We start from the raw sequence: 57,671 nt of genomic DNA, 5'->3' as shown, positions 1-57,671 counted from the left end.
CTTACGGAGCACAAAATCGCTTCAACGCCCGAAGCTGCTTCGGACGAGCGGCTCGGGAACGAGCTCGGTACGGTGCTGAATACGCGGGAGGATCTGGTGTCGATCGCGCTGTTTACCGAAGAAGGCAAGCTGGTGCGCAATGTCCCGGAAATTCCGATGCGTCAAAATACGAGGCTTCAGGAGCAGCTGTGGTTCGAATCCGCGATGGAGAACCCGGGCAAGCTGCAGTTTACGCCGCCCCATATTCAAAATTTGTTTAAATGGGAGTACCGTTGGGTCGTGTCGATGAGCAAAACGGTCCAATACTGGGACCGGAATTCGCTGAAACAGGGCGTGCTGGTCATCGACATCAATTTCCGCACCATCGACCAGCTCAGCCAGCGCGTCAGCCTCGGCAAAAAAGGCTACGCTTACATTATCGACGCGGTCGGGAATATCGTATACCATCCTCAGCAGCAGCTCATCTATGCCGGATTGAAATACGAGAATTTGGAGCCGGTGCTTAACTACGCCTACGGCCGGTATTTCGACGAATCCGACGGGGAGCAGCGCATCATTACGATTCAAACGGTGAAGCCGGCCGGCTGGAAAATCGTCGGCGTGGCTTACGCGGACGAGTTTTTGACGACGAAGCGGGAGCTTGGCGTCTTTTTGACTTGGTTCCTGCCCGCGGTGATCATCATCATACTCGCCATCAACATCTACGTATCCGCCCGCATTTCACAGCCGATCCGCAGGCTGGAAAGATCGGTGCAGATGGTTGAACGCGGCGATTTCGGCACGATTGTCCACGTGAGCGGGGCTTATGAAGTGGAGCAGTTGTCCAAGAGATTCAACCTGATGCTGCGGCGGATCCGCGAGCTGATGGACCAGATCATCCAGGAGCAGGAAGCGAAGCGGAAAAGCGAGCTTGACGTGCTGCAGTCGCAAATCAATCCGCATTTCCTCTATAATACGCTGAATTCGGCAACGCGCCTGGCGGAGCTGGGAAGGAACGAGGAAGTCGTGACGACGATTACCTCGCTGTCGCGTTTTTTTCGCATCAGTTTAAGCCAAGGCAGCCATGTCATTTCCGTCCAGGAAGAGCTGGAGCATGTGCGGCACTACCTGATCATCCAGACGATCCGTTTCAAGAACAAGTTCAGGTACGAGATCGTGGCCGATGAAGCGGCGCTCGAATGCCGGACGTTAAAGCTGATCCTGCAGCCTCTGGTGGAAAATGCGATCCATCATGGCATCGAGAAATCGGCGGAAGCGGGTTTTATCGGCGTGGAGGCCCGTTTGGAGGGGGAACATCTGGTATTCCGCATCCGCGACAACGGCGTCGGCATGCCGCCGGAAACGGTGGAAAAGCTGATGAAAGGCGCGGTGCGCAGCGAATCCGGTTCGGGCGTCGGCGTACGCAATGTGCAGGAGCGGATTGTGCTGTATTACGGTCCAGGCTACGGATTAAAGTTCGACAGCGAGCCGGAGGAAGGGACGTTGGCAACGATTACGATTCCGGCGGTCAAGCCGGAGAATGCGCAAAAGGACGGGGTGGAATCATGAGCAGACTTATGCCGAAAGCGGTATTTGCAATGCTGGAGGTTGTGCTGGCCGTTTTGTTGTCTTCGTGCGCCGGGTCCGGGAATTTGCCCCCGGATAACGGGAAACCGGTCGTTGTCGATATGATCGTCAAAATGGACCGCGGCGATTATTGGAAGACGACGAAGCTGGGGGCGGAGGTCGCAGCCAAAGAATATAATGTCCAACTGAATTTTCTTGCCCCGGATAACGAAAACGACGTGGAGGGCCAGATCCGGCTGATGGAGGAGTCAATCAAGCGCAAGCCGGACGCGATCGTGCTGGCGGCCACCGACTATGAGGCGCTGGGACAGGCGACGGACCGGACATCTTATTTTAATATTCCGGTCATCTCCATCGATTCGGAGGTGGCGTCCACAAAAGTGAAAACGTACGTCGGGACCAACAATTATGAAGCGGGCCAGAAGGCGGCGGAACGCCTGGTGGAGCTGACCGGTCCGGACAGTGAAATCGGGATCATCAATTTCGTGAAAGGGGCCCGCAACGCGGGTCAGCGGGAGGAGGGCTTCCTCGACTATGTCGCCCGGTTTCCCGGGGTCAAGGTCGTTGATACCTTGTATTGCGGCTCGGACGAAACGCTGGCGTACAACCTGACGGTGGATATGCTGAAACGGTTCCCCGGCCTGGACGGCATCGTCTCTCTAAGCGCGGAGTCCTCGATCGGAGCGGGCAAAGCGGTGGATGAATCGGGAAACGGTCATATAAAGATGATCGCCTTTGACAATCCGCCGGAAATGCTGGAGCTGCTGCAGGAGGAAAAAGTGCAGGCGATGGTCGTGCAAAATCCGTTCAACAACGGTTATTTGGCCGTGACCGCCGCGGTGAAGGCGGCCCACGGCGAGAAATTGGAAGACAAACTGCCGACCGACACCAAGCTGATCGATCTGGACAATATGCTGTGGCCGGAAAATCAAAAGCTGCTGTTTCCCTTCGTCAAGTGACGTTTCTTTTCTATATTAATGAGGGGAAACGGCGGACTCGGGGCATATTACTGGGTAACCGCGCCTTACCTGCGTAACTATTAGCCCTAGGAGGATATCCGCGATGGAAAGAAGTTTGCTGGCCACGGGATTGGTGGATACGGTACGGGTGGCCGAAGATGTATGGAGCGTCCGCATGCTCATCGTTAACGTCTGTTTCGTCGGGAATGCGAAGCAAGGGGATTGGGTGCTGGTGGATACCGGAATCGGGCCTTTGACGGGAGCGTTATCGGAGGAAGCCGAGTCCGTCTTTCACCGGCCGCCGGCATGCATCGTTTTGACGCACGGCCATTTCGATCATGTCGGGGGCGTGAAAGAGCTCGCGCAAAAATGGAATGTACCCGTATATGCCCACCCCGCGGAGCTGCCCTATTTAACGGGGGGAAAAGATTACCCGGAGGGCGACCCTACCGTCGGCGGCGGCCTGATGGCGGGCGTAGCTCCGTTATACCCCAACCGGGCGATCGATTTGGGCGAGCGGGTTCATCCATTGCCGGATGATGGCCAAGTGCCCGGAATGCCCGAATGGAAATGGATTCACACGCCCGGACACAGTCCGGGGCACATCGCGTTGTTCCGCGAGCAGGACCGATTCCTGATCGCCGGCGACGCCTTCATCACCGTCAAGCAGGAATCGGCGTTGGCCGTAGCCGCGCAAACGGTGGAGGTGCACGGTCCGCCGATGTATTTTACGCCGGACTGGCCGGCGGCCGGGCGTTCGGTGGAGCGCTTGGCGGCGCTCTCGCCGGAGTCGGCGGTGACCGGGCATGGGCAGCCGCTTGGCGGGGAAGCCTTGCGCGCCGGGCTGAGGCGTCTTGCCGAGCATTTTGAAGAGCTCGCGGTCCCCGAGCAGGGAAGATATGCCGCAGAAGGGATGCGTTAACCCTTGGCAGCAGAAACAATCGGCAGCAAGCCGTTCGGAACCTTCCGAACGGCTTGCTGTTTTTCGTTTTCCACATCAACCTCATTAGAATTTTTATAGAACATCTCAGAATTTTAGATTCGAATTCGACACAAACCGTTGCATAATGAAAACGTATCCAAGGGAGAACTTACAGAAATCCAAAACGATGCAGGAGGTCAGATACGAATGAAAAAGATGACTACGGTAATGTTGGCTGCGGCCATGCTGGGCGCAACGATGGCGGGCTGCTCCAACGGCGGGAGCTCGGCGAGCGGCGGCGGCAACGGAGGAGGAAGCTCAACGCCGAACGTCGGCGTGGCGATTTACAAATTTGACGATACGTTTATGACCGGCGTCCGCAACGCGATCGAGAAAAACGCGGACGGCATCGCAAAGGTGGATATCGTAGACAGCCAAAACTCGCAGCCGACGCAAAACGACAAGATCGATTTGTTCCTAACGAAAAAGACGAACGCGCTGATCGTCAATCCGGTGGACCGGACGGCGGCAGGCGTCATTATCGACAAGGCGAAAGCGAAGGATACGCCGGTGGTGTTCCTGAACCGCGAGCCGCTGCCGGAAGATATGAAGAAATGGGACAAAGTGTATTATGTCGGCGCGAAAGCCGAAGAATCCGGCACCCTGTCCGGACAAATCATCGTGGACTACTGGAAATCGCATCCTGAAGCCGACAAAAACGGCGACGGCGTGCTGCAGTACGTCATGCTGAAAGGCGAACCTGGACACCAGGACGCCGAGCTGCGCACGCAGTTTTCCGTGCAGGCGATTGAAGACGCCGGTATCAAAGTGGAGAAAGTCGCTGAAGACACGGCGATGTGGGACCGCGTAAAAGGCCAGGAAAAAATGGCCGCGTTCCTTGCCGCAAACGGCGACAAAATCGAAGCCGTGCTGGCCAACAACGACGATATGGCGCTGGGCGCAATCGAAGCTTTGAAAGCGGCCGGCTACTTCACGGGCGACAAGTACATGCCGGTTGTCGGCGTAGACGCCACGGCTCCGGCGATTCAGGCGCTTGAACAAGGCACGATGCTGGGAACGGTGCTCAACGACGCCGAGAACCAGGGTAAAGCCGCCGTAACGCTTGCCTCCCTGCTGGCCAAAGGCGAGGAAGTGAACAAAGACTCCGTCGGATTTGAAATCACCGACAATCAATACGTCTGGATTCCGTACCAAAAAGTGACGAAGGAAAACGCGGCCGACTTCAAATAAGCTATGCGGCGGCCTGCTGGGCAGCGCTTCTCATCATCATAAGGTTCATGGGAGGCTTTAGCGCCACACGGTGCGAACCTCCCGGTTCTTTTTACAGGGATAGGATGCCGGAGGAAACGAAACTGGCCTCTAAAGTTTATTAGACCATAGAAAGGGGCGATAAAGGATGGCTGAACCGAAATTTATGCTGGAGATGAAGGGCATCTCCAAGGAATTTCCCGGCGTTAAAGCGCTGGACGGGGTAACGCTGCAGGTGAGACCCGGCACCGTACACGCGCTGATGGGCGAAAACGGGGCGGGCAAATCGACGCTTATGAAATGCCTGTTCGGCATTTACAAGCCGGACGGCGGAGAGATTTTTATCAAGGGGCAAAAAGCGGAAATCGGCAATTCCAGCGATGCCTTGAAGCTCGGCGTTTCGATGATTCATCAGGAGCTGCATCCGGTGCCTTTCCGCAATGTGATGGAAAATATTTGGCTTGGCCGTTTTCCGCGTATAGGATGGGGTCCTTTTCAATTCATTGATCACAAGAAGATGTACAAGGACACGGAAGAGCTGTTTAAGCAGCTTGATATCGATTTGCAACCCGATACGATCGTCGGCAAGCTGTCGGTTTCCAAAGTGCAATCGATCGAGATTGCCAAGGCCGTATCGTTTAATTCGCAAATTATTGTGATGGACGAACCGACGTCATCCTTGACCAGCGTCGAGGTGGAGCATCTGTTCCGCATCATTAACGACCTGAAGAGTCGCGGCGTCGCCATCATTTACATTTCACATAAAATGGAAGAAATTTTGCGGATCTCCGACGATGTGACGATCATGCGCGACGGGAAAAAGATCGGCACCTGGCCGGCGGCGGAAATGACCACCGACCTGATCATCTCCAAAATGGTCGGCCGCGATTTGACCCAGCGGTTTCCGGATCGGCACAACGTACCGAACGGCGTCGTTATGAAAGTGGAAAATTTGACGTCGATCGATCCAAGGTCGTTCAAGGACGTTTCGTTCGAACTGCGCAAAGGGGAAATTCTCGGCATCGGCGGATTGGTCGGGGCGCAGCGGACCGAACTGATCGAAGCGTTGTTTGGGCTTCGCGAGATCAAATCGGGTACGATTTCGATTAACGGGAAGCAGGTGAAAATCCGCAGTGCCGGCGAAGCCAAAAAGCACGGTTTGGCCCTGCTGACCGAGGAACGCCGCACGACGGGGATTTTCCCGGTGCTGTCCGTTCACGAAAACGGGGCGATCGCCAACCTCAGACGTTACGTGAAGCCTTATGGCCTGCTGGACGAACGGAGGAAGAAAACCGAGGTTAACCAGATGGTTGAAAAGCTGCGGACCAAAACGCCGTCGTCCAAAACGCTCATCATGAACCTCTCCGGGGGAAATCAGCAAAAGGTGCTGCTGGCCAGATGGCTGCTCACCGAACCGGATATTCTGCTGCTGGACGAACCTACGCGCGGCATCGACGTCGGAGCGAAATACGAAATTTACACCATTATTGCGGATTTGGCGCAGCAAGGCAAAAGCATCATCATGATTTCATCCGAGATGCCCGAACTGCTGGGGATGTCCGACCGTGTCATGGTTATGTCCGAAGGCCGCCTGACCGGGATTTTGGATGGATACAAGGCCACGGAACAAGAAGTTATGCGTTTGGCGGCCCAGCATTAAGGCTTAAAGGAGGAGGAGAAAATCATGAATACGAAAAAAATTCAAGGTTTTGTGACCGAAAACGCGATATATATCGTTTTGGCCGTACTATTGATTGGCATTGCCGTATATGACCCCAGCTTTATCGGATTAAATACCCTGCGCGACATCTTGATTCAGTCCTCGACCAGGGTGATCATCGCGCTCGGCGTCGCCTTTATACTCATAACCGGGGGGACGGACCTGTCCGCCGGGCGGATGGTCGGTTTGACGGCGGTCGTGTCGGCTTCCATGCTGCAAGAAGCTGATTATGCGCGGCGTTTCTTCCCGAACTTGCCGGAGCTTCCGCTGTTCGTTCCGGTTTTGATCGCGATTGCGGTAGGTTTAGTTTTTGGCCTTATTAACGGCATCATCGTTTCCAAATTCAAGGTTCCGCCGTTCATCGCCACGCTCGGCACCATGGTCGCGATTTACGGGATCAACTCGCTGTATTTCGACACGGAGCCGAACCAGTCGCAGCCGATCGGCGGTTTGCGCGGCGATTTTACGACGATCGGTTCGGGAAGCTTGTTCGGAAACGGGAATTCCTCCATTCCTTATATCGTCCTGATCGCGATTGCGGTCTGCTTTATCGTGTGGGTTCTGTTCAATAAAACGCGGCTCGGCAAAAACATGTACGCCATCGGCGGCAATGAGCAGGCGGCCAAGGTTTCCGGGATCAACGTGGCCAGAAACCTGATCCTGATCTACTCGATCGCCGGCGCCCTGTACGGCCTTGCCGGAGTGCTGGAAGCGGCGAGAACCGGCGGCGCGACGAACAACTACGGGAACATGTACGAGCTTGACGCCATCGCGGCCTGCGTCGTCGGCGGCGTTTCGACTACCGGCGGGATCGGCACCGTGCCGGGCATCATGGCCGGGGTGCTCATTTTTACCGTCATCAACTACGGCTTGACTTTCGTCGGCGTCGGCCCTTATTGGCAGCAAATCATCAAAGGCGCGATTATCGTCGCCGCCGTAGCGTTCGATATGCGCAAGTACGCAAGCAGGAAGTAACGTTTGAATAGTTTTACGCTCTGAGGACGCCACAGCGGCGTCCTTTTTTGAAGATTATAGACTTATAACTCAACTTTCGCAGCAAAAAATCGGCAGACTCGCCTTGATGTGGCTGGGTAAAGCAGCATCCATTGCCGGAGGAAGCGTCAACGATGCAGAGGCGTCACGATCCGGCGGGGTCAGCGGATCTACCTTTTGCACCGTAGACGTTTTGAGCAGTATCATAAATCGACGCCAGGTGAGGGGGCTGTCTAAAGGGGAATGTCTTAAACGTTTGTGCCGTGGTGTCCCCGCCTGCTGCCTGCCTTTGCACGATTATCCCTTTCGTTCATGGAACAGGGGTTGGGGGGAGAGAGCAAGGGTTCCGAAAAAGAGAGGAGAAATAAACAAAAAAGATGGGAAAAAATGAGGCGGTTCAAGTGAGATTTTCGGCTTGATAAGAGAACGCGTGTTTGGTATAATGAAATAAATGGAACTTATGTTCGTGTATTCTTGATTCGGGGGCGAGCGGATATGGAAGTCATTGCGGGAACGGAACTTCAACCATTCAGCAGCCGTTTTAACAGCGAGCAGGACTGCATGGAGGCGCTAATCGCGATGAAGTGGCCAAACGGCTTCGTCTGCCCGCGCTGCCCTCACACCCGGTGCAGCCGTCTGACTTCCCGGCATATCCCCTTGTTCGAGTGCGTAAAGTGCAAGCATCAAACATCGCCTTTGGTCGGTACGATTTTTGAAGGAACGCATCTGCCCTTGCTCAAGTGGTTCGAGGCCCTGGATTTATTCCTGCTGGAGGGCGGCATCTCGGCGCTGCGGCTGAGCAAGGTGATCCGGGTCACCTACAAGACCGCCTGGTCGATGCTGCACAAAATACGCCATGCCGTGGGGGAGTCCGATGCCCGGGAGCTGCTCTCCGGAGACGTGAAGGTGAACAGCGATCAGTATGGGCGTAATCCGTCCCGGTGTCAGCTTTCGCATCCGTACGCCTCGGCGGTCGTAGCCGGCTGCACGGTCACGGAGTCGGGCGAGCCGGAGCAGGTCAAAATCCGCCTGGTGCCGCATAAGCGGGGAGGTGAAAAAAGGGCAGACCGTCAAGAGCTAACCGAGTTCATCAACGGGCATGTGGATGTCCGTACATCGGCGGTACAGTTGTTCCCTCAGGCCTTTCGGCTGTATGCGCCCTTGCGGAGAGTGGTGAGAGAGGCGTGGGAATCGCTGAAGAGTACGTATGGAGCCTTGGGGCTGAAGCATCTGCAGGCGTACCTGAACGAATACACCGGACGCCGCCGGCTGCGCCTGCCCGGAGGACTGCCCGGAGCGGAAGAAACGATGCGGCAGAAGTTACTGCGCATGTGTGTGGCGATTCCGGCGATCCCTTACCGCCGGCTGATCGCACGCCAACCGAACCAGCCCCTTGCGGCTGCGGCCTGATCGTGATGTTTGAACGGTGGGGGTTACTTGATGCGGATCAACTTAATGGGTAGGGATTAGCATGAACAGTTCAAGCGTTGCTGCAGATGGAAGGGTTCAGGCTACAGCAAAATCACGGTCTTTTCGTTTCCTTCGCGTCTTGTCCTTGATCTCCTGTCTTGATCTCTTGTCCGGTCTGTTTTACCTCCCCTAAACCTGATTCCTTCTTCTAAACCCGTCTAAATTATCTCGAACCTATCTGCTTTCCCACCAAATATTTTTTATCCCAAGCTTGTCTTTCTCTCTGTAACCTGATCAAACGGGATAATCGTGCAAAGTCTCCGGACAGTGAGTGTTGATCTGCCGTCCCTCCCCCCACTTCCCTATCCTCAAGCTTTCAACGCCCTTCCGCGTTTCTTGCCCACGATCGGTTTGCGACTTGGCTGGCAAGCAAGGGTTATAAGGTTGAGCCAGACACCTCTTCAGCGGATGGCGGGCAAAAGTGTAAATCATACAACTAACTTTATATCTATTTACCCAACCAATCGTTTAATTGGATAGGCGTCAAAAAAGCAATTTTTCCATGTTTTGGACGCGCATCAGGACCGGCTATATGTTAAAATGTGACAAGAACAGAGAAAAAAGCCGGGCACCCATCCGGCTGAGAAGGAGTTTTAGGTCATGGGCAAACGGAGCAAAAAAATCGTAACGGCAGGGCTGTTTATCTCCCTCCTGACCACGTTGCTGGGGCCAGTTCACGGAGGCGGCAACTCGGCTCATGCGGCTGCGTCCAACAACCAATCATTGGCAGCGGCTTATGCCCGCATACAAACGGAAAACGCGTCCCAGGTCGTGGCGCTTGTCAATAAAGAACGAATCGCGGCGGGGCTGAAACCGCTCATCATACATACCAATTTGACCAAAATGGCCAAAACCAAAGCGATCGATATGTACAAAAACAATTACTTCGATCATATTTCCCCGAAATACGGCTCGCCCTTCGACATGATGGACGCGTCCAATATCACGTTCCTTTATGCCGGAGAAAATATCGCCAAAGGCCAGCGATCGGCAAAGGAAGCCGTAAGGGATTGGATGAACAGTCCGGGACATAAAGCGAACATACTGAACCCGAATTATAAACTGATCGGCGTCGGATACTACAACGGGTATTGGGTGCAGGAATTTATCGGCAAATGATCGCTATACCCCGTCGCCGCTCTATACCGGAGGTTTGTAATATTTTCGGTATAGGGCCGGCGTGATGTCCTCGAACTTCTTGAACGTTTTGATAAAATACCCCGGTTCATTAAAGCCCAGCTCATCGCTGATCTGGGCTACGGGCATATCGGTGACCCCCAGCAGTTGCTTGGCCCAACTGATCTTCAATCTGGCCAGATAAGTCGTGAAATTCTCGCCTGTCTCTTTGGTGAACAATCTGCTGAAATAACTTGGACTGAGGTGGCATAGCTCCGCCATTTGCTTAAGCGTGACCTGCTCGCTTTTGTTGCGGTAAATGTAGGCAAAAGCGGGCTGGAGCGCCTTGTTCGCACAAACATAGGATTCGGAGTCCGCATTTTTCAAATAGGCGTCGGCGATGGCGTTGGTCATCTCTTTTTTGATTGATTCGATATTTTTGATCGAGTAGCCGGGCAGAATGGTGGAGATGTTGAGAGTTTCGCCTTGCCCGTACGCTTTTTCGAACATTTCGATCAGCAGGTTCTTGTTCAGCGCCTCTTCCACAATATAGTTGCACAGCAGGAACAGCATATTGGAAACTTTGACGACCTCCTCGTAGCTCATGACCGGAAGCTCGTCGTATAAATGTCCGAGTTCGGCGCGTTTGATCCGGTACAGCTCGGAATCCTGCAGACTCAGAATCTGCTCGAGTTCGCGGGCGTTTTCCGGATCGGACAATCTCACCTGACCGGCCATCACCGCGCCGATATATTTGTCATCCACCGAGATCGGGATGGCGATGTCGATGATGTTGAAGTGGCACAGATAAACGTAAGGCGAGTTGGAGCGTACGGACTCAAGTCCCCCGCGGGAGTCGCATTTCAGACAGAACCGCAGGAGATTCGGGTCTTTGCGCACCTGCTGGCAGAAGGGCCGGCATCCGCTGTGGCTCGTGACGGGGTTGCCCTTGTAATCGACGGTCAGAATGGCCAGGTTTGTGACGGTCGCCAGCGACTCTTGAAGCCGCTTCCATTTTTGCATGTCAAGGATTTTATGAATGCGCAGATGCTCCTGAATCATGATTTCGCACCTCCCGGTGAACTTATGTCATTAGAATACCATTTATCCGGGAAAGTGCAAAATTTTACGATTGGGAATTATAATTTCCTGTCATGTTATTCCCCTATCAAGCTGCGGTTTCTCGTCTATAATCGAAGTCATCAATCCAATTTTGATCCAACCAAGGAGGAAAAGAAGATGAGAAAAGCGTTTATCAGCCCTACCAAGTATGTGCAAGGCGAGGACGAATTGCTTCAACTCGGCTATTTTGTCCGCTCTTTCGGAACGTCCGCGCTGTTGATTGCCCATCGCGACGATGTGGCCCGCGTGAAAGATAAACTGGACGCTACGGCGAAGCAGTTCGGAATTGCGTTTGTTGAAAGCGGTTTTATGGGCGAATGTTCGCGCCAGGAAGTGGCACGGCTGCAGCAGATCGCCGAGGAGAAGGGGTGCACTTGCACGGTCGGACTCGGCGGCGGGAAGGCGATCGATGCCGCGAAATGCGTGGCGCAGGGCGAAGCGCTGATCATCTGCCCGACGATTGCGGCGACGGACGCGCCCACCAGCCATTCCGCCGTGCTGTACACGCCGGAGGGAGCGTTCGACGATTATGCTTATTTCAAGCAAAGCCCGAGCGTCGTCCTGGTGGATACGACCGTGATCGCCAAGGCGCCGACTCGTTTTCTCGTCTCCGGAATGGGCGACGCTTTGTCCACTTATTTTGAAGCTCGGGCCACGTCCAACTCTTATTCGCGAGTCAATGCCAGTTTGCCGATGGGAACCCGGGAAGGCGTTTGTCCGCCGGCCGTGGGGACGAACGCGGCGCTGACGCTGGCGACGCTGTGCTACGAAATGCTGCTAAAGGACGGCGCCAAAGCCAAAGCGGCCTGCGACGCCAATCAGGTGACGCAAGCGCTGGAGAATATTGTGGAGACGAACATCCTGCTGTCCGGTCTCGGCTTCGAAAGCGGCGGCTTGGCCGGCGCCCATGCGATCCACGACGGGCTGACGATTTTGGAGGGAACACATCACTACTACCACGGGGAAAAAGTAGCGTTCGGGACGCTGGCCCAAATGGTGCTTGAAAACGCTTCCGATGAAGAGATGCGGCAAGTGCTCGACTTCTGTCTCTCCGTGGGCTTGCCGGTATGCCTGGAGGATATCGGCGTCGCTTCGATCAGTGACGACGAGCTGCGGCAAGTCGCCGAGAAGGCCTGCATTCCGGAGGAATCGATCCATTCGATGCCGTTCCCGGTCACGGTGGAGCAGGTGGCTGCGGCGATCGCTACGGCGGACCGCATCGGCAAGCAGTATAAAGCCGCGAAGGAGGCGCATCGATGAAGAAAATCATCAACCGGGCCGAGACGGTCGTGGCGGAAATGTGCGGCGGCATCGCGCTGGCGCAGCCCGAACTTGAATTCGTCAAGAAATATAAGATTATCAAGAAGAAGCGGATCAACAAGCGCAAAGTCAGCCTGATCAGCGGCGGGGGGAGCGGGCATGAGCCCGCCCACGCCGGATTCGTGGGCCGGGGAATGCTGGATGCGGCCGTGTGCGGCGATGTTTTCGCCTCGCCTTCCCAAATCCAGGTCTATCAGGCGATCAAGGCGACGGCCGGCGAGCGGGGAGCTTTGCTGATCATCAAGAACTACAGCGGGGATATGATGAACTTCAAAAATGCCGCCTTTCTGGCGAGCGAGGATGGCATTGAAGTGGAATACGTCCGGGTCGAGGACGACATTGCCGTACAGGACAGTCTTTACACGGTAGGCCGACGCGGCGTCGCCGGGACGGTGCTGGTCCACAAGATCGCCGGCGCGGCAGCAGAGGAGGGGCGGAGTTTGCGGGAAGTCAAGGCTGCCGCCGAAAAGGCCGCCTCCAGCGTGCGCAGCATCGGCTTCGCCCTGACCTCCTGCACCGTGCCGGCCAAGGGGACGCCGACGTTCGACATCGCCGCGGACGAGATGGAATTCGGCGTCGGCATTCACGGAGAGCCGGGCATCCAGCGCGAGCGCATCGCATCTGCGGATGTGCTGGCTGAGCGGATGGTCGCCGCGCTGCTGAAGGATCTGCACATCGACGGCGGGCAGGAGCAGGAGATCGCGCTGCTGATCAACGGCTTCGGGGCCACGCCTTTGCAGGAGCTGTACATTCTCAATCATGCGGTGACGCGGGAGCTGGTCAAGCGGCCTGGCCTGAACATTTGCCGGACCTTTGTCGGCAATTATATGACCAGCATCGATATGGCCGGGGCGTCCGTCTCGATCATGAAGCTGGACGCTGAATTGAAGCGCTTGTTGTTCGCGGAGAGCGAAGCGCCGGCCTTTCCAATGAGCGGCCCCGCCGGAGGCGTCGATTATGCGGATATCTTTGAGGAGAAGCGCGGCGGGGAGGAGGTCTCTTACATCGCGGAAACCCCGGCGGAAGCCGCCTTGATTCGCGGCAACGGGATCGACGCGCGGAATATGATCTTCCTGGTCGACAAGATGAGCGAAATCATCATTGCAAATGAAGTGCCGTTCTGCGAGCTCGACGCCCATGCCGGAGACGGCGATTTCGGGATGAGCGTGGCCAAGGGCTTCAAGCAGTTGAAGCGCGAGTGGCGAGAGCTCGTCGCCGGCCACGGGGAGCGGATCGGCGCTTTTCTTGAAGCGTGCTCCCTGGTGATCATGGAGCATTGCGGCGGCGCCTCCGGTCCGATTTGGGGCTCGGCCTTCCGGGCGGCCGGCAAAGCGGCCGGCGCCAAAGACCGGCTGAGCACGGCCGATATGGCCGAGCTGATGCAGGCGGCGGTGCGCGGAGTTCAGGCGACGGGGGAACGCTCTTTTGGACGCGGCGCCGTCGTGGGGGACAAGACGCTGATCGATGCGCTCGCGCCGTGCGCGGATGCCTGGACGCAGAGCGCCGCTCAAGGCGACGATATCGTGACGGCGGCGGCCAAGGCGGCGGAGGCGGCGGTGCGCGGTGCGCGGCAAACGGCGGATATCGTCGCTCGCATGGGCCGAGCGGGCACGGTAGGCGAACGCAGCCTCGGTTATCCGGACGCGGGCGCTCACGCGCTGGGCGTTATTTTCACGGAGCTCGCGGCAGCGCTGAAGCAAGCATGAAGTTTTGCCGAAACAAGACCGTCGGAGCTGTCGCTCTGGCGGCTTTTTCATCCCTGTGCTAAAAATTTTTAATAAACGCGAAACCTTCCTCCTTCGCCCTACGTAAACATTAATCAAGCAAGCAAAACCATTTGGGGAGGAAATTTAACCATGTCGATTTTTAAAAGATTGCGCGACTTGACGATGTCCAATATTAACGCTCTGATCGACAAGGCGGAAGATCCGGTCAAACTGACGGACCAATATATCCGTGACATGCAGGAGGACCTGGAGGATGCGGAAAAAGCGGTAGCCGCGCAAATCGCCATCGAAAAGAAATTCAAAGGCTTGTATGAAGAGCAGCAGGCGCTCGTCGAAAAACGTACCCAGCAAGCCCACACGGCGGCCCAGGCGCAAAACGTCGATTTGGCCCGCCGCGCCCTGGAAGAGAAGAAAGCGGCCGAAGCGAAGGCGGCGGAATACAAAGCCAGCTATGAGCAAAACAAAGCGGCGGCCGACAATCTCCGCGCCAAGCTGGACGAAATGCGCAAACAGTTGACGGAAATGAAAAATAAACGCGAAACGCTGGTGGCGCGTTATAACGCGGCCAAAGCCCAGAACGAAATCAACAAGGCGATCGGCGGTTTTAATTCGGACACTGCGGCCAGCGGCCTGAAGCGGATGGAAGAAAAAATGCTGCAGATGGAAGCGCAGGCGGAAGCCAGCAACGAGCTGGCCTCGAAAGGCAAGTCCCTGGACGAGGAATTCGCCAGCCTGAACAAAGACAGCGAGGTAGAAGCGGAATTGGCCGCTTTGATGAAGCAATACGAGGACAAGAAATAACGACGACGAACCAAGAAGTGAGGCTTGACCGAAGATGAGCGTTTGGAAGAGAATCGGCAATCTGTTCGCCAAGCCGGAGCCGCCGCTGGCGGAGAAAAGCATGCTGTCGCTGGCTCCGGGAGATATTTGCGAGGTTTCGCTCGTATCTTATGAAGTGACCGGGCGGGTAAACAACCGCAGCCGCAACGCCGTCGTTTTGACGCTGCAGGACGGCAGCCGGATCGGCTACCTGCTCATCGAGGAGCGTGAGACGCTGCAATATCAGCTCTATCTGCCGATTGACGGTCGCCTCGACGATCCGTCGGAGGTCCCGGGGCAAATGGAGCTGGACGGCACCCTGTATCATCTTGAGGAGGAGTACGGCGGATACGTTGCGGTCGTCGGCAGAACCCCTTTTATGCAGGGCGGCGAGCAGCATGTCTGGCAGTACCAGTCCGACGACGGGAAGCTGCTGCGCATCGAATGGCAAAACGGGCGGTTTATGCTGTATGAAGGAACCAAAGTGATTCCGGCCGACGTGAAGGTCATTCGAGGCAGTTAGAGGCTAAAGCAGGCATAAATTCAGGCAGTGCGCGAGGCACTGCCCAGACTGCCGAGTATAATCTCGGCAGTTTTTTTATCGCCGAATGGGGACCCATAGCTTTGCTTTTCCTGTGATGTTGAACGGAAAGGCACAGCGGCTCTAGCCATGTTGGAGGCTCAAAATACTTTTCGAAATAAATAAAATAAATGTTGATCCGCGGTCATTTGCATCTTCCAACAAGAAGTTTTATGTTATTTACATAAGTTGGATAGGTTAAAATAACGGAATATGACGAAAACGGGAGGAAGGATATCGATGGGATCGAGTTCTCGGATTTGGCGGGTCGCCGGACTTTTTTCCGCCATATCGACGTTGCTGCTGCTGTCCGGTTTCCTTTTTGCCGTATTGGATATCGCCCAGCCGGCGTTTTTGAACGGCCCCGAAAGCGCTGTGCCGCCTAAAACGGAGCAGCCCGCCGCAGCCGGAAGCTGGGATGTGACGGCCATCGGGGATTCGCTGGCGAAGGGCACCGGTGACGATACCGGGAACGGATTTGCCCGCAGAACGGTGGAATTGCTGAAGCAGCAAGGGACATCCTCCATGCTCATCAACAATCTCGGGATCAATGGGATGTCGACGGAGGAACTGCTTGCGTCGCTGGACGATCAGGGCGTAAGGTACGCGCTGGGACAGTCGGGGATCATCCTGCTGTCCATAGGCGGCAACGATCTGTTTAATGGGGCGGAGCAACTGACCTCGGGGGAACAACTGCCCACGCCGTCGGAACTGCATGCCTCGATCTCGAAAGCGTCGGATTTCTTCCGGGAGGCGGTAGGGAAGCTGCATGAAATCAACCCGCAGGCCACGTTGGTTTATGTCAGCCTGTACAACCCGTTTTCCGACCTGAAGGAGATGCGCGAGCTTGGAGACGACGCGGTTATGCGCTGGAATGAGATGGCGCTAAAAGCGTTGGCTCCCTATAATGGAACTTTGGTGATTCCAACCTATGATTTATTTACGCACAACTCGGCCCGGTATTTGTCGAGCGACCATTTTCATCCCAACGGAGACGGCTATGAGGCGATCGCCGCACGGATCGTGCAGAGCATCGGGCAAAAATAAACGGACATCAACGAAGGGGGCTACTGCGATGGCACAGCATCGGGAAGCGGCGTTGGATGAGCGGCAAGTGGTCCTGTCGGTACGGGGTCTTAAGAAAAAAATCCGCCGCAAATGGATTGTTCATGAGGTAACGTTCGACATTAAAGAGGGGGAGATTTTTGGTTTTCTCGGTCCGAACGGCGCCGGGAAAACGACGACGATCCGCATGCTGGTCGACCTGATTCGTCCGACCGCAGGCCAAGTTTCCATCTGCGGATACGACGTGCAGCGGGAGCCTGAGCTCGCGCTGCGGTATGTCGGCTCCATTGTGGAGAATCCGGAGGTTTATTCCTATTTGACAGGCCGGGAAAACCTGGAGCAATTTGCCCGGATGTTGCCGGGCGTAGACGCAGGGCGGATCGGCGAGGTAGTTCGCATCGTCGGTTTGGACGGGCGGATCAATGATAAGGTGAAGACCTATTCGCTGGGGATGCGGCAGCGGCTGGGGATCGCCCAGGCTTTGCTGGGGCGGCCGAAGCTGCTTATCTTGGATGAACCGACCAACGGGCTGGATCCTAAAGGGATCAAAGAGATGCGCGATTTTATCCGGCGGTTGGCGGCGGAAGGATTGGCCGTGTTCGTGTCCAGCCATTTGCTGAGCGAAATTCAGCTGTTGTGCGACCGGGTGGCGATCATTAGCCGGGGCCGCGTGCTGACGGTCGGCAAAGTCGAAGAATTGATTCAGGAAAGCACCAACTATGTCGTCTGGGAGCTTGAACCGCGCGAGCGGGGGGCAAAGCTGCTGCGCGCAGCCGGGGTCGATATTTTCGAGGAAGCCGAGCATGTGCTCGACGACGCCATTATCGCGGGGATCGGGAAGTCGGCCCTGGTCACCCGGATGCAGCCGGAGAAGTCAGCTGAGCTTGTGCCTTTATTGGTGCGGGAAGGAGTGCGGGTCCGGGCCGTACAAAAGGTCAATCCGACGCTGGAGCAGCTGTTTTTGCAAATGACGGAAGGTGAGAGCTTTGAATAACATTCTTCCTTTGGTGAAAAATGAAACGATCAAGATGATCCGTAAAAAGCGGTTTTATGTTATTTTGCTCGTTCTGCTCGTCCTGGTGCCGATGTTTGCTTACGCGCAGCTGCGCGAGTCCATGGAGAAGCGGGAGAAATACGGCAGCGACTGGCGCCGGGAAGTGCAGCAGGCGATTACGGACAACCAAAACTCGCTGGGCAGCGACCGGGTGCCGGAGGAGTGGAAAAAATATCGGCAAATCTATATTCAGCAGATGAAATATTATTTGGAGCATGACGTAAATCCGCAGCAGCCCGGCGGGGTGACGTTTACCCGGGAATTTCTGGACAACGCCGCGACCCTGTTCATTCCGCTGCTGATTATGGGCGTCGGGTCGGATATCGTGTCCTCGGAGCGAACCAGCGGGACGATTAAAATGCTGCTCACCCGGCCGATCCGCCGCTGGAAAATCCTGCTCGGCAAACTGATTGCCCTGCTGATGTTCGTGTCGCTGATCATCGTGGCGACCTGCGTCATCTGCTATCTGATCTCCGGCTTGTTTTTCGGATACGCCGGGCTTACCATGCCCGTATTTACCGGGTTTCAGCTGCACGGCGCGGAGGTGGACATCTCGGGAGTACACGCGGTGCCGCAGTGGCAATATATCCTCATGCAGACCGGATTAATCTGGTTCGTCAGCGTCGTGGTCGCTTGTCTGGCGTTTATGGTGTCGGTGCTGGTCCGTAGCACTTCGGCGAGCATCGTCATTATGATGGCGGCGCTGATCGCCGGGAACATTTTATCCAACATGGCTTCCGCCTGGACGAGCGCCAAATATCTGTTTATGGTCAACCTTGGCTTAACGAATTATTTGTCGGGGACGCCGGCGCCGATCGAAGGAATGACGCTCGGATTTTCACTGATTGTACTTGCCGTTTGGGGGGGCGCGGCGCTCCTAGTTTCATTCCTCGTCTTTACGAAACAGGATATGTTGAATTAAAATGGACAAGGACCACAAAACATCTGTTTGCATTTCATGCATTAAGAGGCAGTTCAGAAAGTCATCTTTTGATCACGAAGAATATCATGAAGTTGATCTTAAAAGAAGATTACATAAAGAAGTTAAAGGGGGAGCGTGAATGGCGGAACAAATCGATTTGTTCGAGGACGTCGCCGGACCGAATTCCGGCAAGCCGTCTTCGGGATACGACGCGGACGACATTCAAGTGCTCGAAGGGCTTGTCGCGGTACGCAAACGGCCAGGTATGTACATTGGCAGTACGAGCTCGTCGGGTCTTCATCATTTGGTATGGGAGATAGTGGATAATGCCGTCGACGAGCATCTGGCCAAGTTTTGCTCCAAAATCGACATTACCCTGCATAAGGACGGCTCGGTGACCGTTGTCGACAACGGGCGCGGCATCCCGACCGGGATGCACAAAACCGGCATTCCTACGCCGCAGGTCGTTTATACGATACTGCATGCCGGCGGAAAATTCGGCGGGGCGGGTTACAAGAAGTCCGGCGGTTTGCACGGGGTTGGCGCATCGGTGACCAATGCGTTGTCCGAGTGGCTGGAAGTTCATATTTACCGGGAGGGCAAAATCCACCGGATGCGGTTTGAATATTGGGTCGACGATAAAGGAATTGAACATGTCGGCGAACCGGTTACTGGACTTGAGGTTATCGGCAATACGAACAAAACCGGGACGAAGGTGACGTTCAAGCCGGATATTCGCGTGTTCACCGGCGGGATCGGCCTCAATTACGATACGCTCGCGGAACGTTTGCAGGAGATCGCTTTTCTCAACTCGGGCCTGAAGGTAACGTTAAAAGATGAGCGGTCCGACCGTTTCGACGAGTTTTTTTATGAAGGCGGAGCGAGCCAGTTCGTCGAGTTTCTGAACGACGGCAAAGACGTGCTGCACGACGTCGTGCATTTCTACGCCGAGCGGGACGACATCGAGGTGGAGGTCGCCCTCCAATATAATTCGGGCTACACCGAAACGTTGGCCTCTTTTGTAAACTCGATTCCCACAAGAGGCGGGGGGACGCACGAAACGGGCTTCAAAACGGCTTATACCCGGGTCATGAATGAGTATGCGCGAAAGAACGGCATGCTCAAAGAGAAGGAGAAAAACCTCGAGGGCAACGATTTGCGCGAAGGCATGATGGCCGTCATCAGCGTGAAGATGTCCGAGGTCGAGTTCGTCGGACAAACGAAGGACCAGCTCGGCAGCGCTTCGGCGCGCAGCGCGGTCGACGCCGTCGTCAGCGAGAAGATGGCGCTGTTCCTCGAGGAGAATCCGCAGGTCGCCCAGACGCTGATCAAAAAAGCGATCCAGGCCTCGAAGGCGCGGGAAGCGGCGCGGAAGGCGCGCGACGAAATGCGCTCGGGAAAGAAGAAGAGCGAGAGCTCGAACCTCGGCGGCAAGCTGACGCCGGCGCAATCGAAGGATTTTACGCGCACCGAGCTGTTTATCGTCGAAGGCGACTCCGCCGGCGGATCGGCGAAGCAGGGACGCGATTCCAAGATTCAGGCGATCTTGCCGCTGAAGGGCAAGCCGATGAATCCGGAGAAAGCGAAGCTGGCGGACATCCTGAAAAACGACGAGTACCGGGCGATCATTAACGCGATCGGCGCGGGGATCGGGACGGAATTTGCCGTGGAAGACAGCAATTATTCCAAGATCATCATCATGACCGACGCCGATACGGACGGAGCGCATATCCAGGTGCTGCTGCTGACGTTCTTTTACCGGTACATGAAGCCGCTGATCGATGCGGGCCGGGTGTATATCGCCCAGCCGCCGTTGTACAAAATCACCCGCCGTTCCGGCAAGCTGGAGACGGTGCGGTACGCCTGGAGCGACGAACAGCTGCAAAATTATTTGAAGGAATTCGGCAAAAATTTCGAGCTGCAGCGCTACAAAGGATTGGGGGAAATGAACCCCGAGCAGCTGTGGGAAACGACGATGAATCCGGAAACCCGGACCATGCTGCAGGTGCAGATCGAAGACGCCGCCAAAGCGGAGCGACGCGTGTCTACGCTGATGGGGGACAAGGTCGATCCGCGCAAGCGCTGGATCGTGGAAAACGTGGATTTCACGGAGTTTGAGGAATAGAAGGTGAATTGATGTGAGCATGCTGGAAAATTTTTTGCCGGCGTTTCTGGAAGAGGTTGTGGGCGACCGCTTTGGCCGGTATTCCAAATATATTATTCAGGACCGCGCGATCCCCGATGTGCGCGACGGGCTGAAGCCGGTGCAGCGGCGGATTTTGTACGCGATGTACGATGCCGGCAATACGCCGGATAAGCCGTACCGCAAATCGGCCAAAACGGTCGGGGACGTGATGGGGAATTACCATCCGCACGGGGACTCTTCGATTTACGAGGGCATGGTGCGGATGGCGCAGCCGTGGAAGATGGGCCATGTCCTGATCGACGGCCACGGCAACTGGGGCTCCCAGGACGATGATCCGGCGGCGGCGATGCGTTACACCGAAGCGAGATTGTCGCCGATCGCCATGGAAATGCTGCGCGATATCGAAAAACGCACGGTACCGTTCAAGGATAACTTCGACAACACGGCGAAGGAGCCGGTAGTGCTGCCGTCGCGGTTCCCGAACCTGCTGGTCAACGGGGTCAGCGGCATTTCGGCCGGGTTTGCGACGGAAATCCCGACGCACAATCTGCGCGAGGTGATCGATGCCTGCATTGCACTGATGGAAAAGCCGGGGCTGACGCTGGAGGAAATCCGTTTGTTCATCAAAGGCCCGGATTTCCCGACCGGCGGAATCATCATGGGCGAAGAGGGCATCCGCGAGGCTTACGAGACCGGGAAAGGCCGGATTTATCTGCGCTCGAAAACGGAGATCGAAACGCTGCGCGGCGGCAAGCAGCAGATCGTCATCACGGAAATTCCTTACCAGGTCGTGAAATCCCGGCTGGTGTCGGCGATGGAAAACATCCGGCTGGAGAAAAAGGTGGACGGGATCGCCGAGGTCCGCGACGAAAGCGGCCGGAACGGGCTGCGCATCGTCGTGGAGCTGAAGAAGGACGCGGATGCGCAGGGAATCCTCGCTTATTTGCTGAAGAAAACCGATCTGCAGGTGACGTACAATTTCAACATGGTGGCGATCGTCAACCGGGCGCCGCGCCAGCTTGGCCTTAAGGCGATGCTGGAAGCCTACATCGCCCACCAGCGCGAGGTCGTAACCTACCGCACGCAATACGAGCTGGAGAAACTGGAGGACCGCGCCCATGTGCTCGAAGGCCTCGTTAAGGCGCTGAACATTCTGGACGAAGTGATCGAGGCGATCAAAGCCTCCAAAAACCGCCAGGACGCGCAAAACAATTTGCAGTGGATGTTTGGCTTTACGGAGCGCCAGGCGGACGCGATTTTGACCTTGCAGCTGTACCGTTTAACCAATCTGGAAATCACATCGCTGCAGAAAGAGCTGGATGAGATCCAGAAGAAAATCACGGTGCTGCGCGGCATTCTGGAGAGCGACAAGAAGCTGATCGCGCTGATCAGAAAAGAGCTGCTGGAAATCCGCGAGAAATACGGAATCGACCGGCGCTCGGTGATCCAGGACGAAGTGGAGGAACTGAAGGTCAACCTGGAGGTGCTGGTGGCGCAGGAGGACGTGCTCGTCACGCTCTCGAACGAAGGTTATATCAAGCGGACCAGCATGCTTTCTTTTACGCGCTCCGGCGGCGAGCGGGACGGCTCCGGGGTGAAGGAAGGCGACTACATCAAACATCTGTTTGAGGTCGATACGCTGCAAAATCTGCTGATCTTCACGCAGCGGGGACAGTATTTCCTGCTGCCGGTCCATCAAATTCCGGAGTTCAAATGGAAGGACAACGGGACGGCGCTGGTCAACGTCATTCCGCTGGCCAAGGAAGACCGGATCGTCAGCGTCGTGCCGTTGCGCAGCTTTGACGAAGATGCGGAGCTCTCCCTGGTATTCGTGACAAAGCGCGGCCAGGTGAAGCGTACCGAGCTGAAGGATTACGAAACGAAACGCACCGGCGCGGTGGCGGCCTGCAAGCTGGGCGACGGCGATGAGGTGCTGAACGTGACGGTAAGCCGGGGACGGCAGGAAATTGTGCTGCTGACGAAGCAGGGGATGGCGATCCGGTTCGCCGAAAGCGAAGTTAATGCGATGGGCCGCGTCGCTGCGGGAGTGCGCGGCATCAACCTGAAGGACGACGACGAGGTCGTCGCCGCCCTTTGGGTGGAAGGCGAGGAAGGCGAAATTCTGGTCGTTTCCGACCTCGGCTACGGCAAACGCAGCCTGCTGCTCGATTACCCGCTCCAGAGCCGGGGCGGCAAGGGCGTGCAGACGTTCGAGTTCAAGGAAGGCAAGCGGGTCAAGCCGAACGGCAGCCGGCTGGTCGGCGGCATTCACTGCAAAGAGCCGGCGACGCTTACGGCGGTGACGAAGGAAGGCCAAATGCATAACTTCAGTTCGGAAGACGCGCCGCTCGCCGACCGGAAATCGATTGGCAAAGCGCTGGCGCCGATCGACAAAAACGATGAGATCGTCGATTTCTTCATTAAGGAATAAGGTGCAAACCAGTTGGAGGAACGGCAAAAAAAGCTTCGCGCGCGGATGTGCTCTCTGTGCAACGTGCGCGAAGCTTTTTGCCTTGCGGTGTGAATGCGGCTAACCAGTCAGTCGGTGTGGAAGGGACAAGCTCCATAAGTCGGATATTGTGATTGGAACTATCCAATAGAATCGAGGACTTAGTGGCAAATATAGCGGCTGATCGGATATTTCCAATGGGGCCCCCAATTGCGAGCGGTTTCCGGCAATCTATTGGATTTCTCCAACCAACACCGCCCAACCCAGGCCCAGGCACCGGGAGGCGGCTACCGGGCATGAACGCCCTTATTGGTCCGAAAAGACAGCGTTTCAAATTCTAAAAGCACAGGTGCGTTCTTATTTGGCTAAAAAGGCCGAAAAGTCCACTAGCGTTGCATTTAAATCTGGCAAAATACATTTTCGGGGCACACCAATATTCTAACGGTTGCCACAGGCGCTATTAGTTCCAATACGGTTGATTTCAAATTGTAACGGTTGCCATGGAGCTTATTTCGCTGAAAACCGGTAATCCTTGCTTGGATTCAGGCAAATAGCGTCGCTCACAACCGTTAGATTTCCAGCGGGCGGACAGTATCGATTCGAAAGCCAACGCTTGTAAAGAAACCTTAAGCAAAAGTTTCATGCAACGCCAGTGCAAAAAGAGGAACTAAGATGTCAAATAGGGCGAATCGGCCCGAAGCTGTGAAGCGTTCCGGCCTACCCGCTCAGATGCCGGATAAATGCCTCCAGGGTGGCGTCCATAAACGTATTTTTGCGGTAGACCAAACCGACTTGTTTGCGCGGAGCCGGCTCGGCAAGCGGAATGATGGCGATATCGCCAAACCTATCGCCAAACCCATCGCCGGAGCCGTCGCCCAATCTCCCCATGAGGGTACCGTCCAGCGTCCAGGCGTAAGAAGCGGGAAGAATCGTTCCGCCGACATTGCTGCGGGCCATCCGCACCTGGGAATCCATGGTTGACAGCTCCATCACCGGCTTCAAGGAGATGCCGTTGGCGGCGCAGGCCGCATCAAACAGCTGGCGCACGAAAAATTTGGGCGGGAACAGAATGAGCGGAATGCGGCTCAGTTGTTCGAGCGGCACTTCGGGCAGCTCGGCGAGTTCATGCCGGCGGGACGCGACAAGCACGAGTTCCTCGTCGAACAGCGGCCGGCTCACGAGTTGCTCGTCCTCCAGCGGCAGAAACACGACGCCGAGATCAAGCTGATTGCCGAGCAGCCCGGCGTGCGTTTCCTCGGTGGCCAGCTCGACCACGGACAGCTTGATGCCAGGGTACTGCCGATGGAACGAGATCAGCTTGCTCTCGAGCAGATGGTTGCCGGAGCAGCCGATCCTCAAGTGGCCGCGCTTCATGCCGCTGAGCTGGCCGATTTCCAGCTTGGCCTGCTCCAGCTCGTAAATGACGCGGCGGGCATGCTCCATTAGTACTTGTCCCGCTTGGGTCAAGTAATTTTTTTTACCGGAGCGTTGAAACAAAGGAGTGCCCAACTCCTGTTCGAGGAGCCGGATTTGGTGGCTGAGCGTAGGCTGGCTAATGCCGAGCCGGTCCGCGGCTTTGGTAAAATGCAGCTCTTCCCCCAAGGCGATAAAGTATTCCAGCAAACGATGCTCCACAATGCAACCTCCGATTTTTCATCGTAATAATAGATAATTTCTATGATTATAATCGATATTATGTCATTGATCAATGAAAGGGATATCGTTATAGTAAATAAAACACAATTGGATAAGAAAAGAGGATGCGAAACATGGATCAGTTGAAAATTACGCTTAATTCAAACAAAAAACCGATGCCGCCTGCGGATCAGCTTGGTTTTGGCCGGTATTTTACCGATCATATGCTGCTGATGGATTATTCGGAAGAAAAAGGCTGGCACGACCTGCGAATCGTGCCTTACGGACCGCTATCGCTGGACCCGTCGGCGACGGTGTTTCATTATGGTCAGGAAGTGTTCGAAGGCATGAAGGCGTACCGTACACCGGAAGGGAACGTTGTTTTGTTCCGGCCCGAGATGAATTTGCGGCGGATGAACGCATCGTGCGTCCGCATGGGTATGCCCGGGCTCGAGGCCGGCCCGGTCCTGGAGGCGATTTGCAAGCTGATTGAGCTGGATGAGGCCTGGGTTCCCGAAGGCGAAGGGAATTCGCTGTACATTCGTCCCTTTATGATCGCGACGGAAGCGGGCCTCGGGGTCCGGGCAGCCCGGGAATATCAGTTTATCGTGATTTTAACGCCGGTCGGGGCCTATTATTCGGAAGGAATCCATCCGGTGCGGATTTATGTGGAGGATCAATACGTGCGGGCCGTGCGCGGAGGCACCGGCGAGGCCAAGACGTCGGGGAATTACGCATCCGGGCTCAAAGCCCAGGAGGATGCCAAGCAATTCGGATTTTCGCAGGTGCTCTGGCTGGATGGGGTGGAGAAAAAATACATCGAAGAAGTCGGCAGCATGAACGTGTTTTTTAAAGTGAACGGAAAGGTGGTTACACCGGAACTGAGCGGAAGCATCCTGGCGGGCATTACCCGGGATTCGGTGCTGCATTTGCTGCGCGAATGGGGGATTCCGGTGGAGGAGCGGCGCATCGGCATCGACGAGCTGTTTGAAGCCGGCCGCCGGGGCGAGCTGGAAGAAGCGTTTGGGACAGGGACGGCGGCGGTCATTTCTCCAATCGGCTGGATGAAATGGGAAGACCGTGAAATAGAAATTTCCGGGGGCAAAACGGGAGCGCTTTCCGAGAAATTGTACAACGAACTCACCGGAATTCAGCGGGGGGTGTTCCGTGATCCTTACGGCTGGAGACATGCTGTTAAATAAAACGAATCTATATAAGTGGCTCAACCTAATAATCAGCGCTTGACAGGGAGGCCGATAACCGATCGTGGCAAGAAATATCGGCAGATCAACATCCGCTGTCCGGACGCTTTGCACGATTATCCCATTTGATCCGGAAGCAGAGAGGAAGATAAATTCAGGAGAAGAAAATAGGTTTGTGATTAGCCCCCACCCTCTACCCTCTGAACAAAAGGGATAATTGTGCAAAGCAGCATGCAGGGATACCAAGACACGAACGCTATCATAATTCATTTTGTCAAGCACTGGTCTCGGTTTTAAGCCATATAAGTTGAACTAAAGAAATGGCGTGAGTTAGGCAAGAGTGTGAAATGATTCTGAGAGGAACCGAATCAAAACGGTCATCCGCCCGGCAGCCGCCGGCCGCGGATGGCCGTTTTTGGCGTTCATCTGAATCGGCGGAGCGGACAAGCAGGAATTTCCACTTTTGAAGGCGAATTTATTTTATGATGTGAAGCAGGGAGGGATAGGATTGCATACCGCTGAATTTGCCAAATTGCTGGATCTCATCGTGAAGGATTATCAGGACCATATGGAGGAGGAACTGGCTCCGACGCTGACGATGTCGCAATTAAACGTGCTGGAGCTGCTCACGCAGCAGGGCAATCTGAAGCCATCCGATTTGATTCCGCACTTATCGACGACGCCGGCGGCGGTAACGATGCTGCTGGACCGGATGGAACGGGGCGAATTGATCCGGCGCGACCGCGATGAACATGACCGGCGCAACGTCTGGATATCGATCACGGAAAAAGGACAGCAAGAGGTAGAGCGCGGCGTATCCGTTAGGAACGATTATTTGAGCGGCGTGCTTGACCGCATTTCGACCCACAATCAGCAGCTGCTTGTTTATTTATTGGGGAAAATTTCCGGTACGAAATAACGGCATAACAGCGGCAAATCAGGCGCGAACCGAGGCGCGAATTAAGGAGCCAAACCAAGGAGCAAACCAAGGAGCGAACCAAGGAGCGAACCAAATAGAGGCGGGATGTTTGGATTACCGGAAATCCAAACATCCCGCCGTCTTGTTGTTGCCGTCCAAACCTCAAAAACCGTTATCTCCCGCCTGAAGCATTGCCGCCAGATTGGTGTATACGCGCTCCTCCCACTGCTGCCAGGGATACTGGCGGGGCGGCAGCGAGACCAGGTCGACGGGCTGCTTGCCGACCGGATGCAAAAAACCCACATACAGCGACCATAAGGCGATTTGCTGGCCGGGTTTGTTCAAGGCCGCGCCGTATTTCTGGTCGCCGTACAGCGGGCAGCCGATCCGGCTTAACTGCACGCGGATCTGATGCGGCCTGCCGGTGTGCAGCTCCACCTGCACCAGGCTAAGGCGCTCCTCGGCCGACACGCCGAGCACTTTATAATCGAGCCGCGCCTCTTTGCCGCCCGGCGTCCCGGCCGGAACGACGGCCACCGTATTGGTGCGCTCGTCCTTCAGCAGCGTGTCGGTCAGACGCCCCTGGCGCTGCGGTGGAGTGCCGTGCACGACGGCCACGTACGTTTTGCTGAAACGGCGGCTGCGCACCGCTTCGGCCAGCCGCGAGGCCGCTTTCGACGTCTTGGCGAAGATCATCGCGCCGCCGACGGGGCGGTCCAGCCGGTGCACCAGCCCCAGGTAGACGTTGCCGGGCTTCCGGTAGCGCCGCTTGAGATCCTCCTTCAGCAGGTTCAGAAGATCCGGGTCACCGCTGGCATCCTCCTGGGTCGGCACGTTCACCGGTTTTTCGATCCCGAGCAGATGGTTGTCCTCGAACAGGATGGCCATCTCCGGCTGTCCCGTCGTCCGTTTTGCTCCGGCATCCATCATCGTTTACTCCTCCCAGCGCCCGAGAATGCCGCAGGGCAGATGCAGTCCGGATGCGGTGATCGGCAGGCCCAGCTCCCCGGCGGAAATCCGCCCGCCGAACCGGCGCTTCACGGTCATCGATAAGATGTTGTGCAGCACGGTTGGCGATATCCCGGTCGTATAAGAGTTGATCAGGAAAAACAGCGGTTTGTCCGATAAAATCGACAGGCACGATTCCACAAACGGATACAGGCTTTGCTCCAGCTTCCACATCTCGCCGCCCGGGCCCCGCCCGTAGGACGGCGGGTCCATGATGATCGCGTCATAGCGGTTGCCGCGCCGCTGCTCCCGCTGCACGAACTTGAACACGTCGTCCGTAATGAAGCGGACCGGCCGGTCGCCAAGGCCGGAGAGCGCCAGGTTCTCTTTGGCCCATTGGACCATGCCTTTGGCCGCGTCGACGTGCACGACCGAAGCGCCGGCGGAAGCGGCCGCGACCGACGCGCCCCCGGTGTAAGCAAACAGATTGAGCACTGAAATCGGCCGGCCCGCCGCAGCGATCTTGTCCATCATCCAGCGCCAGTTGGCCGCTTGTTCCGGGAACAGCCCGGTATGCTTAAAGTTGGTGGGGCGAATATAAAATTTCAGCCGATCGTAGGAAACGGTCCAGCGGTCGGGAATCTGCTTCTTCATTTCCCACTGGCCGCCGCCGGAGGAACTGCGGTGATAATGGCCGTGCACGTCGCGCCACCGTTTGTCCTCGCTCTCGATCGGCCAGATGATTTGCGGATCGGGCCGGCGCAAAATCACGTCGCCCCAGCGCTCCAGTTTTTCCCCGTTTCCGGTATCCATCACTTCATAATCTTTCCAGTCATTTGCTACGTACATGGTTACGATCCTTCCTTCCGCCGCCGTTAAGCGGCTTTCCCTCCTGGGAAACATGTCCTTATTACGTGTTGATTCGGTAGTTATTGTACCTTATTTTTCTGTCCGCATGCCAGCGTCCATGAAAACTTCTTCATTTTATAGACTATTTATGATACTCTTTTTTCCAAGTGCCCCCGGATTAGGCGAACCGTGCCGAATGTCTTGAATTCATTCAGTATTGATAGGGGAGAGAGAAAGATGCTGCGACGTTTTTTTTCGTATTACAAGCCATATAAAAAGCTGTTCCTGCTGGATTTCACCTGCGCGGTCGTGGCGGGGCTGCTGGAGCTGGGGTTTCCGATCGCCGTGAACCAGTTCGTCGACAAGCTGCTTCCGGGAAAGGACTGGTCTCTGATCGTATGGGCTTCCGCGGCGCTGCTCGGGATCTACGTGCTCAACACGGTGCTGAACTATATCGTGACGTATTGGGGGCATATGCTCGGGGTCAACATCGAAACGAATATGCGCAAAAAAATGTTCGACCACCTGCAAAAGCTGTCCTTCCGCTTTTTCGACAACCATAAAACCGGGCACCTTATGTCGCGCATTTCCAACGACTTGGACAATATCGGGGAAGTCGCCCACCACGGGCCGGAGGACCTGTTTATCGCCGGGATGACGCTGGTCGGCTCGTTCCTGCTCATGCTGGCGATCAATTGGAAGCTGGCGGTGCTTACGTTTCTGGTTGTGCCGGTGCTCGTCTGGGCCGCGCTTTATTTTATCGGGAAAATGACCAAAACGTATCGCGGGTTGTTTTCGGCCTTGGCCGATTTCAACTCCCGGGTGGAGGAGAATATCGGGGGCATCCGCGTGGTCCAGGCGTTTGCCAACGAAGAGCACGAAAAGGCGCTGTTCAACGAAAACAACCAGGCTTATCGCGCGACCAAACTGCGTGCTTACAAGATCATGGCCGGCAGCTTGTCGGTCAACTATATGCTGATGCGGCTCGTTTCTTTGTTCGTAATGGTCTGCGGCACCTGGTTCGTCATCCGCGGAGAGCTGTCCTACGGCGAATTCGTCGGATTTCTGCTGCTCGCCAACGTGTTTATCCGGCCGATCGAAAAAATCAACGCGATCATCGAAAGTTATCCGAAAGGGATTGCCGGGTTCAAACGGTACGTGGAGATTATGGACACCGCGCCCGACGTGGCGGATGCCCCGGATGCGGCGGATGCCGGAAAGCTGAAGGGCGACATCGAATTCGACCGCGTCTCCTTCGCCTATGAAGGCAAGGATAAGGTGCTGGACGGCATCAGTCTGTCCATCCGGGCCGGGGAAACGGTAGCCTTCGTCGGGCCGTCGGGCGCGGGCAAAACGACGCTCTGCAGCCTGCTGCCGCGCTTCTACGAAGTGGACGGAGGCAGGATCGCCGTTGACGGCAAGGATATCCGCGGCCTGAGCCTCGCCTCGCTGCGCCGCAATATCGGGATCGTGCAGCAGGAAGTGTACCTGTTCTCCGGCACGATACGGGAAAATATCGCCTACGGCAAGCTCACGGCTAGCGAGGAGGAAATTTGGGAGGCGGCGCGGCGCGCCCAATTGGAGGATTTTATTCTAGGCCAGCCGGAGGGCATGGACACCGTGATCGGCGAGCGCGGGGTGAAGCTGTCCGGCGGACAAAAGCAGCGGCTCGCGATTGCCCGGATGTTCCTGAAAAATCCGCCGATCCTGATCCTCGACGAAGCGACGTCGGCGCTCGACACCGAAACCGAGCTGGCGATCCAGCAGTCGCTGGCCGAACTGTCGGCGGGCCGTACGACGCTGGTCATCGCGCACCGGCTGGCGACGATCAAAAATGCCGACCGCATCGTCGTGGTAACGGAGGAGGGCATTTCGGAGCAGGGACGCCATGACGAGCTGATCGCCGCCGGCGGCCATTACAGCCGGTTGCACCGGGCGCAGTTCGGAGAGATCAATGCCTCGGCTTCGGCTTCGGCGGTCTCGCGCGGCTGAGCCGAAATGAAGCGCGGCCTCGCCAGGAGGCCGCGCCTGCATTTTTGCGGAAGCCGCGGAAATAGCGGTAAATAATGGCTTTATTTTCTCTAAAAAGAGAAGTTTATTATAATAGAGGAATTTTTTACCGCTATGTTTGGAAAATGCGAGCAAAGAGGTGTATTTCCCTGCCTGTTAGCAGAAATAGGTATAAAAAATTCCGCTATTTTGTGAGGGTGGGGCAAAAATCCAAAATTAACGCCACAATTTACCGTTATTTCCGGCAGACAGCAATGACAGATAGCAGCGACAGCGGCAGGCAGTGACAGACAGCAGCAGACAGCAGCAGACAGCGGCAAACAATGGCAGACAGGCATAGTACCTCATCAAAAAGCCGCCAGAGCTAATTGCTTTGGCGGCTTTTCAGACTTCAGCGATTTACGCTCGCGCGTATTCGTAATAATCCTGGGACCGCTGAACGCGGAAGCCGACGTTTTCGTAGAGCTTTTTGGCGTTTGGGTTATCCAAGGCGACCTCAAGCCAAACATCGTAGCCGGCAGCCTGTTCCCGCTTGATGACGTGGCGCAAGGCTGCGCTGCCGATGCCCTGGCCGCGCAGCCTTGCGTCGACGACGAACCCGTAAATCCACGCTTCCCCTTCATGGCGGGAAACCCGGATTTTCCCGGCCGGTTCTCCGCCTAGTAAAATCAGCTCGTTTTGGGCCAATTCCGCGGGGGACATCTCCTCATAAAAGCGCCGGGCCTCTTCCGGCTCCATCTTGAACCCTTCGCTATCGAGCTGCTGTAAAATCGCTTTATCGCCTTCTCCGGCCGGGGCAAGCGAGATCAAGACATCATCGGCTTTACCGGCTTCTCCGGCCGACGCAAGCGAGACCGAGACGACATCGGAGTCATTGGTACGAGCGGCGTGTTCCCCGGCAAATCCGGGGGCTTCCAGCTTCATTTGATACTCGCTGAACGCAAAGCGGCAGCGCACACTGTCCAGGAACCGCTTGCCGGTTTGCGAATCGCCCGGGGCATTGAGCAAAATTTTCGCGTGGGCTTGCCGTGTCGGTGCATCCAGGGCCCGCTCCAGCAAACCGGTAAAAATCCCCTGCCGGCGGTAATCCGGATGTACCATGCCGCAAATCTCCAGGCTGCCGCCAAATGAATATTTTCCGAGAAAAGCTACGAGCTTCCCGTCCCTGAAGCCGGCCAAGTGCACACCGTCGTCTTCTTTGCCGGCAAGCAGGGTGTCCCAGTTCAGCTTTAAAGAAATGCCGTCCCGCTGCTCGACGTTTTTTTGCAGCGCCGCAACATCGTCCCAAGTAAATGTATGAGTCAAATGGTATCTCACTTCCCTTCGCTAGTATTCTAGCTGATTTCAGCAAAATAGGCACGAACTAATGCCGAATTTCCATACGCTGGCGAATCCGTATTCCGCAGCCGTCCGCCGGCGCGGAGCTTGACAAACCTTCCCTGCCGGAGTAGCTTGAGAGTACTGTAAACCTACTCGGGAGGAACTCATGTATGAACTCGATTATCGAAATGAAGCAAGTGACCTGGCAGCGGGAAGGGAAGACGATTTTGAACGGGGTGGATTGGACGATCGGGGAAGGCGAGCATTGGGCTCTGCTGGGCTTAAACGGTTCCGGAAAAACGACGCTGCTTAATATGATCAGCGGCTACCTGTGGCCGTCGTCCGGGACGATCAGCGTTTTGGGACACCGGTTTGGCGAGGTCGACCTCAGAGAGCTGCGCAAATCGATCGGATGGGTGAGCTCCTCGCTGCAGGAGAAGCTGCACGGCGGACAAAAAGCCGAGGACCTGGTCGTCAGCGGCAAATACGCCTCAATCGGTCTGTACGACAAGCCTGGAGCCGAGGATTACGACCGCGCTGCGGCATTGATGGAACAGCTCCGCTGCCGCCATCTGCAGGGCCGCGCCTACCAGACCTGCTCCCAAGGCGAGCAGCAAAAGCTGCTCATCGCCCGGGCGCTGATGGCTTCGCCCAAGCTGCTGATTTTGGATGAAGCGGCGAACGGACTCGACTTTATTTCCAAGGAAGGACTGCTGGAGAGCATCGCGCAATTGGCCGCCGAACCGCAGGCGCCGCACATGCTGTATGTGACGCACCATACGGAGGAAATTTTGCCGATTTTCAGCAAAACCTTGCTGCTGCGGCGGGGCGAAGTGTTTAAGCAAGGCAACAGCCGTGAGGTGCTGACCGAACCGCTGTTGTCCGATTTTTTCGAAATTCCGGTCAGCTTGAGCTGGAATCAGGAGCGGGCCTGGTTGTCGAGAAAATAAAAGCCGGGTTAACGGCTTTCGGGTTTTGCTTTCTTGAGCGACCCGCGCGCGATGCCCGCCAGCCAATAAACCGACGGAATCAGAAATTCGGCGAAGATCATCAGCGCGGGCCAGTCGGTGGACAGAAATCGGTATAACTCGGGCGGGGTCCTGGCGATGCATATGGAGAACACCGCAATGAAGGCGATCACGGGCAGCGTAAAGGGCTTATGGTCATTTACCCGGGTCAGCTGCGACAGGCAGGTTACCGCCGTAAACACAATAAACGAAATTTTAACGAAAATGCTCGTCAGCCAAAGTATGATCAGAATCGGGTCCATCGTGTCGACGAAAGACCCGACCCGAATGAAGCGCACCAGTTCCATATCGGGGTACATCAGGTTGGCCCCCAGATTCGGGCCGAAGGTAAGGAGAACCGGGATAATATGCGTAATGATGATCGCCAGTGACGTACAGGTGATGAAAAAATAGGTCCGGTAAACTTTTCTCGGTTTTTTCAAATAAGGGAACAGCAAAAACAGGAAGGCCAGCTCGCCGAAAATGGACATGGTTTCATAGACGCCGTCCCACAAATCCTTCAACGTCAAATGGGTCACCAGGGCGATAAACATGTCCACCTCCATTTCCTGAAATCCGATCAGCGGGATGGACAGGAAGGCCAGCGCGGTGACGAGGAATATTCCTTCGGCCGCAAGGAAAATCGTATACAATCCGCAGTGCACGGCGTATGCGACGCAAATGCAGAAGATCCCGACAACGGCCCAACCGGGGGTGTCGATCAAATACTCGGAAAGCAAATAGTCGGATAGTTGCCTTAAATTGAGCGCGGCGAGAAAAATATGGATCACCAGGATGTAAAGCATAAAACAGAGATGCAAAGGCTGGCCGACAAGCTCGCTTCCGTATTGTACGAGGAACTCGCCGGGACGCGAAGCTCCCACCTTATAGGCGGGGTATACCAGCACCAGAGCCAGAAGGCCTCCAACCAACGCGGCAACGGGGGTGGAATACTTGCTGCCCGCGATCATGATCCCGATGATAAAAGCGATAACGGTGGTGAAAATCTGTAAATTATAGAGCGAAAAAATTTGGGAAGAGGTTATGTTTTTCGGCATGATTCTGGCCTCCTGTCGCAATTATCCGAACATCCAGTTTTGGATGGATTCCCTGACATATTGAATAAACATCGGTACATTCCAACGTTCTTTCAGCAGGAACAGCACTTCCGCGCAAGCGAAAAAACAGAGCGATACGAGCAGCACGAGCAGGCGGGTTTTAAACCCTGCCCGTCTGCGCTGCGCAAGCCAACCGAACAGCATAATCAGCAAATACATCGTTCCGATCCAGATCATCAGGCGCTTTCCTCGCTATATATGGGTTTCTTGAACCACCGAACGGTAAACGCCGCCGGTGCGGTTCAGCAGGATTTTGACTTTAACCTCGATAGGCAGTTCTTCCGCATAGTAATGTTTCCACTGCGGCCGCATGCTTTTCCATATTTTCGGGTATCTCCAATCGAGATATTGGCTAAACAGAAACGCATCGGAACGGGCTTTACGCGTTTTGTCGAGCACCTTTTTCAAGCGTTCTTCCACATCTTTTTGTAAAATGTTTTCCAACTGCTGAATAACGGCCGGGTCCTTCAAATCGATTTCCGACAAGGAGGTCTGCACGAAAGCTTTCGCGCTGCTTGTAATTTGAAAAGCGACTTTCCCGTTTTTGACGTTGGGCTTGATGCTTGTTTTGATCCCTTCGATGAAGCAGCTGATTTCTTTGCCGTCGCTTGGGGAAGCGATGGTGATGGTGGTCGTACTGAGCTGTGAGCTGATCCAAAGGGCGCCTCTTAAATCTTTTACGGAAAGCACCGTTTTTGCCATTTTTCCGCCGCTGAAAATCGCTGCGCCCCCCGTACCCATCCAGCGGTCTTTTTTAGGATCCTCCACGGCGATCTCGGGCTGCTGCCCGAAAGTCAGCAAAGGAATAAGAATGTCGCCGCCCTGGTACAAAGCGAGCTTATAGTCCTTGACCGTCGTATCCAAAGTGAAGTGGTTGTTGATGTATTTTCGCAATATATCGCCGATGACTCTTTCAAACGCCAACGGAATTCTGGTAATCTCCGTTACTTTATTGGGCGTTACGAACAGGTTGGCGCTCAGGCGAAAGGAGGGCTGGCGGAAAACGAACTCCACGACCCTGTCGAGTCCTTGCTCCGCTAGTCTCCTGCCGACGATGATGGAACGCGTTTGACCGAAGGAAATATTTCTCGAAAGATCGACCTGAATCAACCGCAAAGCTTGGCTGATATTGCTTGCCCGTTTGGTGACAAAAGTGTACGGACTGCCTTGGGGTTGTCCCGAGCCGCCGGCTTGCGCCGGGATCATGCGGTTGGGCAGCGGAAACCCGATGGACAGTTCGATTTCTCCGTCTTCGGTCAAATCGATGAGAACGGCATTCGCAAACGCGCGATTGTTCAGCTCCTGGGAAGACCAACAGCCGCCAACGCCTGTAAAAAGAAGGACCGCCAGCGCGGCGGTGCATATTGCTCTGCGCATGTTTGTCACTCCAGTTCACTTTTTTCCTTTTCCCAGCCGCGGGCATTGTTTTTTTGCCGGGTTTCTTGCTCCGCGATTTGAACAGGCCGCTTGTACATTCTCCACCAGGGCACCCTGAGGAGCGTATCGCCCAGATCTTCGGTCACCAGCGGTGCGATGGACGACATGTAAGGAACGCCGAAGGACCGCAGGTTCACCAAATGGATATAGATCAGGATCATTCCGCAAGCGATGCCGTAGAGCCCGAACAACGAAGCCAGGATCATGATGGGGAACCTTAGCAGCCGGAAAGCGAGCCCCAGATCAAAGTGCGGAATGATGAAGGAAGCGATGCCGGTAAGAGATACGATAATGACCATGGCCGCGGAGGCGATGCCTGCTTGCACGGCGGCGGTGCCGATGATCAGCGCCCCGATGATGGATACGGCTTGCCCGATCGATTTCGGGATCCGGATTGAAGCCTCGCGCAGCGCTTCAAAGGCCAGCTCCATGGCAAAAGCTTCGAGCAGCGCCGGGAAGGGGACGATTTCCCGGGAGGAGGCGACGGCAATCAACAGCTGGGCCGGGATCATCTCCGGATGGAACGTCGTAATGGCAATATAAAGCGACGGAAGCAGCAAAGACACGAGTACGAAAAAATAACGGATCCAGCGTATCCAGTTGGCCGCCACATACCGTTGGTAATAGTCTTCGGCCGATTGCAGCAGCATCGGGAACGTGACCGGGGCCATCAGCACCATGGGCGACCCGTTTACAAGAATCGCGATCCGGCCTTCGAGCAGCGCGGCGCTGACGACGTCGGGCCTCTCCGTGTATTGCACTTGCGGGAAGGGAGAATAAGGATTGTCTTCAATGCACTCCTCCACATAGGAAGAGCTCATCACGCCGTCCATTTTGAGATACGACAGGCGCCGCTGCACTTCTTTGACCAATTCGGGTTTGCATAAACCTTCAACATAAGCAAGCACGATATCGGTTTGCGTGTACCGCCCCGTAGTGACGGCCTGCGTTTTGAAATTTTTGTGTTTGATCCGTCTGCGCAGCAAAGTCAGATTTTTCTCCAGATCCTCAATGAATGCTTCCCTTGGTCCGCGGATGACCGATTCATTGGGCGTCTCCTCAATAGCGCGGGTCGGATATGACGAAATGGAGAAGGTCAGCATCCGCGCGTCTCCATCGATCAAAAGCAAAGCCCCGGCGTCCATTACCGCATTTATGCCTTGGTTCAGGTCATGGATCACACTGGTTTGGGAAACGGTGAGGCCTTCGTCCTCGAACAGGAATTGATAGATGTTCCTGTCTTTCAATTGCGCGGATTCCCGCTGCAGGCTTCTGACAATGTAGTGCTGCGCCGTGTCCTGGGCGATCATGCCGCGGACGTAGATGAGCGCGCAGCGTTGGCCGGTGCTGATCACGAACTCGCGGTAAATAATATCCGAGCAGTCTTTCAGCTCTTCCTTAAGCCAGGCGAGCCGGACCGCAAGACTGCGGGATGAAGCCATCCCCTTTGCCTCAGGCGGGCTTTGCTCCGTCCTCGAATTTCCGGCGGATTTGCCGTTCCCGGCGTGAAGCGTGCGCAGGAATTTTCTCCAAAACGGCATGGACGTTTCCTCCTTCCTAAAGCCCGATTTTGCCTATTAAGATTTGCTTGAGAAAGGAAAAATATTCTGACCGTGCGAGTCCCGCGGCGCTTTTTGAGGGATTAATTTCGGAGCAACATGGCAATAAAGGGTAACAAACATATTTTCAGTCAACTAGAGATGTGAGGATCAGTCCGCCATTCTGTGCATCGCAATGATTACGCGGCTTATGAAATCAAGGGCTCCCGGCGCCGAATTTATGCGGACGTCCCCAACCCGGAGCATATTCGCTTCAGAATTCAGGTCAATATGGAAGGGAATGCCGAGGAGACGCAGGGAACGGCTTGCTTTAATGAACCCGGCCCAGCATGCCGGGATCGAAGGGAAAGCAGCCGAGCGGTTGACCGCCATGATGAAGGGAACGCGGGAAAAAGTCCAGCTCGAATATAAGTCCTACGTCATCGGTCTTGGGACCTATTTAAAGCGGGAGTATCCCGCGGCGTGGAAAAAGTTCCAAAACGATTGGGACCGGGGGGGGGATTACTTTTCACAGGCCGATATCGAGCTGGAAGCACGGGTCAAAGTGCGGATTTTTGGTTCGACGATCGAGACGAAATAGAGAAGGGGAAATGAACATGCAACACTTTGTGCTGGACCGTTTGCCGTCTGTCCATGTATGGGTCAGCGCAGCTCTTTCGGCCGCGATTCCCTGGGGAGTTTATGTCGTCAACCGGGCGTTTCACCGCTACGGGGATCCCCCCTGGAAAAAGCAACGGCCGTAGCGGCATCTTCTTATAAATCCCTCCTAAAGCACTATTTATGAAACGTTAATCACGAACGATATTAAAGTTAATTGAGTTTAAATACTCGGCGTTTCATGAGCGGGGAAAGGAGGGAAAAAATTGAGAATCCACGTTATGGAGCTTCTGGAAGGAGACCGGCTCAGAACGGATGTGTTTAACCGGGCCGGACTGCATGTTCTTCCCAAAGGAACGAGCATTCGCACCGAGGAAATCGCGCTTCTGATCCGCCAAAGCATCGACTATGTCGATATCGAGCTGCGGGACAACGAAGCGTCCGAGTCCGAGCGGATCAGGGACAATTTCGATTTTACGCTGAAAGGCTTCCAATCGATATTCCTGGAGGCGCTGACGACGGGCAAGTTCAACCAATCGCTTGTCGATCAGCACTTGGAGCCGATGCTCGAGGTGCTTGACCGCAATAAAGATGTCGTTTCGCTGCTTATCGCTTTTGCCGAAGACGATGTCAATGTCTATAACCACTCTTTACAGGTGGGGCTATTATCCTATTACATAGCAACCTGGCTCGGTTATTCCGCCGAAGAATGCCACGAGATCAGCAAAGCGGGGTATTTGCACGATATCGGCAAAAGCCGGATCAGGCAGTCGCTCCGCAACCGCGAGCACGAACTGGAGGGTGAAGAGCTGGAGGAATTGCAGCGCCACACGTCCTACGGCTATGAAATTATCCTGAATTCGACGGGCGAAGAGAAGACGGCTTTGGTGGCGCTTCAGCATCATGAGCGGGAAGACGGCTCGGGTTATCCGCAAGGCCTTGGCAAAGCGGAAATTCATCCGTACGCGGAAATCGTCGCCGTGGCCGACGTGTTCGTCGGGATGACGGAGCCGAACGGAAGCTATTCGCGGCAAGATCTTCTGACCGTGCTGCGCAAAACTTACGAGCTTGGTTTCGGCAAGCTGAACGAAAAAGCGGTGCAGGCGTTGACCCGCCATCTGCTTCCTAATTTCATCGGCAAGAAAGCCCGGCTGAGCAACGGGGAAACGGTCACGATCGTATGGAACAATCCGGCGGATATTTTCAAGCCGCTGGTCCGGATCGATGAGGAGCGTTTCCGCGATTTATCGAAAGAACGGAAGATCGAGCTGGAGCAGGTCTTTATTTAACAAAACATAATTGCAAAGGCCGCCCTGAATTGCCAGCGGCGGCCTTTTTTCACACTTGTCCCCATTATTCCCACAGCCCCAAAGCTTCGTAAACCTTCCTGGAAACAACGCCGTTTTGTATCAAGCGATGATCCCGCTGGAACCGTTTCAAGGCCGCCGTTGTATCGGCGCGAAACCGGCCGTTGCACACCCCTTGGAAATAGCCGGCGCTTTTCAAGCGGGATTGAATCAACTGCACGTCTCCCCCCACGTCGCTTTCCGCCAAATCCCGCGGATTTTCCGAGATATCTCCGAGAAGATGGCCGTATATGGTAACCTTGGTCCCGACCGGGACTAGATCGTAAAGCTCGAGCACGTCTCTATTGCGCATCCGGATACAGCCGTGGCTGAGGTGGCGGCCGATGGAGTCGGGTCGGTTCGTGCCATGGATTCCGTAGTATCCCCAAGGAACGTTAAGCCCGAGCCACCTCGGGCCGAATGCCGGACCCCAATTTTTGCCTTTATACGTCACCAGGTATTCGCCGACAGGCGTCGGGGTAGACGGATTACCTACAGCAACGGGGTAAGTTTTATATTTGTGGCCTTGGATTTTGACGATTAACCGATGCTCCCGGGGATATATCTCGAGCGAATAGATCCCCTCCTCCTTGATGATGGGAAGCGCGGGATCGGCCCCGGCGGGCCCGGCATGGCAAGCTCCCGTAAATCCAAGCAGCCACGTTAAAATTGCCTCCCGGATGAACAATGTTTTATTTTTCATCGTTTTTATTCACCATTCATTTTGATAAAAAAACCGTTAGTAGTGTTAGCGGGGATCGCCGGGATTATGCGCGTCTTCCGAGGCAAAGGGACGGCTAACCGCCGGCTGTCCGGCAGGCCATCCGATCTCTATTTTTGCCGAACCAAGAAAATTGTGATATTTTAGTTTATGAGGAAATAATATTTTTTTACCAGACCATATCAAGAAATAATCCAGGTTTTAGACGGTTTCTTAAGTTTATTTTAAATATTTTGTTAATTAGTAAACAAAAAATGAAAGGGGTACGACTATGATTTCTTCGAAAACGATCCGGGAGCGCAGAACGATCCGGAATTTCAATGTTTCTCCGGTATCCCGGGAACTTGTGGAGTCCCTATTAAACCAGGCAGCGGGTCTGTATGAAACCGATGGAGCTCCGCGGTGGCGCTGCATTTACATCGGAACGCCGGAGTCGCGCCGGCATTTGGCGGAGACCATGCTGGCCAAGGCGAAAGAGAGCAGGTTCGGCAAGCTGATTCCTTCCAAAATGCTGGATATCCTGAGCAGGAGGGTGGCGGATATCCCGGGGCACCTGATCGTAATGGCGGAATCCGGAGCCGATGAGCGGGAAAGCGACGAAAATTTCGCGGCCGCCTGCGGCGTCATGCAAAACTTTCAATTGCTGGGCTGGGAGCGCGGTTTGGGCATGTTATGGGATACGGACCCGCTATTTCAAAGCGAACTGTTTTTTAAGGAAATAGGGTTGCGGGAAGGGGAAAGATTCGCAGGCATTTTACATATGGGTTATTTCGATAAGGCTCCAAGAGCCCGGAAAAGAACGCCGGCGGAGCAGAAGTGGACTGCCCTTCTTGGCGGCGCGCCTCATGAGAGGGGGCTGCAACCCCCGATTTCCGAACAAAACGTACTGGAATTGCTGAACGATGCCGTTTGGGCGCCGAATGACCGGTTAAGAGAGCCTTGGCGGTTTATTTTTGCGACCGGCGGTATGAATGAGGCCCATGCACAAACGGTCGTTCCGCGCACAATGCCGGCCCGCCTGCTCGTCGTGGTGAAAGAAGAGTCGGACCCGCACAAACGGGAAGAGGATTTTGCCGCGGCGTGCTGTCTGGTGCAGAACTTTCAACTGCTGGCCAAAGCAAAAAATTGGGGCGTACGCCGAACCAGGCCCGAGTGGATCTACGATCTGGAGCGGTGCCGGAGCTTTGGCGTCAAGGCGCAGGAGCGGATTGCGGCGGTGCTGGAGCTGGGAATAGCGGAAAGGACGCCGCAAGCTGCATCCGCCACTGCTCCCGTAGAGATCCGGTTTGAATTGCCGGGATAAAGCTGAAGCAAAACAGGGGGATTTCCAGAATTTTATATTTTTTCAGCTTGTAATTTGGGTTGTTTACGCTTAATATATGATTGCGAGTTTTGCTATAAAAATCAGAACAAGTAGGTATTTTCATGGCGATCAACGACAATATTCTAATTAAGATCAGGGATATGAAGGAGCATCTGACCCCGGTGGAACGCATGGTGGCCGAATACATCATGGCCAATTTGGAGGAAATTCCCCATCTCTCGATCAAAAGTCTGGCCAAGCTCAGCAAGACCAGCGACGCTTCGGTGCTCCGTTTTTGCAAAACGATGGGCTACAACGGGTATCGCAGCTTTATCGTCAGCATTTCCGCGGCGCTGGGCTCGATGGACGACGAAGAGAAGGATCAATATACGGACATTCAGCCGGGGGACGATCTCTTCACGATCATCGCCAACATTTCGCGCAACAATATGAAGTCGATTGAAGATACGTTAAGCGTGCTCGACCGCGGCGAGGTTGCCAGAGCCGTTCAGGCGCTCCGGGAGAGCGAACGCATCGTGTTTTTCGGCATCGGCGCTTCCGGCCTGGTATGCCGGGACGGGGAGCAGAAATTTTCGCGCATCAACAAAATGTGCCACTCCTATACCGACGGGCACAGCCAGCTGATGGCCGCTACGCTGCTCGGTAGGGGGGATGCCGCCATCTTCGTCTCCAATTCGGGCAATACGGCGGAGATTTTGGAGACGCTGGAGATCGCCCGCAAGAACCAAGCGACAACGATCGCCATTACCAAATACAATAAAAGCGAGCTCGCGGACAAAGCCGACATCCTGCTCGGCATCTCCACGCCGGAGGTGACGATTCGCAGCGGGGCCATGGGCTCGAGAATCGCCATGCTGACGGTCATTGATATGCTGTTCGCCGGTGTAGCCAGCGCGGACTATGCCATCGTCAAGAAATATCTGACCAAGACGCATAACGTTTTGGCCGGCAAGCACCGCAGATAATCGCAGGGCCCGCAACATGACCCGCAACACGAATTGCTAAAAGACGACTTTACTTGAGGTTTCCTTACGTGAAGTTGTCTTTTTTTGTTAGGTTATAGGAGTAAAAAAACAAAAAAATATTACACAGTGAAATTTTATTTCAAATTCTATTGACGGTGTCACATTTTCCGCCTTAATATAGGACACAAGAAACGGGCATCTCGAAACCAACTGCGAGGAGAATGAAGCGCCATGGAAAAATATTTCGCGAAAATAACAATGGAGGGGATAAATCCTAACACGAAAATGATTGGCGGAACAATCCGTGCAAGCGCTTAAAAGAAAAGCGAGGGCCATCTGAAATTGGCCATCCGCGCACAAATGAGTTAGCGCGATATCCCAGGGGAGGATTTTCGATGAGAAAAAAGCATCTGCTGGCGTCCGTATTGGCTTTAGCGCTGTCGTTGCCGGCATTAACCGCATGCGGTAACGGCGGCGGCTCAGGTAGCGGAAGCGGCTCCGAAAGTTCCGGCAATTCGGGGAACGGGACGGCTGCGGAAGCGAAGGATACGATCACTGCGCTCCTTCCGCCGGTTTCCGGCAATTTTCAAAGCAATTTTGCGCAAATGGAAAAAGATTTCAATGCTCTGTATCCGAATTTGACCTTAAAAATTGAACCGGCCAGTTGGGAAGACATGACGCAAAAGCTTGATACGCAGGTCAATGCCGGCAGTCCCCCGGACATCGCTTTTATCGGTTCCGACGGGATCTCCAAATACGTACAGCAGGAGATGCTGATGGACATTACGGATACGGTTACGCAGGACATGATCGACGATTATGATCCCGTGCCGCTCGAATATATGAAAAAGGGCGAGGGACTTTACGGGTTCCCCGCCTATATGGAAGTGCACGCGCTCGGCGGCAACAGGCAGTTTCTTGAGGAGGCCGGCATCGACTGGAAAAACGTGCAGCAAAACGGCTGGACGTACGACGAGTTCCGCGAAGCGATCAAAAAAGGAACCGTCAAGGAAGGCGGCGCGGCGAAACGCTACGGCTTCGTGTTCGCGACCGCCGGCGTCACCGGGAAGGATTACCTCAGCATTTTGGTCAAAAACGCCGGGATGAAGAGCGCCTTTACGGAAGACTTGAAATACGCTTACACGAGCAAAAACTTCCTGGAAGTGCTGAAGGCGATCCGGCAGATGATCGATGACGGTTCGATGCCGAAAGAACTGAGTTCCGTTGACGCCGGCAAACGCTGGAATATGTTCCTGACCGGGCAGACGATGATCACCGGCAAAGGGCTGGCCACGTTCGAAAACTCGGCGAAGCAAAACAACGAGAAGCTCAAAGCGAACGACGGCAGCGCGGTCGCCGGCAGCATTCCGGTGGATTATATCGTGCTTCCGGTGCCGAGCTTCCTCGGCGAAGAAGCGGTATCCAGCACGGTCGTCGACGGCTACGTCACCTTCCGCGGCAAAAAGGAGCCGACCCCGGAACATAAAGCGAACGTAGTTAAAGCGGCTTATTTCCTTGCCAGCGGGAAAGTGGCGGCCACCACGAACAACGATCTGTTCGCCGCGCCTATTACCAAGAGCGCCAGAGAGGCGGCCAAAAGCATGACGATCGACCGTAATCCGGACAATGAAGCGGCCGTGCAAACGCTGCTGTTGCATGCCGCGCCGGCCCGCCCGGATATTCCGGTCGAGCTGGGCGCTGGGGCCATCAAAATCGAGGACGCCGTGATCGTTCCGAAACTGCAGGCTTTGTTGGCCGGCGAGATTACCCCGGAGGAGATGCACGAGGCCGTCAAGAACGAAGCGGTCAAAACGTTTGGCGAAGACGGGGTTGCCATCGATTAGCCTCGCTGCGGATAGCCGGGTGAGCGGATCAATCGGCTATCCGATCCATTTACATACTGAGCGAAAAGGAGATCGGACATTATGGCCCAGGCAGCTAAACTTAAACCTGCAAAAACGGCGAAGAAACTCAGGATGAAGGGGGACGGGGCCTGGGCGTATGCGTTTATCGCCGTGGCGCTGGCCGTCTACGCCATGTTTACCGCATACCCGGTCGTCAGCGCCTTTATCATCAGTTTTCAAGAGTACAAACCGCTGGGTTCCAGCTTTGCGGGGCTTGCCAATTATGCCGCCACCTTCGGGGATTCGTTGTTTTGGCAGTCGATTAAAAATACGATCGTCTACACGGTGCTGACGGTACCCGTGTCCTTATTCCTCTCCTTTGCCGTAGCCATTATGATATTGCCGTTGAAAAAAGGTTTGCAGACGGCGTTCAAGGCGGTCTATTATCTGCCGGCGGTCGCCTCCGGCGTAGCGCTTTCCGTCGTCTGGCTGTGGATCTTCGATCCGATGCCTTCCGGGATTCTGAACCGGCTGCTCGGCGTGTTCGGCATCGCCAACCAGAACTGGCTGGGGTCCAGCGCCACGGCGATGTTTTCGCTTGTGCTTATGGCCTGGCTGTCCAGTCACGGCACGAGCATCATCATTTATTTGGCGGCGCTGCTCGGCATTGACGGCAGCTATTATGAAGCCGCCGAGCTGGACGGGGCGTCTTTCCTGCAGAAGCTGTGGCATATCGTGATCCCCTGCCTCAAACCGACGACGTTGTTTTTGCTCGTCACGGGAGTGATCGGGTCGTTCCAGGTGTTCCAGAACGCGTATCTGATGACCGGCGGCGGGCCCGACAACGCCACGACGATGGTGGGCCTGCTCATTTTCAACAATGCGTTCAAGTATTTCGAATTCGGCGAAGCGGCGGCGCAATCGCTGATCCTGACCGTCATTATCGCCGGCATTTCCCTCATTCAGTTTAAATTCCTGGGCAACGACGTCGAGTACTAGAGCGCGGGAGGAGGATGAAATCATGGCGTTGTACAGCACCCATACAGGCAACAAATCTATAAAGCATGTCCGAAACACGCTGCTGATGCTGGTTCTTCTGCTCTTTGCGCTGGCCACGTTGTTTCCGATCTATTTCATGATTATTTCTTCGTTCGGCGATCCGGTGGAAGCCGGAGCGTTAAGCTACTCGCTGTGGCCGGCCAAAATTTCGCTCGCTTCCTACAGGTTTTTCTTCGAGTACAGCGAACATTCCTACCGCTGGCTGCTCAATTCGCTGATCGTTGCGGCCAGCGTCATGGTCACGAACGTCGCATTCGCCACGCTGGCGGGATACGCCTTCTCCAAAATCCGCTTCCGCGGCAGAGCGCTGCTGTTTTCGCTCCTGCTGTGCGCGATGATGATCCCTTACCAGGTGATCCAGGTGCCGCTGTATATTTTGATCGTGAACATTTTCCGTATCGAAAATACGTACAGCGCTTTGATTTTGCCGGGACTGGTCACGGTGTACAACATTTTTCTGGCGAAGCAGTTCATGAGTTCGATTCCGGGCGAAATTCTGGAATGCGCCAAGGTGGAGGGCTGCAACCAATGGCAAATCTTCACCAAAATCATAATGCCGCTTTCGAAAACGGTGATGGCGGTGATGGCCATCCTGACCTTTATGGACAGCTGGAACACGTTCTTCTGGCCGTTTCTCGTCACGAATACGATGGATATGCAGACGATCCAGGTGGGACTCAAAAATTTCCGCTTCGCCAACACGACGTATTTTGCGCCGATGATGGCCGGAGCGGCCATATCCGCGGTGCCGATGTTCATTTTGTTTTTTAGCTTGCAGAAATACTTTCTGGAAGGCGTTACTGTCGGGGCGGTGAAAGGCTGATCGATGGAGGGGAAGACGCTCTGTGTCGGTAGGGAGGTTCAGTTGCGGGCGGTGAGAGGGAGCGCCTCCCCGAAACAAAACCGAAACAAAATCTGGCCGGCCGGAGGTGCGGATTTCGTGGTGGTGACATGGGAAGACCGCTATCGTTCCGAGGTGATTGATCTGTGGAACCGGGAAGCGGTTAAGGACGGTTACAAGGAGCTGACGAAGAGCGGCTTTGACCGCGTTTTTACGTCAAACCCGTATTTTGACCGGGAAACGGTCCGGCTTTTGCTGGACGATTCCGGCCGGGTTCGGGGCTTTGCCTGCGGCTGTACGGGAGATGATCTCCCTTTGGGCGAGGCGGCGGGGTATATTACCTGCATCGTGCTGGCGGAAGATCATCAAACCGAGGCGCATTACCGGAAGTAGCTGGATACGCTGGAGCGGCGTTTTCAGGCCTTGGGCAAAAAACAGGCCGATGTCCTGTTTTTTAATTCGATGCCGCTGCCGTGGTACATTCCGGGGACGCCGCAGCACGAGCACAACAATGCGCCGGCGTGCCCGCGGGCAGCAGGCTGCACGGCTGTCTGCTCCGGCACGGGTACGCGGAGCGGGCGCGGCAATGCGGGATGTACCTGGCGCTTGCCGGCTTTGCGATCCCGGACGATATCCGCGCCAGGAAGCGGAAGGCTTTGGCGGGGGGCTACCGGGTAGAGATGTACGATCCGGGCAGGCATGAGGGGCTGGCGGAAATGTTGGACGGCTTCGACAACCCGCTGTGGAGACGGCAAATTCCGGAGTATGCCGCCAGCGGCGCACCGCTGGTGGTCGCGGCATGTGAAGGGAAAGCCGCCGGTTTTGCCGTGCCGGTGCTCCGGGAGGAGAGCGGGCGGGGCTTTTTCGCCGGAATCGGGGTACATCCGCGTCATGAGGGCCATGGGCTTGTGGAAGAGCTGACGGCGGGGAACGGGGGGCCGGTCGGGCGGGATATGGCGGAATACCGCGAGCAGAAGGTGCGGGAGGCGGCCGAATTTGCGGAAATGCTCGGCGGCGAAGCGATCGTTTTCGACATCCCGGACGGCGAGCTGGCCGACAGCGAGGAGATGCGTTACCGGGTTTGCGACGTGATCCGCCGGGTGCGGCCGAACATCATTATCACGCATTTTAAAAACAGCATGCACAAAGATCATATGGCCACGCACCGGATCGTAGTCGACGCCTGCTTTTTTTGCCGGACTGGGCTCGCTGCAGCGGGAGCTGCCGGCGCATTTCGCTTCCCGGCTGTATTATGTGTGGAAAACTGGGAGGATGCGGTGGGCTATAAGCCGTACGTGTATATCCATTCCCATGAGGAGGCTGGGGCCATGGTTCGCAACGGGATCGATCGCATCATGTCGCATGCCCATTTGTTCCGGGGCAAACGGATCGGGCTGATCACGTCACCGGCGGGAATGACGGCGGAGTTCGTGTCCACGATCCGGATTTTGCACGAAAATTTTCATCTGGCCGCTTTGTTTTCCCCGGAGCACGGGGTGCGCGGTGATTTGGCCGCAGGAGCGCCGGTGGATACGTATCAAGATCCGTATACCGGGGTCACGGTCTACAGCCTGTACCGCCAAGATTCCAAACGGATGACCCCGGAGATGCTGGATGAGGTCGATGTGGTCGTCTACGATATCCAGGACGTTGGCGTTAGGTATTATACTTACATTTATACGATGCTGTACGCGCTGGAGGACTGCGCCAAGGCAGGCAAGGAATTCGTCGTGCTCGACCGGATCAATCCGCTGGACGGCGTTACGGTGGAAGGCAACGTGCTTAAACCGGGGTACGAATCGTTCGTCGGCAATTACCCGCTGTGCGTGCGTTATGGCCTGACCGCCGGCGAAGTGGCGGCGATGGCCAACGAGCAGCAGGGCTGGAAGGCCGAACTGTACATCGTGCCTTGCGAAGGTTGGGATCCCCGGATGCTGTTTCCGGAAACGGGGCGCATTTGGGTACATCCATCCCTGAACGTTCCCCGCTTTGAAACCGCTTTGCTGTACGGCGGAACCTGCCTGTTCGAAGGGACGATTTTGTCGGAAGGGCGGGGGACGACGTTTCCGTTCGAAATGATCGGAGCGCCGTTCATCGAACCGGAAGGCTTGGCGGCGGAAATGAACGCGAAGCGGCTGCCGGGCGTACGGTTCCGTCCGGTTTATTTTCAACCGGCGGCGTCGAAATTTGCCGGGGAATTGTGCGGAGGCGTGCAGCTGTACGTTACGGACCCAAGGGCGCTTCAGGCCGTGGAAACCGGAGTGACGCTGTTATATACGATTAAATGCAATTACGAGGCTTTCGCTTACTTGCCGCCGGTCAAGGAAAATTCCCGGCCATTTATCGATTTGCTGTGCGGCGACAAGCTGTACCGCGAAGGCGCGGCGCCGCTGCCGGAAATGCTGGAACGGTTCCGGGAGGAGAGCCGGGCCTTTGCGAAGATAAAAGAAGACTACCATCTATATCCACGAGGGCGGGGAGAGTAGCGCATGAATTCGATGCTGCATAGAGAGCCCGGCGGACGGATGAGCATTGCTTACGGAATATCCGGCAGCTTACCGGAGAAGCAAAACAGTAGCGATTCGCACATAGGGGGCAAAAATCAGCACAAGAAACGCGGAAGGGCGTTGAAAGCTTGAGGAGAGGGAAGTGGGGGGGAGGGGCGGCAGGTCAACACTCGCTGTCCAGAGACTTTGCACGATTATCCCGTTTAATCAGGTAGCAGAGAGAAAGACAAGCTTGGGAGAAAAAATATTTGGTGGAGTAGCAGATAGGTTCGAGATAATTTAGACGGGCTTAAGAGAAGGAACCAGGTTTAGGGGAGGTGAAACAGACCGAACAAGAGATCAGGACAGAAGATCAAGGGCAAGACGCAAAGGAAACGAAAAGACCGTGATTATGCTGTAGCCTGAACCCTTCCGTCTGCAGCAACGCCGACACAGTTCATACTAACCCCTACCCATTAAGTTGATCCGCATCAAACTTCCCTCATCTTTTCAAGCGCCACGATCAGGCCGCAGCCGCAAGGGGTTGGTTTGGTTGGCGCGCGATCAGCCGGCGGTAAGGAATAGCCGGAATCGCCACACACTCGCGATTAGCGCCTCCATATAGGCCTGCTCGCTGTTAAAACGGCTGCTGAATGGCCGAAGTTCCGTTCCCGCATTGACCTCCATGTACGCTCGCCCCCGAATCAAGAATATACGAGCATAAGTTCCATTTATTTCATTATACCAAACGTACGTTCTCTTATCAAGCCGAAAATCTCACCTGAACCGCCTCATTTTTTCCTCATCTTTTTTGTGTTTTTTCTTCTTTTTTTGGAACCCTTGACTTGCTCTAGCCCACCCCCTGCTCCCCGCTCCTGAATAATGGGGATAATCGTGCAAAGGCAGGCAGCAGGCAAAGACACCAAGACACGAACCCTTTAGACAGTCCCTTTAGACAGCCCCCTCACCTGGCGTCGGTTTGTGACACTGCTCGAAACGGCCGCGGTGCAAAAAGGGCTTTTTTTAGTAAAATAGCGGCCGCTGTAACCGTTAGATATTTCCAATATGCACAATGATAAACGGTTGCAGCCGCTTCTCTTCTCATTAGAAGCGGCTGCACTTACGAGGTCTGGCGCGCTAATCAATCCGTTTGCCGAGCAAAACCAGCAGCCAGATGATCCCGGCGCCAAGAATCATGTGGCCCAGGCCGGCGATGTAAGGCAGGAAGGCGATGTCGCTGTCGTGCACCTGCAGCATGCCGCGGACGGCCATCGTTCCGATAGTAATCAGCAAACCGAGGTTATAGACGACATGCCACGTTCCAAACGACTTCGCTTCGTGCACGCCGAACAGCTTGCCCAATCCCAACACGACGAGGAAAAACATAAATCCGAGCACCAGAATGTGGGTATGCAGCGGAGCCAAGGCGGTCTCGCCGGTGAAGCCGTTATGCCTGGTCGCTTCGCGGTAAAAAACGCCGGCCAACAAGCCTAAAACCGCATAGAAGAAGGAAGTGTAATAGAGTTTTTTCATGTTCAGCCATCCCCTTTATTCATGGCATTAACTAATGATCTATAAGGAAAATTATACCACGTAAAAATGCCGAAAACCGGGCTGAATTATGACAAAAAAAGGAGAAGATAGGGGGTAGAGGAAATGGGACCCTTACAGGACTCGGTCCAGCAGATCCATGATATGCACCGCCTCCATCCGGTCCTGAAGGCCGGCCCGGATGATTCCCTGCTTCATCTGCAGCAGGCAGCCGGGATTGGAGGTGACGATCAAATCAGCGCGGGTTTCTTTCACCTGTTCCATTTTATCGTCAAGGATTTGCATCGACATGTCGAATTGGGTGAGGTTGTACGTGCCGGCGGAGCCGCAGCAGCTGTCGGGCTGCCGCATTTCAACGAGCTCCAGTCCCGGGATGCTGCGCAGCAGCTGGCGCGGCTGGTTGCGGACTCCCTGGCCGTGGGCGAGGTGGCAGGAGTCCTGGTAAGTCGCTTTTACCGGCAGCGTTTTGCCGAAGGCGAGCGGAGGGAGCGCGGCCAGCATTTCGTTCGCATCGCGGTTTTTGGCGGCAAAGCGCTTTGCTTTGGTCTCCCATGCGGGATCGCCTTTGAACCAGTGGCCGTATTCCTTTAAAGCCGCGCCGCAGCCCCCGGCGTTGTTGATCACAAAATCGACGCCGGCCCGCTCAAAAGCCTCGATATTCCGCTTGGCCAGCTCTTTCGCTCCGCTCATTTCCCCGGAATGCGCATGCATGGCGCCGCAGCAGCCCTGTTCCTCAATGAATACGACGTCACATCCGGCTTTCGTAAGCAGCCGGGCGGTCGCCTGATTGGTTTCGAAGAACATCACGTCCATGATGCAGCCGGTGAACAGCCCCACGGTATAAAGTTTCGTACCTTCCGCTTTCATCGCTTTTGGCCGTTGCTTGCGTTTCCAAGGGGAAGCAACGGTGCCGACCGACCTTTGCATTTCCGCCATTTCCCGCGGCAGAATCTTGATCAGTCCCGTCCGGTCGGCCAAAGAATGCAGCCCAAGCGCCTGCGCGCCCCACAGCAAATTCCCCAGCCGTTTAACCCGCTGCGGATGCGGAAACACATGCTTAAATACGAGATTTCGCAGCGCGGAGGGCTTTTCGGTCAAGTTTTTCGTTTCTTGCACGACTTCCCGCGCCGTCTCCAGCAGTCTGCCATAAGGCACGCCGGCCGGACAGGCCGTTTCGCAGGCGCGGCAGCCGAGACAGGCGTTCATGTGCCGCTCAAACTCGCGGTCGACCGGCAGCTGCCCCGTGGCCACGCCTTTCATCAGCGCAATCCGCCCCCGCGGGCTGGATGTTTCCAGGCCGGTTTGCACGTACGTGGGGCACGTCGGCAAGCAGAAGCCGCAGTGCATGCAATTCAGGATTTCGTCCATGTCAAACCGGGCAAGCAGCCCGTTGTTTGCGGTTTTGACCGGACCGTCCAGCGGAGGGCAGGCGTCGGCGGCAGAACGATTTGGGGTTTTCGGTTCGGCGCTCATCTTTTCACCACCAGTCTGCGGCGCTCCGCGGCCGCGAATATTTTCCCCGGATTCATGATATGGTTGGGGTCGAAAGCTTCCTTGATCCGCCGCATCAGTTCGATGCCGGATTCGCCGACCTTCAGGTGCAAATAGTTCATCTTGGCCAGGCCGACGCCATGCTCGCCGGTAATCGTGCCGCCCAGCCGGATCGAAGCTTGAAAAATCTCCGCAAACGCTTTTTCCACGCGTTCGATTTCCTCCCGGTTCCGTTCGTCGGTCATGCATGTGGGATGAAGATTGCCGTCGCCGGCATGGCCGAACGTGCAGATCTGCAGCCCGTATTTGCCGGCGATCCGCTCCACTTCGCCGACCATTTCGGCCAGGCGGGAGCGGGGAACCGTAGCGTCCTCCATAATCGTGGTCGGCTTCATTCGGGACAACGCGGATAACGCGGCGCGGCGCGCGGTCAGCAGCTTGGCTCCTTCCTCCGAGGTTTTAGCCGCCTCCACCTTTGCCGCGCCGCTTTCCCGGGCGATTTCGGCGATGCGTTCAATATCGCGAAGAGCCAGCTGCTCGGGGCCGTCCTGTTCGATCAGCAGCATCGATTTCAGCTCAAGCGGCAGGCCCAGGCCCGCGTATTCGTCGACGACCTTCATCGTCCCCTGGTCCATAAATTCCACGGTTGCCGGGATGATTTTGGCGGCGATGATCTTTTCCACCGTCCTGGCCGCATCAACCAGATTGGTAAAAAAAGCGACGAGCGTCCGCTTCGTTTCCGGCAAGGGGAGCAGCTTCAGCGTAATTTCCGTGACAACGGCCAGCGTGCCTTCGGAGCCGACCAGCAGCCGGGTCATGTCATAGCCGGCGACATCCTTGACGTTTTTTCCCCCGCAGCGCAGAATTTCACCCGAGGGCAGCACGTACTCCAGCCCCATGATGTAATCCTTGGTCACGCCGTACTTCAGTCCGCGCATGCCCCCGGCGCCCTGCGACATATTGCCGCCGATCGTCGAAATCTTCATGCTGCCCGGATCGGGCGGATAAAATAAACCGAGCGCTTCAACAGCCTGATGCAGATCGGCGGTGATGACGCCGGGGCCAACGGTGGCGGTCAAATTTTTGGTATCGATTTCATAAATCCGGTTGAACCGGTTCATGTTCAGGACGATGCCGCCTTGAACCGGGATGGTGCTGGCCGCCAGATTGGTGCCGGAGCCCCGGGGGATGATGGAAATTTTGTGGCGGTTGGCGATTTTCAGAATCTCCGACACTTCCCGGGTGGACGCTGGCATGATCACCGCATCGGGCAAAGCTTGATACATCGGGGTAGCATCGTAAGAATAGGCATAAAGTTCGCTGGGGCTATCCAAAAACCACTTTTCTCCGACGATCGGCTTCAGTTGCTGTTTGATTTCCGGCGCAATCACCCAAAGATTCCCTCCTCAAAAAACAAACTTGATATGGTAAGATCAAACTAATCATGTCATCTGATGAATTTAAAATTTAAAATAAATCTACCATAATTTACGTAAATTGTATAGACTGTTATTTAGCAAGCAATTCGGTGTACATACCGATTTTGGAGAGGGAATAAAATATGGAATTGGGCAGAAAAAATTACGATATTATGATTGAGGAACTGCAGCGAATCATCGAAAGCGGGCTGGTGAAGCCCGGCGAGAAGCTGGACACGATCGAAAACCTGGCGAAGCGTTACCGCGTCGGCCGCTCTACCGTCCGCGAAGCGATCAGCCATCTGAAAGCCCGGGGGCTGATCGAGACGAGACAGGGCGGGGGGACTTACGTCAGAGCCCAGGCGCTTGAGACGATGGAAGCCCGGCAAATCGCCAACCGCCAGGAGTTGGTTCAACTGCTGCAGGTACGGAAAATCCTTGAAATCGGGAGCATTGAATTGGCCGCAGAGTACAGGAGCGAAGCGGATTTGGACGAGCTCGCCCGGATTGTGAGCCTGATGGAAGAAGCGATCGGCAATGAGGAGACCAGCCGGGTGCACGACGTCAATTTCCATTTCGCCATCGCCAAAGCGACGCGGAATCCGCTGCTGCAGCAAATGATGGAAACTATTTCAGCGATGATGACGCGGACGATCCGGGACAGCAGAAGCCTTTGGCTGTTTAGTGAAAAAGAGTCGGCCCACCGCCTGTTCCAGGAGCATTATCAAATGCTCCTGGCGATTCGCGAACAGGACCGGCGCGGGGCGGTCGACATCATGAACGCGCATCTGACCAAAGTCGGAAACGCGCTGATCGGCGCTTCGGCTGCTCCCGGGGCGGAACAGACCGACTAGGGCGTAATATCGGTTCAGCCGTTTGCCGCTGCGGCTTCCAGCTGCAGCACCGCGGCGGCGGCTTCGGCGCCGTTGACGAGCAGCGTGATCCGGTGGGCTCCGGAATAATGGCGGCGGGTCGTGAGGTCCGCCCAACTATGGCGCCGGGCTCCACCGATGGAGGCGCCGCCGGGGACGGTTTTGTCCGCCAGCAGGAACAGCTTGCGTGATGTTTTGCCACCGGCTTTGACGAAGTCGATGCCGTATTCGACGCGCACCTTCACCGGATCGCCTTCGCGCACGGTGAGTGCATAGCGGAGCTCGCAGCTGTCACCGATGCGTAGCGCGGCCGGTTCCACCGTAAGCGACGCCGACGAGACCACCGGCTTGGCGGCCGACGGCGCGGCGTAACCAAATAGCTCCAGCGCTGCGGGGCCGCCTTTGCGGATCAGCGTGCGGCAGCCATGGCGCACGATCCAGTCGGTGTGCGGATGCGCGCCTTTCCAGCGCCGGGCAAGTTCGAGCACGAGCTCCGGGTGGTCTTTGGCGATGTCGTTCAGGTTGTTGGCCACGCTTTTGCGCACGTACATGCTGGGGTCCGCCTTAAGCGTCTCCAGGATCGGGAGGATCGGCGCGGGATCGCGCTTGAACATCGGCAGCGCTTGGCCCCAGGGCAGGCGGGGCCGGCAGCCTTCGCTGGCGAGGCGGCGCACATGCTCATCCTCATGCTGAGACCACGCCGCCATCTGCCCCATCATCCGCTCTGGATCGCGCAGCAGGAATGAGCGGACGGCAAATTCGGCCGACGATTTCGGCGTGAACCGCTCCAGCGCCCGCATGGCCAAAGGCCAATCCTCTTCCGCGCTGCCGTACACTTCCACGAAATCCGGGAAAAACAAGTAGGGGAAGCCGACGCACGATTCGTCGATGGCAAACAGCACGGACACGGCTTCCTCAAAACGCGCCGGCAGCTGGTTGGCCAGCGTCAGCGAAATCCTCCGCATTCTGGCTTTCAGTTCCAGAGCATCCCACGTCCCATCCATCGTATCGGCCACGAATTTCTCCGGATCGAACGGAGCGTGCGCCGCGTGGACTTTTTCGCCAAATTCCCGCAAAAACGCTTCATTATAAATCGATTTTAATGTATCAGCCATGAGTTAATCTCCGTTCTTCCTTGAGTACTGGAAAAATATTTCTGTCTGGATTAATATTAATGTATCAGTATAGCCTTGTCTACAACGTGCAGCAAGGCCGGAGAGGCCTGAATCGCGCCTGCACAAATCCGGAGGACGTACCATGAAATTGCTGCAGTTCAAGAACGGCGGCGGGTTATGCATCGGCTGGAAAACGGAAGATGCCGTCTATAATTTAAGCGGTTTTGCCGCTGTTCTCAGGGCGGTGAACGGGAAGGATAAACAAAGCGATTTTCGCGTCGACGAGGATGAAATTGAGTTTGCGTCCGTCGTGCTGAATCCGGAGAAAATATTGTGCGTGGGCCTGAACTATCTGTCCCATGTCAAAGAGTCCAACATGGCTGTTCCGGATTCGCCCGTGCTGTTCAGTAAATTCAACAACGCCTTGGCCGGTCACAAGCAGGACATCGTCCTGCCGGCAACGGCGCGGCAAGTAGACTATGAAGCCGAGCTTGTCATCATTATAGGCAAAGAGGCGCGCAATGTCTCCGAAGCGGATGCGTTATCCTATGTTTACGGGTACACCGCCGGAAACGATATTTCCGCCCGCGACCTGCAAATGAAAACGAGCCAATGGCTGCTGGGCAAAACGCTGGATTCCTTCGCGCCCATCGGACCGTACCTTGTCACCGGCGATGAATTGGACCCGGCGCGTTTATCCATCGAATGCAGAGTGAACGGAGAGTTAAGGCAGTCCGGCAATACGGAAAATATGATATTCGGCTACGCTGAGTTAACCAGCTACATATCCCGGTACATCACGTTAATGCCGGGCGATTGTATTTTTACCGGAACGCCCGAAGGCGTCATCCTCGGCGATCCGCCGGACCGCCAGACCTGGCTGAAGGCCGGAGATGAGCTGGAAGTGACGATTGAAGGCATCGGACGGTTAAAAAACAAATTAGTTTAAACTTAAGGAGTGTTCAAAATGGCTAACGCCGCAGATCTGCGCAAACCTGGTTTTGAAGTATCCTCTCAATTTATCAATCGTTGGTCGCCGCGGTCTTTTTTGGAAAAAGAAATCCCCGAGGATGTCCTATTCAGCCTGTTTGAGGCGGCGCGTTGGGCTCCTTCGGCATCGAACGTGCAGCCATGGCGGTTTGTTATCGCCCGCACGCCGGAGGACCGCGAGAAATTCCATTCTTTTATTTTGCCTGGAAACCTCGTATGGTGCACAAAAGCCCCTGTCCTGGCCGTCATCCTGTCCCAAACGGCGACCGAGCGGGGAGCCAACGGGTGGCATGCCTTTGATGCGGGCGCCGCTTGGGGGTATCTTGCTTTAGAAGCCCATAACAAAGGTTTGATCACCCATGCGATGGGCGGTTTTGATCAAGAAAAAGCCCGCGAAGTGCTGAATGTGCCTGACTATTATGCGATTCAAGCCGTGATCGCCATCGGATATCAAGGCGAAAAAGAAGTGCTTCCGGACAACCTGCAGGAGCGCGAACAACCGAACGACCGCCGTCCGTTGAAGGACTCCCTGTTTGAAGGTTCCTTCGGGAAGGATGCGCTTTAATACTGGCAAATTAAACGATATAGAAAACACACCTTTATTGGGGGTGTGTTTTTCTATTAGGCCCTGTCAAAATAGAGGCGTCACGATCCACCAAGGCCAGCGCATCTACCTTTTGCACCGTAGCCGTTTCGATCAGTGTCACAAATCGACGCCAGGTGAGGGGGCTGTCTAAAGGGACCATCTAAAGCGTTCGTGTCTTGGTGTCTTTGCCTGCCTTTGCACGATTATCCCCATCATTCAGGAGCGGGGAGCAGTGGGTGGGGCTAGAGCAAGTCAAGGGTTCCAAAAAAAGAGAAGAAAAAACACAAAAAAGATGAGGAAAAATGCGGCGGTTCAGGTGAGATTTTCGGCTTGATAAGGGAACGTATGTTTGATATAATGAAATAAATGGAATTTAAGTTCGATGTATTCTTGATTCGGGGGGCGAGCAACATGGAGATCAATACGGGAACGGAACTTCAACCATTCAGCAGCCGTTACCAAAGCGAGCAGGCCTGCATGGAGGCGCTAATCGCGATGAAGTGGCCAAACGGCTTCGTCTGCCCGCGCTGCGCTCACACCCGGTGCAGCCGTCTGACCTCCCGGCATATCCCCTTATTCGAGTGCGGAAAGTGCAAGCATCAAACATCGCCTTTGGTCGGCACGATTTTTGAAGGAACGCATCTCCCCCTGGTGAAGTGGTTCCAGGCCCTGGAGTTGTTCCTGCTTGAGGGCGGCATCTCGGCGATGCGGCTGCGCCAGGTGATCCGGGTCGCCTACAAGACCGCCTGGTCGATGCTGCACAAAATACGCCATGCCGTGGGGGAGTTCGATGCCCGGGAGCTGCTCTCCGGAGACGTGAAGGTAAACAGCGATCAGTATGGGCGTAATCCGTCCCGGTGTCAGCTTTCGCATCCGTACGCCTCGGCGGTCGTAGCGGGATGCACGGTCACGGAGTCGGGCGAGCTGGAACAGGTCAAAATCCGCCTGGTGCCAAATAAGCGGGGAGGCGAAAAAAGGGCAAACCGTCACGAACTCGCCGCTTTCATCAACGAACATGTGGATACCCGTACAGCGGCGGTACAGTTGTTCCCCTTGGCCTTTCGGCTGTATGCACCCTTGCGGAAAGTGGTGAGAGAGGCGTGGGAATCGCTGAAGAGTACGTATGGAGCCTTGGGACTGAAACATCTGCAGGCGTACCTAAACGAATACACCGGACGCCGCCGGCTGCGCCTGCAAGGAGGACTGCCGGGAGCGGAAGAAACGATGCGGCAGAAGTTACTG

51 protein-coding genes and 1 pseudogene (2 of these 52 only partly in view) are annotated in these 57,671 nt (G+C 55.5%); 37 read left to right on the top strand and 15 right to left on the bottom strand.

Going from position 1 to position 57,671, the window contains the following annotated elements:
- From DYE26_RS08935 to DYE26_RS08900, 8 genes are all read left to right on the top strand, one after another.
- On the top strand, positions 1–1,548 hold the 3' portion of the coding sequence (locus tag DYE26_RS08935; RefSeq protein ID WP_036623733.1) for a sensor histidine kinase. The gene continues 243 nt to the left of window position 1, outside the view; only the last 1,548 of its 1,791 coding nucleotides appear in the window; its start codon lies beyond the left edge, outside the window; it ends in the stop codon at positions 1,546–1,548.
- The gene (locus DYE26_RS08930) at positions 1,545–2,525 is read left to right on the top strand and encodes a substrate-binding domain-containing protein (RefSeq protein ID WP_036623732.1); all 981 of its coding nucleotides are present in this window, start codon (positions 1,545–1,547) and stop codon (positions 2,523–2,525) included. Before DYE26_RS08935 ends, DYE26_RS08930 begins: the two co-directional genes overlap by 4 nt.
- 103 nt (positions 2,526–2,628) lie before the next feature.
- A complete protein-coding gene (locus tag DYE26_RS08925) occupies positions 2,629–3,447 on the top strand; it encodes an MBL fold metallo-hydrolase (RefSeq protein WP_051985499.1) in 819 nt (272 codons plus the stop codon).
- Between the two features lie 207 nt (positions 3,448–3,654).
- Positions 3,655–4,698 carry a galactose ABC transporter substrate-binding protein gene (locus tag DYE26_RS08920; protein ID WP_036623731.1) on the top strand — a complete coding sequence of 348 codons (1,044 nt, stop codon included), beginning with the start codon at positions 3,655–3,657 and terminating at the stop codon, positions 4,696–4,698.
- A gap of 166 nt (positions 4,699–4,864) precedes the next feature.
- Positions 4,865–6,376 carry a sugar ABC transporter ATP-binding protein gene (locus tag DYE26_RS08915; RefSeq protein WP_036623730.1) on the top strand — a complete coding sequence of 504 codons (1,512 nt, stop codon included), beginning with the start codon at positions 4,865–4,867 and terminating at the stop codon, positions 6,374–6,376.
- 24 nt (positions 6,377–6,400) lie between these two features.
- The gene (gene mglC, locus DYE26_RS08910) at positions 6,401–7,411 is read left to right on the top strand and encodes a galactose/methyl galactoside ABC transporter permease MglC (RefSeq protein ID WP_036623729.1); all 1,011 of its coding nucleotides are present in this window, start codon (positions 6,401–6,403) and stop codon (positions 7,409–7,411) included.
- Between the two features lie 513 nt (positions 7,412–7,924).
- The gene (locus DYE26_RS08905) at positions 7,925–8,839 is read left to right on the top strand and encodes a transposase (RefSeq protein WP_115311198.1); all 915 of its coding nucleotides are present in this window, start codon (positions 7,925–7,927) and stop codon (positions 8,837–8,839) included.
- Between the two features lie 660 nt (positions 8,840–9,499).
- Positions 9,500–10,018 (top strand): CAP domain-containing protein, encoded by a 519-nt coding sequence (locus tag DYE26_RS08900; RefSeq protein ID WP_036623727.1) that lies wholly within the window; start codon positions 9,500–9,502, stop codon positions 10,016–10,018.
- A 21-nt stretch (positions 10,019–10,039) separates the two neighbouring features.
- Here the strand turns inward: DYE26_RS08900 and DYE26_RS08895 are convergent, their stop codons facing one another.
- Positions 10,040–11,077, bottom strand: coding sequence for a PocR ligand-binding domain-containing protein (locus DYE26_RS08895; protein WP_036623726.1), 1,038 nt, complete (start codon positions 11,075–11,077; stop codon positions 10,040–10,042).
- 177 nt (positions 11,078–11,254) lie between these two features.
- On the opposite strand from DYE26_RS08895, the gene DYE26_RS08890 reads away from it, so the two are divergent.
- The 9 genes from DYE26_RS08890 (at position 11,255) to gyrA (ending at position 23,201) form a co-directional block, all read left to right on the top strand.
- The gene (locus DYE26_RS08890) at positions 11,255–12,397 is read left to right on the top strand and encodes a glycerol dehydrogenase (RefSeq protein WP_036623725.1); all 1,143 of its coding nucleotides are present in this window, start codon (positions 11,255–11,257) and stop codon (positions 12,395–12,397) included.
- On the top strand, positions 12,394–14,163 hold the full coding sequence (gene dhaK, locus DYE26_RS08885; protein ID WP_036623724.1) for a dihydroxyacetone kinase subunit DhaK: 1,770 nt from the start codon (positions 12,394–12,396) through the stop codon (positions 14,161–14,163). The genes DYE26_RS08890 and dhaK overlap by 4 nt, the downstream gene beginning before the upstream one ends.
- 150 nt (positions 14,164–14,313) lie before the next feature.
- Complete coding sequence (locus tag DYE26_RS08880) at positions 14,314–14,985, top strand: PspA/IM30 family protein (protein WP_036623723.1); 672 nt, start codon at positions 14,314–14,316, stop codon at positions 14,983–14,985.
- A 34-nt stretch (positions 14,986–15,019) separates the two neighbouring features.
- Complete coding sequence (locus DYE26_RS08875; RefSeq protein ID WP_036623722.1) at positions 15,020–15,526, top strand: DUF4178 domain-containing protein; 507 nt, start codon at positions 15,020–15,022, stop codon at positions 15,524–15,526.
- A gap of 297 nt (positions 15,527–15,823) precedes the next feature.
- The gene (locus tag DYE26_RS08870) at positions 15,824–16,630 is read left to right on the top strand and encodes a GDSL-type esterase/lipase family protein (protein WP_036623721.1); all 807 of its coding nucleotides are present in this window, start codon (positions 15,824–15,826) and stop codon (positions 16,628–16,630) included.
- A 28-nt stretch (positions 16,631–16,658) separates the two neighbouring features.
- Positions 16,659–17,642, top strand: a complete 984-nt coding sequence (locus DYE26_RS08865; RefSeq protein WP_082207819.1) for an ABC transporter ATP-binding protein — start codon at positions 16,659–16,661, stop codon at positions 17,640–17,642.
- Positions 17,635–18,624 carry an ABC transporter permease gene (locus tag DYE26_RS08860; protein ID WP_036623720.1) on the top strand — a complete coding sequence of 330 codons (990 nt, stop codon included), beginning with the start codon at positions 17,635–17,637 and terminating at the stop codon, positions 18,622–18,624. The genes DYE26_RS08865 and DYE26_RS08860 overlap by 8 nt, the downstream gene beginning before the upstream one ends.
- 139 nt (positions 18,625–18,763) lie before the next feature.
- The gene (gene parE / locus DYE26_RS08855) at positions 18,764–20,749 is read left to right on the top strand and encodes a DNA topoisomerase IV subunit B (RefSeq protein WP_036623719.1); all 1,986 of its coding nucleotides are present in this window, start codon (positions 18,764–18,766) and stop codon (positions 20,747–20,749) included.
- A 13-nt stretch (positions 20,750–20,762) separates the two neighbouring features.
- Positions 20,763–23,201 (top strand): DNA gyrase subunit A, encoded by a 2,439-nt coding sequence (gyrA, locus tag DYE26_RS08850; RefSeq protein ID WP_036623718.1) that lies wholly within the window; start codon positions 20,763–20,765, stop codon positions 23,199–23,201.
- Between the two features lie 735 nt (positions 23,202–23,936).
- Here gyrA and DYE26_RS08845 read toward each other — a convergent pair.
- A complete protein-coding gene (locus DYE26_RS08845) occupies positions 23,937–24,854 on the bottom strand; it encodes a LysR family transcriptional regulator (RefSeq protein ID WP_036623717.1) in 918 nt (305 codons plus the stop codon).
- Positions 24,855–24,988: 134 nt separating this feature from the next.
- Between DYE26_RS08845 and DYE26_RS08840 the strand changes: the two genes are divergently transcribed.
- Together DYE26_RS08840 and DYE26_RS08835 are read left to right on the top strand one after the other, a co-directional pair.
- Positions 24,989–26,056 carry a branched-chain amino acid aminotransferase gene (locus DYE26_RS08840; RefSeq protein ID WP_051985497.1) on the top strand — a complete coding sequence of 356 codons (1,068 nt, stop codon included), beginning with the start codon at positions 24,989–24,991 and terminating at the stop codon, positions 26,054–26,056.
- A gap of 508 nt (positions 26,057–26,564) precedes the next feature.
- Positions 26,565–26,975, top strand: coding sequence for a MarR family winged helix-turn-helix transcriptional regulator (locus tag DYE26_RS08835; RefSeq protein ID WP_036628303.1), 411 nt, complete (start codon positions 26,565–26,567; stop codon positions 26,973–26,975).
- Positions 26,976–27,137: 162 nt separating this feature from the next.
- Here the strand turns inward: DYE26_RS08835 and DYE26_RS08830 are convergent, their stop codons facing one another.
- Both DYE26_RS08830 and DYE26_RS08825 read right to left on the bottom strand, forming a co-directional pair.
- Complete coding sequence (locus tag DYE26_RS08830) at positions 27,138–27,902, bottom strand: RluA family pseudouridine synthase (protein WP_036628302.1); 765 nt, start codon at positions 27,900–27,902, stop codon at positions 27,138–27,140.
- 6 nt (positions 27,903–27,908) lie between these two features.
- Positions 27,909–28,772: a class I SAM-dependent methyltransferase gene (locus DYE26_RS08825; RefSeq protein ID WP_036623716.1), complete on the bottom strand. Its 864-nt coding sequence runs from the start codon at positions 28,770–28,772 to the stop codon at positions 27,909–27,911.
- Between the two features lie 237 nt (positions 28,773–29,009).
- Here DYE26_RS08825 and DYE26_RS08820 point away from each other — a divergent pair, with 237 nt between their 5' ends.
- Complete coding sequence (locus tag DYE26_RS08820) at positions 29,010–30,764, top strand: ABC transporter ATP-binding protein (protein WP_036623715.1); 1,755 nt, start codon at positions 29,010–29,012, stop codon at positions 30,762–30,764.
- Between the two features lie 417 nt (positions 30,765–31,181).
- Here the strand turns inward: DYE26_RS08820 and DYE26_RS08815 are convergent, their stop codons facing one another.
- The gene (locus DYE26_RS08815; protein WP_036623714.1) at positions 31,182–32,087 is read right to left on the bottom strand and encodes a GNAT family N-acetyltransferase; all 906 of its coding nucleotides are present in this window, start codon (positions 32,085–32,087) and stop codon (positions 31,182–31,184) included.
- A gap of 185 nt (positions 32,088–32,272) precedes the next feature.
- Here DYE26_RS08815 and DYE26_RS08810 point away from each other — a divergent pair, with 185 nt between their 5' ends.
- Positions 32,273–33,052, top strand: a complete 780-nt coding sequence (locus DYE26_RS08810; RefSeq protein WP_036623713.1) for an ABC transporter ATP-binding protein — start codon at positions 32,273–32,275, stop codon at positions 33,050–33,052.
- 8 nt (positions 33,053–33,060) lie between these two features.
- On the opposite strand, the gene DYE26_RS08805 is transcribed toward DYE26_RS08810, so the two are convergent.
- Genes DYE26_RS08805 through DYE26_RS08790 form a run of 4 tightly spaced genes read right to left on the bottom strand, consistent with a single transcriptional unit; the run spans position 33,061 to position 37,205 of the window.
- Positions 33,061–34,167 carry a GerAB/ArcD/ProY family transporter gene (locus tag DYE26_RS08805; protein ID WP_036623712.1) on the bottom strand — a complete coding sequence of 369 codons (1,107 nt, stop codon included), beginning with the start codon at positions 34,165–34,167 and terminating at the stop codon, positions 33,061–33,063.
- A 21-nt stretch (positions 34,168–34,188) separates the two neighbouring features.
- Entirely contained in the window at positions 34,189–34,404 is a 216-nt protein-coding gene (locus tag DYE26_RS08800; RefSeq protein ID WP_036623709.1) for a hypothetical protein, read from the bottom strand.
- Between the two features lie 15 nt (positions 34,405–34,419).
- A complete protein-coding gene (locus DYE26_RS08795) occupies positions 34,420–35,604 on the bottom strand; it encodes a Ger(x)C family spore germination protein (protein ID WP_036623707.1) in 1,185 nt (394 codons plus the stop codon).
- Positions 35,605–35,609: 5 nt separating this feature from the next.
- The gene (locus DYE26_RS08790; protein ID WP_036623705.1) at positions 35,610–37,205 is read right to left on the bottom strand and encodes a spore germination protein; all 1,596 of its coding nucleotides are present in this window, start codon (positions 37,203–37,205) and stop codon (positions 35,610–35,612) included.
- Positions 37,206–37,503: 298 nt separating this feature from the next.
- Between DYE26_RS08790 and DYE26_RS08785 the strand changes: the two genes are divergently transcribed.
- From DYE26_RS08785 to DYE26_RS08780, 3 genes are all read left to right on the top strand, one after another.
- A complete protein-coding gene (locus tag DYE26_RS08785; protein WP_164815298.1) occupies positions 37,504–37,803 on the top strand; it encodes a Ger(x)C family spore germination C-terminal domain-containing protein in 300 nt (99 codons plus the stop codon).
- A gap of 16 nt (positions 37,804–37,819) precedes the next feature.
- Positions 37,820–37,966 (top strand): hypothetical protein, encoded by a 147-nt coding sequence (locus tag DYE26_RS33375; protein ID WP_164815299.1) that lies wholly within the window; start codon positions 37,820–37,822, stop codon positions 37,964–37,966.
- Between the two features lie 120 nt (positions 37,967–38,086).
- Positions 38,087–39,109, top strand: a complete 1,023-nt coding sequence (locus tag DYE26_RS08780; RefSeq protein WP_036623701.1) for an HD-GYP domain-containing protein — start codon at positions 38,087–38,089, stop codon at positions 39,107–39,109.
- Positions 39,110–39,173: 64 nt separating this feature from the next.
- Here the strand turns inward: DYE26_RS08780 and DYE26_RS08775 are convergent, their stop codons facing one another.
- Entirely contained in the window at positions 39,174–39,869 is a 696-nt protein-coding gene (locus tag DYE26_RS08775; RefSeq protein WP_082207817.1) for a L,D-transpeptidase family protein, read from the bottom strand.
- A 289-nt stretch (positions 39,870–40,158) separates the two neighbouring features.
- On the opposite strand from DYE26_RS08775, the gene DYE26_RS08770 reads away from it, so the two are divergent.
- The 9 genes and pseudogenes from DYE26_RS08770 (at position 40,159) to DYE26_RS33360 (ending at position 48,559) form a co-directional block, all read left to right on the top strand.
- Positions 40,159–41,190 carry a nitroreductase family protein gene (locus DYE26_RS08770; protein WP_036623699.1) on the top strand — a complete coding sequence of 344 codons (1,032 nt, stop codon included), beginning with the start codon at positions 40,159–40,161 and terminating at the stop codon, positions 41,188–41,190.
- A 122-nt stretch (positions 41,191–41,312) separates the two neighbouring features.
- Positions 41,313–42,176 carry a MurR/RpiR family transcriptional regulator gene (locus DYE26_RS08765; RefSeq protein ID WP_036623697.1) on the top strand — a complete coding sequence of 288 codons (864 nt, stop codon included), beginning with the start codon at positions 41,313–41,315 and terminating at the stop codon, positions 42,174–42,176.
- Positions 42,177–42,571: 395 nt separating this feature from the next.
- Positions 42,572–44,020, top strand: a complete 1,449-nt coding sequence (locus tag DYE26_RS08760; protein WP_036623695.1) for an ABC transporter substrate-binding protein — start codon at positions 42,572–42,574, stop codon at positions 44,018–44,020.
- 81 nt (positions 44,021–44,101) lie between these two features.
- Positions 44,102–45,019, top strand: coding sequence for a carbohydrate ABC transporter permease (locus DYE26_RS08755; RefSeq protein WP_036623693.1), 918 nt, complete (start codon positions 44,102–44,104; stop codon positions 45,017–45,019).
- 22 nt (positions 45,020–45,041) lie between these two features.
- Complete coding sequence (locus DYE26_RS08750; protein WP_036623691.1) at positions 45,042–45,902, top strand: carbohydrate ABC transporter permease; 861 nt, start codon at positions 45,042–45,044, stop codon at positions 45,900–45,902.
- A 42-nt stretch (positions 45,903–45,944) separates the two neighbouring features.
- Positions 45,945–46,313, top strand: coding sequence for a hypothetical protein (locus DYE26_RS33370; RefSeq protein WP_051985496.1), 369 nt, complete (start codon positions 45,945–45,947; stop codon positions 46,311–46,313).
- A 200-nt stretch (positions 46,314–46,513) separates the two neighbouring features.
- A pseudogene (locus DYE26_RS34520) lies at positions 46,514–47,095 on the top strand (PIG-L deacetylase family protein); the annotation flags it as partial.
- A 153-nt stretch (positions 47,096–47,248) separates the two neighbouring features.
- Entirely contained in the window at positions 47,249–48,406 is a 1,158-nt protein-coding gene (locus DYE26_RS08740) for an exo-beta-N-acetylmuramidase NamZ family protein (protein WP_036628299.1), read from the top strand.
- 3 nt (positions 48,407–48,409) lie between these two features.
- Positions 48,410–48,559, top strand: coding sequence for a hypothetical protein (locus DYE26_RS33360; RefSeq protein ID WP_155620667.1), 150 nt, complete (start codon positions 48,410–48,412; stop codon positions 48,557–48,559).
- Positions 48,560–48,970: 411 nt separating this feature from the next.
- Here DYE26_RS33360 and DYE26_RS34515 read toward each other — a convergent pair whose 3' ends face one another.
- The 4 genes from DYE26_RS34515 to DYE26_RS08725 all read right to left on the bottom strand — a co-directional run bounded on the left by DYE26_RS34515 (position 48,971) and on the right by DYE26_RS08725 (position 52,839).
- Complete coding sequence (locus DYE26_RS34515; protein ID WP_265416210.1) at positions 48,971–49,093, bottom strand: hypothetical protein; 123 nt, start codon at positions 49,091–49,093, stop codon at positions 48,971–48,973.
- Between the two features lie 450 nt (positions 49,094–49,543).
- A complete protein-coding gene (locus DYE26_RS08735) occupies positions 49,544–49,939 on the bottom strand; it encodes a DUF2871 domain-containing protein (protein ID WP_036623689.1) in 396 nt (131 codons plus the stop codon).
- 132 nt (positions 49,940–50,071) lie between these two features.
- Positions 50,072–51,430, bottom strand: a complete 1,359-nt coding sequence (locus DYE26_RS08730) for a (Fe-S)-binding protein (protein ID WP_082207816.1) — start codon at positions 51,428–51,430, stop codon at positions 50,072–50,074.
- Entirely contained in the window at positions 51,427–52,839 is a 1,413-nt protein-coding gene (locus tag DYE26_RS08725) for an FAD-binding oxidoreductase (protein ID WP_036623686.1), read from the bottom strand. The genes DYE26_RS08730 and DYE26_RS08725 overlap by 4 nt, the downstream gene beginning before the upstream one ends.
- 170 nt (positions 52,840–53,009) lie before the next feature.
- Between DYE26_RS08725 and DYE26_RS08720 the strand changes: the two genes are divergently transcribed.
- Complete coding sequence (locus DYE26_RS08720) at positions 53,010–53,720, top strand: FadR/GntR family transcriptional regulator (RefSeq protein WP_051985495.1); 711 nt, start codon at positions 53,010–53,012, stop codon at positions 53,718–53,720.
- Positions 53,721–53,734: 14 nt separating this feature from the next.
- Here the strand turns inward: DYE26_RS08720 and DYE26_RS08715 are convergent, their stop codons facing one another.
- Positions 53,735–54,853, bottom strand: a complete 1,119-nt coding sequence (locus DYE26_RS08715; RefSeq protein WP_036623684.1) for a DNA alkylation repair protein — start codon at positions 54,851–54,853, stop codon at positions 53,735–53,737.
- A gap of 142 nt (positions 54,854–54,995) precedes the next feature.
- Between DYE26_RS08715 and DYE26_RS08710 the strand changes: the two genes are divergently transcribed.
- The 3 genes from DYE26_RS08710 to DYE26_RS08700 all read left to right on the top strand — a co-directional run.
- Positions 54,996–55,802 carry a fumarylacetoacetate hydrolase family protein gene (locus DYE26_RS08710; protein ID WP_036623682.1) on the top strand — a complete coding sequence of 269 codons (807 nt, stop codon included), beginning with the start codon at positions 54,996–54,998 and terminating at the stop codon, positions 55,800–55,802.
- An 18-nt stretch (positions 55,803–55,820) separates the two neighbouring features.
- The gene (locus tag DYE26_RS08705) at positions 55,821–56,408 is read left to right on the top strand and encodes a nitroreductase family protein (RefSeq protein ID WP_036623680.1); all 588 of its coding nucleotides are present in this window, start codon (positions 55,821–55,823) and stop codon (positions 56,406–56,408) included.
- A gap of 432 nt (positions 56,409–56,840) precedes the next feature.
- Positions 56,841–57,671 carry the 5' portion of a transposase gene (locus DYE26_RS08700; protein WP_115311196.1) on the top strand. Its footprint extends 84 nt past the window's final position, so 831 of the gene's 915 nt are visible here — the first part of the coding sequence; the start codon lies at positions 56,841–56,843; its stop codon lies beyond the right edge, outside the window.

The sequence above is a fragment of the Paenibacillus macerans genome, from assembly GCF_900454495.1.
Lineage (GTDB): Bacteria > Bacillota > Bacilli > Paenibacillales > Paenibacillaceae > Fontibacillus > Fontibacillus macerans.
Note: the sequence above shows the minus strand (reverse complement) of the source record. Positions and strands in the feature narration are given on the sequence as shown.

Excerpts from the sequence above, each read along its gene's own strand:
- DYE26_RS08930 (WP_036623732.1), top strand. The coding sequence starts at position 1,545 with ATGAGCAGACTTATGCCGAAAGCGGTATTTGCAATGCTGGAGGTTGTG.
- DYE26_RS08925 (WP_051985499.1), top strand. The coding sequence starts at position 2,629 with ATGGAAAGAAGTTTGCTGGCCACGGGATTGGTGGATACGGTACGGGTG.
- DYE26_RS08920 (WP_036623731.1), top strand. The coding sequence starts at position 3,655 with ATGAAAAAGATGACTACGGTAATGTTGGCTGCGGCCATGCTGGGCGCA.
- DYE26_RS08915 (WP_036623730.1), top strand. The coding sequence starts at position 4,865 with ATGGCTGAACCGAAATTTATGCTGGAGATGAAGGGCATCTCCAAGGAA.
- mglC (WP_036623729.1), top strand. The coding sequence starts at position 6,401 with ATGAATACGAAAAAAATTCAAGGTTTTGTGACCGAAAACGCGATATAT.
- DYE26_RS08905 (WP_115311198.1), top strand. The coding sequence starts at position 7,925 with ATGGAAGTCATTGCGGGAACGGAACTTCAACCATTCAGCAGCCGTTTT.
- DYE26_RS08900 (WP_036623727.1), top strand. The coding sequence starts at position 9,500 with ATGGGCAAACGGAGCAAAAAAATCGTAACGGCAGGGCTGTTTATCTCC.
- DYE26_RS08895 (WP_036623726.1), bottom strand. The coding sequence starts at position 11,077 with ATGATTCAGGAGCATCTGCGCATTCATAAAATCCTTGACATGCAAAAA.
- DYE26_RS08890 (WP_036623725.1), top strand. The coding sequence starts at position 11,255 with ATGAGAAAAGCGTTTATCAGCCCTACCAAGTATGTGCAAGGCGAGGAC.
- dhaK (WP_036623724.1), top strand. The coding sequence starts at position 12,394 with ATGAAGAAAATCATCAACCGGGCCGAGACGGTCGTGGCGGAAATGTGC.
- DYE26_RS08880 (WP_036623723.1), top strand. The coding sequence starts at position 14,314 with ATGTCGATTTTTAAAAGATTGCGCGACTTGACGATGTCCAATATTAAC.
- DYE26_RS08875 (WP_036623722.1), top strand. The coding sequence starts at position 15,020 with ATGAGCGTTTGGAAGAGAATCGGCAATCTGTTCGCCAAGCCGGAGCCG.
- DYE26_RS08870 (WP_036623721.1), top strand. The coding sequence starts at position 15,824 with ATGGGATCGAGTTCTCGGATTTGGCGGGTCGCCGGACTTTTTTCCGCC.
- DYE26_RS08865 (WP_082207819.1), top strand. The coding sequence starts at position 16,659 with ATGGCACAGCATCGGGAAGCGGCGTTGGATGAGCGGCAAGTGGTCCTG.
- parE (WP_036623719.1), top strand. The coding sequence starts at position 18,764 with ATGGCGGAACAAATCGATTTGTTCGAGGACGTCGCCGGACCGAATTCC.
- DYE26_RS08840 (WP_051985497.1), top strand. The coding sequence starts at position 24,989 with ATGGATCAGTTGAAAATTACGCTTAATTCAAACAAAAAACCGATGCCG.
- DYE26_RS08830 (WP_036628302.1), bottom strand. The coding sequence starts at position 27,902 with ATGGATGCCGGAGCAAAACGGACGACGGGACAGCCGGAGATGGCCATC.
- DYE26_RS08825 (WP_036623716.1), bottom strand. The coding sequence starts at position 28,772 with ATGTACGTAGCAAATGACTGGAAAGATTATGAAGTGATGGATACCGGA.
- DYE26_RS08820 (WP_036623715.1), top strand. The coding sequence starts at position 29,010 with ATGCTGCGACGTTTTTTTTCGTATTACAAGCCATATAAAAAGCTGTTC.
- DYE26_RS08810 (WP_036623713.1), top strand. The coding sequence starts at position 32,273 with ATGAACTCGATTATCGAAATGAAGCAAGTGACCTGGCAGCGGGAAGGG.
- DYE26_RS08805 (WP_036623712.1), bottom strand. The coding sequence starts at position 34,167 with ATGCCGAAAAACATAACCTCTTCCCAAATTTTTTCGCTCTATAATTTA.
- DYE26_RS08800 (WP_036623709.1), bottom strand. The coding sequence starts at position 34,404 with ATGATCTGGATCGGAACGATGTATTTGCTGATTATGCTGTTCGGTTGG.
- DYE26_RS08795 (WP_036623707.1), bottom strand. The coding sequence starts at position 35,604 with ATGCGCAGAGCAATATGCACCGCCGCGCTGGCGGTCCTTCTTTTTACA.
- DYE26_RS08790 (WP_036623705.1), bottom strand. The coding sequence starts at position 37,205 with ATGCCGTTTTGGAGAAAATTCCTGCGCACGCTTCACGCCGGGAACGGC.
- DYE26_RS08785 (WP_164815298.1), top strand. The coding sequence starts at position 37,504 with ATGCCGAGGAGACGCAGGGAACGGCTTGCTTTAATGAACCCGGCCCAG.
- DYE26_RS33375 (WP_164815299.1), top strand. The coding sequence starts at position 37,820 with ATGCAACACTTTGTGCTGGACCGTTTGCCGTCTGTCCATGTATGGGTC.
- DYE26_RS08775 (WP_082207817.1), bottom strand. The coding sequence starts at position 39,869 with ATGAAAAATAAAACATTGTTCATCCGGGAGGCAATTTTAACGTGGCTG.
- DYE26_RS08770 (WP_036623699.1), top strand. The coding sequence starts at position 40,159 with ATGATTTCTTCGAAAACGATCCGGGAGCGCAGAACGATCCGGAATTTC.
- DYE26_RS08765 (WP_036623697.1), top strand. The coding sequence starts at position 41,313 with ATGGCGATCAACGACAATATTCTAATTAAGATCAGGGATATGAAGGAG.
- DYE26_RS08760 (WP_036623695.1), top strand. The coding sequence starts at position 42,572 with ATGAGAAAAAAGCATCTGCTGGCGTCCGTATTGGCTTTAGCGCTGTCG.
- DYE26_RS08755 (WP_036623693.1), top strand. The coding sequence starts at position 44,102 with ATGGCCCAGGCAGCTAAACTTAAACCTGCAAAAACGGCGAAGAAACTC.
- DYE26_RS08750 (WP_036623691.1), top strand. The coding sequence starts at position 45,042 with ATGGCGTTGTACAGCACCCATACAGGCAACAAATCTATAAAGCATGTC.
- DYE26_RS08740 (WP_036628299.1), top strand. The coding sequence starts at position 47,249 with ATGGTTCGCAACGGGATCGATCGCATCATGTCGCATGCCCATTTGTTC.
- DYE26_RS33360 (WP_155620667.1), top strand. The coding sequence starts at position 48,410 with ATGAATTCGATGCTGCATAGAGAGCCCGGCGGACGGATGAGCATTGCT.
- DYE26_RS34515 (WP_265416210.1), bottom strand. The coding sequence starts at position 49,093 with ATGGAGGTCAATGCGGGAACGGAACTTCGGCCATTCAGCAGCCGTTTT.
- DYE26_RS08735 (WP_036623689.1), bottom strand. The coding sequence starts at position 49,939 with ATGAAAAAACTCTATTACACTTCCTTCTTCTATGCGGTTTTAGGCTTG.
- DYE26_RS08730 (WP_082207816.1), bottom strand. The coding sequence starts at position 51,430 with ATGAGCGCCGAACCGAAAACCCCAAATCGTTCTGCCGCCGACGCCTGC.
- DYE26_RS08720 (WP_051985495.1), top strand. The coding sequence starts at position 53,010 with ATGGAATTGGGCAGAAAAAATTACGATATTATGATTGAGGAACTGCAG.
- DYE26_RS08715 (WP_036623684.1), bottom strand. The coding sequence starts at position 54,853 with ATGGCTGATACATTAAAATCGATTTATAATGAAGCGTTTTTGCGGGAA.
- DYE26_RS08710 (WP_036623682.1), top strand. The coding sequence starts at position 54,996 with ATGAAATTGCTGCAGTTCAAGAACGGCGGCGGGTTATGCATCGGCTGG.
- DYE26_RS08705 (WP_036623680.1), top strand. The coding sequence starts at position 55,821 with ATGGCTAACGCCGCAGATCTGCGCAAACCTGGTTTTGAAGTATCCTCT.